The sequence below is a fragment of the Sporomusa sp. KB1 genome (assembly GCF_007830295.1).
In the GTDB taxonomy this organism is placed as follows: Bacteria; Bacillota; Negativicutes; order Sporomusales; family Sporomusaceae; genus Sporomusa.
In genome coordinates, this window is the sequence record NZ_VLKC01000002.1 from 3,868,028 (window position 1) to 3,925,698 (window position 57,671).

53 protein-coding genes, 1 other RNA gene, 2 pseudogenes and 1 riboswitch (1 of these 57 cut by a window edge) are annotated in these 57,671 nt (G+C 42.1%); of the genes and pseudogenes, 48 read left to right on the forward strand and 8 right to left on the reverse strand.

Annotation, left to right across the window (positions count from 1 at the left end; translation table 11 throughout):
* Positions 1–47: 47 nt before the first annotated feature.
* Positions 48–446, forward strand: a pseudogene (locus tag SALPA_RS21605) (transposase); the annotation flags it as partial.
* A 268-nt stretch (positions 447–714) separates the two neighbouring features.
* Here the strand turns inward: SALPA_RS21605 and SALPA_RS29200 are convergent.
* A complete protein-coding gene (locus SALPA_RS29200; protein ID WP_186451170.1) occupies positions 715–891 on the reverse strand; it encodes a hypothetical protein in 177 nt (58 codons plus the stop codon).
* Positions 892–1,445: 554 nt separating this feature from the next.
* Between SALPA_RS29200 and SALPA_RS21610 the strand changes: the two genes are divergently transcribed.
* From SALPA_RS21610 to SALPA_RS21650, 9 genes are all read left to right on the forward strand, one after another.
* Complete coding sequence (locus tag SALPA_RS21610) at positions 1,446–2,897, forward strand: sigma-54 dependent transcriptional regulator (protein ID WP_145098818.1); 1,452 nt, start codon at positions 1,446–1,448, stop codon at positions 2,895–2,897.
* Positions 2,897–4,870: a cache domain-containing protein gene (locus tag SALPA_RS21615; protein ID WP_145098821.1), complete on the forward strand. Its 1,974-nt coding sequence runs from the start codon at positions 2,897–2,899 to the stop codon at positions 4,868–4,870. The genes SALPA_RS21610 and SALPA_RS21615 overlap by 1 nt, the downstream gene beginning before the upstream one ends.
* A 247-nt stretch (positions 4,871–5,117) precedes the next feature.
* The gene (locus SALPA_RS21620) at positions 5,118–7,682 is read left to right on the forward strand and encodes an EAL domain-containing protein (RefSeq protein ID WP_145098824.1); all 2,565 of its coding nucleotides are present in this window, start codon (positions 5,118–5,120) and stop codon (positions 7,680–7,682) included.
* Positions 7,683–8,144: 462 nt separating this feature from the next.
* Positions 8,145–8,321, forward strand: a non-coding RNA gene (gene ssrS / locus SALPA_RS21625) — 6S RNA.
* A 128-nt stretch (positions 8,322–8,449) separates the two neighbouring features.
* A complete protein-coding gene (locus tag SALPA_RS21630; protein ID WP_145098827.1) occupies positions 8,450–8,881 on the forward strand; it encodes a peptidylprolyl isomerase in 432 nt (143 codons plus the stop codon).
* Positions 8,882–8,923: 42 nt separating this feature from the next.
* Positions 8,924–9,334 (forward strand): CoA-binding protein, encoded by a 411-nt coding sequence (locus SALPA_RS21635; protein WP_145098830.1) that lies wholly within the window; start codon positions 8,924–8,926, stop codon positions 9,332–9,334.
* A 15-nt stretch (positions 9,335–9,349) separates the two neighbouring features.
* Positions 9,350–9,673: a thioredoxin gene (gene trxA, locus SALPA_RS21640; RefSeq protein WP_145098833.1), complete on the forward strand. Its 324-nt coding sequence runs from the start codon at positions 9,350–9,352 to the stop codon at positions 9,671–9,673.
* 79 nt (positions 9,674–9,752) lie between these two features.
* A complete protein-coding gene (gene feoB / locus SALPA_RS21645; RefSeq protein ID WP_255451293.1) occupies positions 9,753–11,738 on the forward strand; it encodes a ferrous iron transport protein B in 1,986 nt (661 codons plus the stop codon).
* A gap of 8 nt (positions 11,739–11,746) precedes the next feature.
* On the forward strand, positions 11,747–11,992 hold the full coding sequence (locus tag SALPA_RS21650; RefSeq protein ID WP_145098836.1) for a FeoA family protein: 246 nt from the start codon (positions 11,747–11,749) through the stop codon (positions 11,990–11,992).
* A gap of 31 nt (positions 11,993–12,023) precedes the next feature.
* Here the strand turns inward: SALPA_RS21650 and SALPA_RS21655 are convergent, their stop codons facing one another.
* Positions 12,024–12,221, reverse strand: coding sequence for a DUF1858 domain-containing protein (locus SALPA_RS21655; protein ID WP_145098839.1), 198 nt, complete (start codon positions 12,219–12,221; stop codon positions 12,024–12,026).
* A gap of 175 nt (positions 12,222–12,396) precedes the next feature.
* Between SALPA_RS21655 and lgt the strand changes: the two genes are divergently transcribed.
* The 24 genes from lgt to spoIIR all read left to right on the forward strand — a co-directional run bounded on the left by lgt (position 12,397) and on the right by spoIIR (position 37,529).
* Positions 12,397–13,194, forward strand: a complete 798-nt coding sequence (gene lgt, locus SALPA_RS21660) for a prolipoprotein diacylglyceryl transferase (RefSeq protein ID WP_145098842.1) — start codon at positions 12,397–12,399, stop codon at positions 13,192–13,194.
* Between the two features lie 12 nt (positions 13,195–13,206).
* On the forward strand, positions 13,207–14,037 hold the full coding sequence (locus SALPA_RS21665; RefSeq protein ID WP_255451294.1) for a polysaccharide deacetylase family protein: 831 nt from the start codon (positions 13,207–13,209) through the stop codon (positions 14,035–14,037).
* Positions 14,038–14,190: 153 nt separating this feature from the next.
* Positions 14,191–14,622 (forward strand): division/cell wall cluster transcriptional repressor MraZ, encoded by a 432-nt coding sequence (gene mraZ / locus SALPA_RS21670; protein ID WP_145098845.1) that lies wholly within the window; start codon positions 14,191–14,193, stop codon positions 14,620–14,622.
* A gap of 26 nt (positions 14,623–14,648) precedes the next feature.
* On the forward strand, positions 14,649–15,593 hold the full coding sequence (rsmH, locus tag SALPA_RS21675) for a 16S rRNA (cytosine(1402)-N(4))-methyltransferase RsmH (RefSeq protein WP_145098848.1): 945 nt from the start codon (positions 14,649–14,651) through the stop codon (positions 15,591–15,593).
* A gap of 35 nt (positions 15,594–15,628) precedes the next feature.
* Positions 15,629–16,087, forward strand: coding sequence for a cell division protein FtsL (locus tag SALPA_RS21680; protein ID WP_145098851.1), 459 nt, complete (start codon positions 15,629–15,631; stop codon positions 16,085–16,087).
* Between the two features lie 25 nt (positions 16,088–16,112).
* Complete coding sequence (locus SALPA_RS21685; RefSeq protein ID WP_145098854.1) at positions 16,113–18,200, forward strand: stage V sporulation protein D; 2,088 nt, start codon at positions 16,113–16,115, stop codon at positions 18,198–18,200.
* Between the two features lie 183 nt (positions 18,201–18,383).
* Positions 18,384–19,898 carry a UDP-N-acetylmuramoyl-L-alanyl-D-glutamate--2,6-diaminopimelate ligase gene (locus SALPA_RS21690; RefSeq protein WP_145098857.1) on the forward strand — a complete coding sequence of 505 codons (1,515 nt, stop codon included), beginning with the start codon at positions 18,384–18,386 and terminating at the stop codon, positions 19,896–19,898.
* Positions 19,891–21,264 (forward strand): UDP-N-acetylmuramoyl-tripeptide--D-alanyl-D-alanine ligase, encoded by a 1,374-nt coding sequence (gene murF / locus SALPA_RS21695; RefSeq protein WP_145098860.1) that lies wholly within the window; start codon positions 19,891–19,893, stop codon positions 21,262–21,264. Before SALPA_RS21690 ends, murF begins: the two co-directional genes overlap by 8 nt.
* 131 nt (positions 21,265–21,395) lie before the next feature.
* Positions 21,396–22,370 (forward strand): phospho-N-acetylmuramoyl-pentapeptide-transferase, encoded by a 975-nt coding sequence (gene mraY / locus SALPA_RS21700; RefSeq protein ID WP_145098863.1) that lies wholly within the window; start codon positions 21,396–21,398, stop codon positions 22,368–22,370.
* A gap of 1 nt (position 22,371) precedes the next feature.
* Positions 22,372–23,739: a UDP-N-acetylmuramoyl-L-alanine--D-glutamate ligase gene (gene murD, locus SALPA_RS21705; RefSeq protein WP_255451295.1), complete on the forward strand. Its 1,368-nt coding sequence runs from the start codon at positions 22,372–22,374 to the stop codon at positions 23,737–23,739.
* Between the two features lie 12 nt (positions 23,740–23,751).
* Positions 23,752–24,855: a stage V sporulation protein E gene (gene spoVE / locus SALPA_RS21710; protein ID WP_145098866.1), complete on the forward strand. Its 1,104-nt coding sequence runs from the start codon at positions 23,752–23,754 to the stop codon at positions 24,853–24,855.
* A gap of 17 nt (positions 24,856–24,872) precedes the next feature.
* Positions 24,873–25,991 (forward strand): undecaprenyldiphospho-muramoylpentapeptide beta-N-acetylglucosaminyltransferase, encoded by a 1,119-nt coding sequence (gene murG / locus SALPA_RS21715; RefSeq protein WP_145098869.1) that lies wholly within the window; start codon positions 24,873–24,875, stop codon positions 25,989–25,991.
* Positions 25,992–26,133: 142 nt separating this feature from the next.
* Positions 26,134–27,519: a UDP-N-acetylmuramate--L-alanine ligase gene (murC, locus tag SALPA_RS21720; RefSeq protein WP_145098872.1), complete on the forward strand. Its 1,386-nt coding sequence runs from the start codon at positions 26,134–26,136 to the stop codon at positions 27,517–27,519.
* Positions 27,520–27,586: 67 nt separating this feature from the next.
* Entirely contained in the window at positions 27,587–28,831 is a 1,245-nt protein-coding gene (gene murA, locus SALPA_RS21725; protein ID WP_145098875.1) for a UDP-N-acetylglucosamine 1-carboxyvinyltransferase, read from the forward strand.
* 22 nt (positions 28,832–28,853) lie between these two features.
* A complete protein-coding gene (locus SALPA_RS21730) occupies positions 28,854–29,786 on the forward strand; it encodes a D-alanine--D-alanine ligase (protein WP_145098878.1) in 933 nt (310 codons plus the stop codon).
* A gap of 94 nt (positions 29,787–29,880) precedes the next feature.
* Positions 29,881–30,627, forward strand: coding sequence for a cell division protein FtsQ/DivIB (locus SALPA_RS21735; RefSeq protein WP_145098881.1), 747 nt, complete (start codon positions 29,881–29,883; stop codon positions 30,625–30,627).
* A 27-nt stretch (positions 30,628–30,654) separates the two neighbouring features.
* Complete coding sequence (locus SALPA_RS21740) at positions 30,655–31,347, forward strand: DUF881 domain-containing protein (protein WP_145098883.1); 693 nt, start codon at positions 30,655–30,657, stop codon at positions 31,345–31,347.
* Between the two features lies 1 nt (position 31,348).
* Positions 31,349–31,678, forward strand: coding sequence for a small basic family protein (locus SALPA_RS21745; RefSeq protein WP_094605637.1), 330 nt, complete (start codon positions 31,349–31,351; stop codon positions 31,676–31,678).
* A 160-nt stretch (positions 31,679–31,838) separates the two neighbouring features.
* Positions 31,839–33,035, forward strand: a complete 1,197-nt coding sequence (gene ftsA / locus SALPA_RS21750) for a cell division protein FtsA (RefSeq protein ID WP_145098886.1) — start codon at positions 31,839–31,841, stop codon at positions 33,033–33,035.
* 27 nt (positions 33,036–33,062) lie between these two features.
* A complete protein-coding gene (gene ftsZ / locus SALPA_RS21755; RefSeq protein WP_145098889.1) occupies positions 33,063–34,109 on the forward strand; it encodes a cell division protein FtsZ in 1,047 nt (348 codons plus the stop codon).
* A 208-nt stretch (positions 34,110–34,317) separates the two neighbouring features.
* A complete protein-coding gene (locus SALPA_RS21760; protein WP_145098891.1) occupies positions 34,318–35,250 on the forward strand; it encodes a sigma-E processing peptidase SpoIIGA in 933 nt (310 codons plus the stop codon).
* Positions 35,229–35,966 carry an RNA polymerase sporulation sigma factor SigE gene (gene sigE, locus SALPA_RS21765; RefSeq protein ID WP_145098894.1) on the forward strand — a complete coding sequence of 246 codons (738 nt, stop codon included), beginning with the start codon at positions 35,229–35,231 and terminating at the stop codon, positions 35,964–35,966. The genes SALPA_RS21760 and sigE overlap by 22 nt, the downstream gene beginning before the upstream one ends.
* A gap of 151 nt (positions 35,967–36,117) precedes the next feature.
* On the forward strand, positions 36,118–36,891 hold the full coding sequence (gene sigG / locus SALPA_RS21770; RefSeq protein ID WP_145098896.1) for an RNA polymerase sporulation sigma factor SigG: 774 nt from the start codon (positions 36,118–36,120) through the stop codon (positions 36,889–36,891).
* 29 nt (positions 36,892–36,920) lie between these two features.
* A complete protein-coding gene (gene spoIIR / locus SALPA_RS21775) occupies positions 36,921–37,529 on the forward strand; it encodes a stage II sporulation protein R (RefSeq protein WP_186451171.1) in 609 nt (202 codons plus the stop codon).
* A gap of 140 nt (positions 37,530–37,669) precedes the next feature.
* Here the strand turns inward: spoIIR and SALPA_RS21780 are convergent, their stop codons facing one another.
* The gene (locus tag SALPA_RS21780) at positions 37,670–39,340 is read right to left on the reverse strand and encodes a hypothetical protein (RefSeq protein ID WP_145098901.1); all 1,671 of its coding nucleotides are present in this window, start codon (positions 39,338–39,340) and stop codon (positions 37,670–37,672) included.
* A 48-nt stretch (positions 39,341–39,388) separates the two neighbouring features.
* The gene (locus SALPA_RS21785; protein ID WP_145098904.1) at positions 39,389–39,748 is read right to left on the reverse strand and encodes a hypothetical protein; all 360 of its coding nucleotides are present in this window, start codon (positions 39,746–39,748) and stop codon (positions 39,389–39,391) included.
* Positions 39,749–39,896: 148 nt separating this feature from the next.
* Positions 39,897–40,015: riboswitch (molybdenum cofactor riboswitch) on the reverse strand.
* A gap of 256 nt (positions 40,016–40,271) precedes the next feature.
* On the opposite strand from SALPA_RS21785, the gene SALPA_RS21790 reads away from it, so the two are divergent.
* The gene (locus SALPA_RS21790) at positions 40,272–41,261 is read left to right on the forward strand and encodes an extracellular solute-binding protein (protein WP_145098907.1); all 990 of its coding nucleotides are present in this window, start codon (positions 40,272–40,274) and stop codon (positions 41,259–41,261) included.
* 350 nt (positions 41,262–41,611) lie between these two features.
* Here SALPA_RS21790 and SALPA_RS21795 read toward each other — a convergent pair.
* A pseudogene (locus SALPA_RS21795) lies at positions 41,612–41,938 on the reverse strand (winged helix-turn-helix transcriptional regulator); the annotation flags it as partial.
* Positions 41,939–42,129: 191 nt separating this feature from the next.
* On the opposite strand from SALPA_RS21795, the gene SALPA_RS21800 reads away from it, so the two are divergent.
* The 4 genes from SALPA_RS21800 to SALPA_RS21815 all read left to right on the forward strand — a co-directional run bounded on the left by SALPA_RS21800 (position 42,130) and on the right by SALPA_RS21815 (position 47,217).
* Positions 42,130–42,339, forward strand: coding sequence for a heavy-metal-associated domain-containing protein (locus tag SALPA_RS21800; protein WP_145098914.1), 210 nt, complete (start codon positions 42,130–42,132; stop codon positions 42,337–42,339).
* Between the two features lie 40 nt (positions 42,340–42,379).
* Positions 42,380–44,656, forward strand: coding sequence for a TonB-dependent siderophore receptor (locus SALPA_RS21805; protein ID WP_186451172.1), 2,277 nt, complete (start codon positions 42,380–42,382; stop codon positions 44,654–44,656).
* Between the two features lie 40 nt (positions 44,657–44,696).
* Complete coding sequence (locus SALPA_RS21810; protein ID WP_145098920.1) at positions 44,697–46,403, forward strand: ABC transporter ATP-binding protein/permease; 1,707 nt, start codon at positions 44,697–44,699, stop codon at positions 46,401–46,403.
* Between the two features lie 82 nt (positions 46,404–46,485).
* The gene (locus SALPA_RS21815) at positions 46,486–47,217 is read left to right on the forward strand and encodes a Rossmann-like domain-containing protein (protein ID WP_145098923.1); all 732 of its coding nucleotides are present in this window, start codon (positions 46,486–46,488) and stop codon (positions 47,215–47,217) included.
* A 302-nt stretch (positions 47,218–47,519) separates the two neighbouring features.
* On the opposite strand, the gene ytaF is transcribed toward SALPA_RS21815, so the two are convergent.
* Together ytaF and SALPA_RS21825 are read right to left on the reverse strand one after the other, a co-directional pair.
* The gene (ytaF, locus tag SALPA_RS21820) at positions 47,520–48,197 is read right to left on the reverse strand and encodes a sporulation membrane protein YtaF (protein WP_255451296.1); all 678 of its coding nucleotides are present in this window, start codon (positions 48,195–48,197) and stop codon (positions 47,520–47,522) included.
* A gap of 785 nt (positions 48,198–48,982) precedes the next feature.
* Positions 48,983–50,464 carry a recombinase family protein gene (locus tag SALPA_RS21825; RefSeq protein WP_145098925.1) on the reverse strand — a complete coding sequence of 494 codons (1,482 nt, stop codon included), beginning with the start codon at positions 50,462–50,464 and terminating at the stop codon, positions 48,983–48,985.
* Between the two features lie 197 nt (positions 50,465–50,661).
* On the opposite strand from SALPA_RS21825, the gene SALPA_RS21830 reads away from it, so the two are divergent.
* Positions 50,662–50,841, forward strand: coding sequence for a hypothetical protein (locus SALPA_RS21830; RefSeq protein WP_145098928.1), 180 nt, complete (start codon positions 50,662–50,664; stop codon positions 50,839–50,841).
* A gap of 260 nt (positions 50,842–51,101) precedes the next feature.
* Here SALPA_RS21830 and SALPA_RS31650 read toward each other — a convergent pair whose 3' ends face one another.
* Positions 51,102–51,224: a hypothetical protein gene (locus SALPA_RS31650; protein WP_255451297.1), complete on the reverse strand. Its 123-nt coding sequence runs from the start codon at positions 51,222–51,224 to the stop codon at positions 51,102–51,104.
* Between the two features lie 168 nt (positions 51,225–51,392).
* Between SALPA_RS31650 and SALPA_RS31655 the strand changes: the two genes are divergently transcribed.
* The 8 genes from SALPA_RS31655 to SALPA_RS21865 all read left to right on the forward strand — a co-directional run.
* Positions 51,393–51,527, forward strand: a complete 135-nt coding sequence (locus SALPA_RS31655; RefSeq protein ID WP_255451298.1) for a hypothetical protein — start codon at positions 51,393–51,395, stop codon at positions 51,525–51,527.
* A gap of 110 nt (positions 51,528–51,637) precedes the next feature.
* A complete protein-coding gene (locus SALPA_RS21835) occupies positions 51,638–52,027 on the forward strand; it encodes a hypothetical protein (RefSeq protein WP_145098931.1) in 390 nt (129 codons plus the stop codon).
* Between the two features lie 145 nt (positions 52,028–52,172).
* Positions 52,173–52,430: a GlsB/YeaQ/YmgE family stress response membrane protein gene (locus SALPA_RS21840; RefSeq protein ID WP_145098934.1), complete on the forward strand. Its 258-nt coding sequence runs from the start codon at positions 52,173–52,175 to the stop codon at positions 52,428–52,430.
* Between the two features lie 220 nt (positions 52,431–52,650).
* Complete coding sequence (locus SALPA_RS21845; protein WP_145098937.1) at positions 52,651–52,926, forward strand: YlmC/YmxH family sporulation protein; 276 nt, start codon at positions 52,651–52,653, stop codon at positions 52,924–52,926.
* A 176-nt stretch (positions 52,927–53,102) separates the two neighbouring features.
* Positions 53,103–53,567, forward strand: a complete 465-nt coding sequence (gene nrdR / locus SALPA_RS21850) for a transcriptional regulator NrdR (RefSeq protein WP_145098940.1) — start codon at positions 53,103–53,105, stop codon at positions 53,565–53,567.
* Between the two features lie 19 nt (positions 53,568–53,586).
* Entirely contained in the window at positions 53,587–55,599 is a 2,013-nt protein-coding gene (gene nrdD / locus SALPA_RS21855; RefSeq protein ID WP_145098943.1) for an anaerobic ribonucleoside-triphosphate reductase, read from the forward strand.
* A 9-nt stretch (positions 55,600–55,608) separates the two neighbouring features.
* Positions 55,609–56,145 carry an anaerobic ribonucleoside-triphosphate reductase activating protein gene (gene nrdG / locus SALPA_RS21860; protein WP_145098946.1) on the forward strand — a complete coding sequence of 179 codons (537 nt, stop codon included), beginning with the start codon at positions 55,609–55,611 and terminating at the stop codon, positions 56,143–56,145.
* Positions 56,146–56,275: 130 nt separating this feature from the next.
* Positions 56,276–57,671, forward strand: partial view of a TIGR03960 family B12-binding radical SAM protein gene (locus SALPA_RS21865; protein ID WP_145098948.1) — the 5' portion only. The gene runs 341 nt beyond the window's last position; the window shows 1,396 of its 1,737 coding nt (coding positions 1–1,396); its start codon is at positions 56,276–56,278; the stop codon falls past the right edge of the window.

Genomic DNA, 57,671 nt, shown 5'->3' on the forward strand with positions numbered 1-57,671 from the left:
AGGGGCCACCCCATCAAGGCGGCGTATGAAAAAAAACCAAGTCAAAGGCGGGTTATCCCATTGTGACAACGGTCTACGCCTGCACCGAGTGTGCCGGCTGTCCGTATAAGGCCCAATGCATTAAAGGCAAGAGCAAGACGCCGCTCGAAGAACGGAGCAAGAACCTGTACGTATCCAAAACCTTTCTCAGGCAGAGGCAGGAAATGCAGGCGCGCATTCAAAGTGAGGAAGGTGTCCTCTTGCGCATAAACCGCTCCATCCAGGTAGAGGGAGCGTTCGGTGTACTTAAACAGGACATGGGCTTCCGACGGTTTCTGCTGAGGGGCAAAGGCAAGGTCCAGACCGAGTTGTTGCTGCTATGTATGGGGTATAACCTAAACAAACTCCATAACAAAATCCAAAGCGGCCGCTGTGGAACCTATTTACATATTCCCAAAGCGGCCTGACAACTATATACAGATTTTTTTAGAGGAAGAGGCTTCCTCTGTTTTGTTGTGCACATAAACCGACTGCGGCTTCTTTTTTTCATTCTCCCTACTAGGAGTTTCCTTCCTAAATTACCCAAAAAGGCGTGTCGCTCTGCGTTTTTCAAAAAACGTTTTGCGACACGCCCTTTTAAATATCCCATACCTTTTTTTCTTGTGAGGCAGGAAGTTTAATCCATTATAAAGAATTTGAGTTTATAGTTCGCCATTATTTGTAAACTATGTCTCTTTAGAAAACAGATTTTCTTGGATAAAACTGAGGGGATTTTTCAAGGCTGTAAACCATGTGGTAAGTTAGGGATATTAACGAAATAACTAAACTGAGACCAAGGCCTTGCCGAGAAACAATTGGTGCAATCAGTTCATAACGAAAAGCAGCTATCTGTTTTTGTAGTTTTACATCCATTAATATCTGCTCCCACATCTTAAAGTGCCGCAATAACATTATCTATCAAGAACTTGCTCAAGAACAGTAGCATGTATCGCATTAATCCGCTTACTCCAACCATTCTTCCAGTGCCATAAAGTTTTTTCCGAATAAGGGCCTGCAGGTGGCGGGACGCTGTCTGCTATCTCGGCCAGCGGCGTACCTTGTCCATTAGTTTTAATTACAGTTTCTTCCGCACATCCCGGGTAACCTGCCGCTTAGCGCCTATGAAGGTTGGTTTTTAAGATTATGTGTTTTTGCACAGTCCTTGGAAGGACATTTAAAGCGGTAAATTGCGATTACATATTCGTCTGTCAGAGTAATAAATGTTCACTCATATGACCCGTGGTGATGAAGAAGCCCCTCAAATTGCAATACAGAAATTTTTCAGGCTGTAAGTCTTCTGGACAACCTTTGGAGAAGATGCAATAAAATAATCGTAAGCTGTTAAAGAATATACTTCCGACTGTGCCTATCAGGGTTTTGGGAAAAAATCACTTAAAATTCCCGATACCAAAAAAAGGAGGAAGAATTTGAATATTTTATTAGTAGATGATGATCAAGATAGCAGGGGACATATCGCAAGTTTTTTGAACGATTTGGGACATACTGTGTACGAATGCGGTGATGGTGTCGAAGCTTTGCCGGTGTTTCAACAAAATTGTTTTCCGATGGTATTATCAGATATAAAAATGCCTAAAATGTCCGGGCTTGAATTATTAAAGAAAATCAAGGCAATAAATCCTAAAGCTGATACGAGCTTGGTGCTGTTTACAGGACACGGCGATATGGAGTCAGCAATCGATGCGTTACGTTTCGGAGCACGTGATTACTTATTAAAGCCAATTAATGTGGAAGAACTTGCTATTATTACTGAAAGAATTGAGCAATATTACTTACTACGCCATGAGAATGAGCGGTTGACCGAACATTTTGAGGAAGAAGTAAAAGCAGCAACCTTTGAAACTAGGGTGGAAATAGCACAGCTACGAAAGTTAGTGGCCCAGTCAGTAGGTATGGAGCATATTGGTATATATTCTAAGACCATGGAAGATATAATTAGGCAAGCTAAAAAGTACCATACTAATAGAACAATTTCTGTACTTATCCAAGGAGAAACGGGAACCGGAAAAGAGATTATCGCCAAATTGATTCATTTTGGAGAATTTGAGAAGACTGCTCCGTTTGTAGATATTAATTGTGCTGCCATTACTCCTTCATTATTTGAGAGCGAAATGTTTGGTCATGAAGGAGGATCATTCACCGGCAGTTTACGTGGGGGAAAACCAGGTATTATTGAGATGGCTCATGGCGGAACTCTGTTTTTAGACGAGATTTCGGAACTACCATTTGAGCTTCAGGGAAAACTACTCCGCGTTATTCAAGAAAAGGAATTTTACCGGGTTGGTGGCACAAGAAAAATTAAAACTGATGTACGAATCATCTGTGCGACTAACACCGACTTAGCAACATGCGTTCAGAAAGGGAAGTTTCGCCAAGACCTTTACTTTCGTTTGAAGGTTGGCACCATCATAATTCCCCCTCTAAGGGAACGTAAAGACGAAATTCTTGCTCTAGCTAGCCATTTTATGAAAATGGCTAGTGAGCAGAAAAAGAAACAGTTTTCCTTGATAGGCAAAGAAGCGGCTCAGCGTCTTATAACATATCATTGGCCAGGTAATATCCGTGAACTGAAGAATCTGATAGAGTGGATTACTTTCATGTATGATGACACAGAGATTCGCACAGAACACTTGAATTTGCTTCAAACTCAATTCTTAGAAACGATTGCTGATAACCACAATAATCTGCTTGATGTTAATAACTATTCGCTGCCTGAGGCACCTTTCGATTTAGATAAATATATGCGAAGCATTGCGCATAAGGCTGTAGAAAAGTTTAAGGGAAACAAGACGAAGGCTGCGCAGTATCTTGGTATTTCACGCAGTTCTCTTGCCTGCCGGTTACGGGATACCAGCGATTGATGAAAACTAATACCTTAGAGCGCCAATTCAAACTATGGGGCCTTTTTCTGGTGTTGATTCCAAGTTTTCTTATAATGGCAATCTATACAATTGGGCAATTTCAGGTAGTTAAACAAAAGAACATAGAACTTATAAGCCAGAGACTGGATTTTCAGAAGAGGCTAATTGAATATTGGATAGCAGAAAGGGCAGATGATGTCCGCAAAATCAGCCGGCTGGAAGAATTTCGAGCTCTAGACGAAAACAAAATGAAAAATACTCTGGATATGATGCAGGAGCTAAGCGGTGATTTTGATTCTTTATCATATGTCGATAAAAATGGTTATTTTAAGATTTCTACACTCAGTCAAGGAATTAAATTTACTTCATCGGTACGCCAACCGTATTTTAAGCAAGCTGCATTGGGAAAGGAATATATATCTGATGTTGTAATTGGCCGAAATAGTGGTCTGCCGATTATTAACTTTTCATCCCCTATTTATGATAATGATGGGACTCTTCAAGGGCTAATACTTGGTTCTGTTAGAACGATAACACTTGAGACACTCCTTAGGGAAAACTGGATTGGACAGACTGGTGAGATTATTTTAATCAATAACCAAGGAGTTATGATAGCTGAACCGAGAAATGCAAAAAAGCTGATAGAAAAGGGGCTTATAGAGGGTTCGCCTCGAATGAAGCTAAAGCTTTCTGACGAAGCCTTAAAAAATATTCGTCTCAACACATCCTGGCTCGATTATGAGGATAAAAAGGTTGTTGGGGATTACCAGGACATACCTGAACGAAACTGGACATTAGTCGGTAGTATAGGGGAAGACGAAATTTTTGCTCCTATTTATACTCAATTGGGTTTGATGGCCAGTGGCACATGTATCTTGCTAATAATGATTTTACCGCTAGCAGCAACAATCACAAACAGACTTAAACGTCCTATCGAGTGGCTAATAGGACAGTCAAACTTTATTGCTCAGGAACGTTACGATCAAGCTATAGAGGTAAGGTTTTCGGGGCAAATACCGTATGAGCTAGATAAACTATGCAATACTTTTGTATCAATGAGTAAAAAAATCCAGACTACTGTCAGCTTACTTAAGGAGAATGAAGCTAAGCTGGAAGGTAAAGTTGCTGAGATCGAAGACGTCAATGCTCGATTGGCTCGTGAAAGTGTAGAGCGAAAGCTGCTTGAGGAAGCGCATCGAGCGGAAGCCCATGAACGAGCTCGAATCGAGAAGGTTGCAACTCTGGCAGTAATGGCTGCAGGCATAGCTCACGAGATCAATCAACCGTTAAATGCTATAAAAGTTGCTAGTGGAGCATCTTTATATTGGCATAAACAAGGAAAAGTTCTTGATGTGGACAAAGTTATTAATGACATTAAATCAATAGCAACGCAGGTAGAACGGATTGATCAGATAATAAAAAATATACGTTCTTTTGCTAAGCAAGAAAAGCAGACGCAAGTCCCGGTTAAACTTAACGATGCAATTAGTAATGTAATACAACTTTTAGATAGTCAAATAAAAATCCGAGGTATTAATCTTAGCTTAGAATTTGAAAATAAGGAATTTTGGGTAATGATAGTGCCTGCAGCGCTTGAGGGTATTATTATTAATTTATTAACCAATGCCATAGAGGCAATTGACGATGCAGGGCAAAGCGAGAAGCGGATAGAAATTTGCACTTGGGTACAAGAGGAGTATGCTGTTGTTGAGATTAGTGATAACGGACCGGGCATAGCAGCGGAATTTCTAGATAAAATATTCGAGCCATTTTTCTCGACTAAGTTTGAAGATGGGGGGCTGGGGCTGGGGCTATCTATTGTACATTCGTTTGTAGTGACCAACCAGGGAACAATAACAGTTGAACGAAACTCATCCGGCGGAGCTACTTTTCATATGCAATTTCCAGTCTATTGGGGAATACATGAAACTATAAAACAAAACCAGACTGCTGTACAAATAAATGCAACATAGGGGTTTACGTGCACTGATCTGTACACGTAAGATGATTGTTTATAAAAAGTGTTGCATTTTATTTGAGGAATACGCTGAAAAACCAATATGTTCAAGACTACAATAATAAGCAAAAAACGTGTCGGGTTGGCATATTTCTTGCTTATTATTTGTTTAAAGGGATTATCAGGTAAATAGCTGATCACTGTCCGGGGCTTTTTACAGAAGTGGTCCCTTCCGATTCCCAACTAATTTAAGGAGCTTAGGTATGAAAAATCTGACGTTAAAGCATCAATTCAAACGATGGACAGTTTTGCTTGTTGTTGTACCAAGCTTACTAATTATGGCTATCTACACAATTGGGCAAATTCAGCTAGCTAAGCAGAATAATCTGGAATTAATAAGTCAGCGGGTTGATTTTCAACAACGATTAATTGAGTACTGGGTAGAAGAAAGAGCTAATGATGTTCGTAAGATAAGCCAGTTAGAACCGTTTCGAAATGCAGATGTTGAACAGATGGGGAATATTCTCAGTTTAATGCAGCGAAACAGTACAGACTTTGATTCGTTATCCTATATTGATAAAGACAGCTATTTTAGACTATCTACCCTTGCTGGAGGAATTCATCATATATCAACTGCGGGTCAACCGTATTTTCAGGCGGCTGCATTAGGAAAAGAATATATCTCCGATGTTGTGATTGGCCGCAATAGTGGCTTACCTATAATTAACTTTTCATCTCCAGTCTATGATAACACTGGCAGCTTTCAGGGTTTGATACTTGGCTCTGTTCGCACTACTACGCTTGAAGTGTTGCTTCGTGACAATTGGATGGGTAAAACGGGAGAGATCATCCTCGTAAATAATGAAGGAACGATGCTTGCTGAGCCGCGATATGTAAATGTATTGATCGACAAGGGGCTTATAGATAAAAGCTCTAAAATGAAAACAAAACTTTCCCCACAAGCAATGCAAAAAATACACCTTGGCGGAACAGGAAGTGCTAGTTGGGTAGATTACCTGGGAAATAAGGTACTAGGGGCATATCAATTCATACCCGAGCGTGGCTGGACGTTAATTGGCAGTATCAGTGAAGATGAAATTCTAATTCCTATCTATACTCAAGTAGGGGTGATGGCGGGCGGTACTATACTTCTGGTTCTATTTCTTTTACCGCTTGCTACGCTCTTCACTAACCGTATTAAAAGGCCGATTGATTGGCTAATTGGACAGTCAAATCTGGTCATGGGTGAGAATTATGAAATGCTTAGTCGAGCCGAGGGGTTATCAGAGATGCCCTATGAGCTAAGTAATCTATGCAAAGCTTTCGTCAAGATGAGCCAGAAAATTGAAAACACAGTTGGTATTCTTAAACAAAACGAAGCAGAGTTAGAGAGTATCGTTCGTGAACGTACTAGTCAACTCCAGGAAATGAACACGGCCCTTGAAGAGGAAATAATGGAACGGCAGTTAGCACAAGAAGCCTTAAGCCGGAAAAGTGCAGAGATTGAAAAGATGGTTTACTCGGACGCACTGACTGGCTTGTCAAACAGAGTATATCTGGATAACAGGCTCGAAGAGGAGATAAACAAGGCTCGCTTGACTAATGAACCAGGAGCCATCCTATTCATAGATTTAGATGACTTAAAGATGATCAATGATACTTTTGGGCATAAATGCGGTGATGACATCATTATTTTATCAGGCAAGCGTATCGTAAAAGCAGCTGGTAACAGTGCCGTGGTAGGTAGAATTGGGGGAGACGAATTTATTGTCCTCTTACCAGGAAAGCATGAACGATGCTCGATTACAGAGATTGCGGCTAGTATACTCGAAGCTTTTAGCCAGGATATTGAAATAGCTGATAATCTTTTTCGCGTTTCAGCTAGTATTGGTATTGCTATGTATCCAGCTGATGGCGACACATCGGAGGAAGTATTTAAAAATGCTGATAGCGCCTTGTATGAAGCTAAGAGGGCCGGGAAGAATTGCTTGAGATTTTATGAAGAAGAAATGCAGGCTGAAATATACGAGAAAATGATGCTCACAAATAGTCTTCGACAAGCTATTGAGAGAGGGGAACTGTTTTTAAATTATCAGCCCCAGGTAAGTATTACTACTGGTAACATAATGGGGTTCGAGGCTCTGCTTCGTTGGAAGAGTTCCGAGTACGGCCTTATATCTCCGCTTAGATTTATTCCGCTGGCTGAGCAAAGCGGTCTTATCCATCCAATCGGGCAATGGGTTTTAAGAAAAGCATGTCAGTTTGCTCGACAATTGGCAGAGAATGGATGGAATAAGATATACATTGCAGTTAACATATCTGCTAAGCAATTGGCAGTAAGTGACTTCATTTCTATTGTAAGGAGCACTTTAGAGGAGGTCGGAGTTGAGCCTTATCAGCTAGAACTGGAAATTACTGAGAGTATTCTCATGGCTTCAATAGAGGATTCAATAGGCAAGTTAAAGGAATTGCAGGATATGGGGGTTCGTCTGGTGCTCGACGACTTTGGAACAGGTTATTCATCTCTAACCTATTTGCGAAGCTTGCCAGTAGAAACATTAAAAATAGACAAGTCATTTATTGACAAACTGGCTATTGATGAAGTTTCAGCGAAAATTATTTGTTCAATTATAGAAATGGCACATATACTTGATAAATCTGTTATTGCTGAGGGTGTTGAAATTAAGCAACAGTTGGATTATTTATCAGATATTAGCTGTGATATTATTCAAGGTTATCTCTTTAGTCGACCAGTGCCAGAAGAAGAAGTAATTCCTCTTCTGGCTGCAGGATTTAGCGTCCGTGATCGCTCTAAAGCACAGGAGTGATAGTCAGATTTCGAGCTGCCTGATTGACACAGTTGAGTTTAACCGTTTTGGGAAATTGGGTAAGAATTAGGTGCCTTCTTCTTTCGGGATGTAGGGCACCTTTAGTTTAAAATGCCATTATTTTAATTTGGCCTGCTAAGCCCAAGATAGATACGTTACTGGTTACGCCGAAAGACTGAGTGAGGCTACGGAAGTTTTGTGTAAATTGGTATGAACAATCTTCCTTAATCGGGTTTCCTATACCTCACTGCAAACGCCATGTATTTGGCTGTTCATGGAACCTTAGCGTTAAACCCTTGAGAATAGTAAAAGTCAAACGCTTAGTGATTGCGTGAGGTCAAGGACGAAAAGGAATGATCCGGGTGGTTTAAAAGAAATAGTCAAAAACCCCAGTTTTTTGACTGTTTTTCAGCCTTGAGATAAAGGTATAAGCATGATAAAATACATGATGTTAGCAGAAATTAATGCCTGAGGTGCTCGTTACACTCTTATATGTTCAACCTACTCATTTACTTGGGGAGTTTGATGTGATGCCGCTGCCGTGCCTCCTTGGAGTGGAAGGCAAAAGCCTAACTAGAAAACGCCCACCTGCTTAGCGGCGGGTATGAACATACGAGAGCACGGTACCATGGGCGTACATAATATTTTATAAAATACTCTTTCTCGATAGGAAGAGTATTTTTTGCGTGTATAGCGATTTCCAATTTTGCCAAAGGGCATCCACTATGTTATAATAAAAATAATTCTATTTAAGAGAGGGATAAACTTTGAAAAAAGCAATTATTGAGATGGATAAAGGACAGATTGTTATTGAGTTGTTTGAAAAAGATGCACCTAAGACTGTTGCTAATTTTGAAAAGCTAATTACAGAGGGTTTTTATGATGGCTTACAATTTCACAGAGTAATTAAAGGCTTTGTGGCCCAAGGTGGTTGCCCGAATGGCAATGGTACTGGTGGTCCTGGCTATACTATTCCTTGTGAAACGAAAGGCAATCCGAACAAACATGAACGGGGATCGTTGTCAATGGCACATCGCGGTCCTAATACTGGTGGCAGTCAGTTCTTTATTGTATATGAGCCTCAGCCGCACTTAGATGGCGTACATACAGTATTTGGCAAGGTTATTGAAGGTATGGATGTTGTTGATCAAATCAGCCAAGGCGACATAATGAATAAAGTTACCATTAGTGAGGAATGATTTAACTGATAGCGTCGTAAATTGAGGTAAGGAGGGCAATCTGTGACTCCTGTTGAGACTATGCTCCAAGCGAAAAGCTGGGCTGTTGTAGGAGCTACCGACAACACACAGAAGTTTGGCTATAAGATATTTAAAGCGCTCAAGGACGCTGGTTATAGTGTATATCCGGTAAACCCTGGTATAACCGAGATACTTGGCGATACATGTTATCCTGCCCTTAGGGATTTGCCAATCAGGCCTGAGGTTGTGAATGTTGTAGTACCGCCGAAAGTCGGGGAACAAATTATGAATAATTGTTCTGAACTTGGCATTAAAAATGTATGGCTGCAGCCTGGGGCCAATGCCGCCAATGTAGTAGCGGCAGCCAATAATTTGGGTCTTACTGTGGTTGATCAAAACTGTATATTGGTTGAACTGCGCAACCACAAGTGGATATGTACTTCAGTTAAGTGAAAAGGGGGACTGTCTGTGGCAACTGTAGTCAATGCTAACGGTAACAATTTCCAGGAGGAAGTGCTTGATACGGCTAAGCCGGTACTTGTAGACTTTTGGGCTCCTTGGTGTGGCTATTGCAATAAGCTTGCACCTATTATGGATGAATTGGCGCAAGAAATGAGTGACCAAATCAAAGTTGTAAAAGTTAACGTTGATGAAAATCGTTCACTAACCCAAAAATACGGTGTGATGAGTTTGCCTACAATGATTGTCTTCAAAGACGGTGAGCAATTAGAAAAACTGACAGGTTATCTGCCTAAAGCCAACATAACTTCTAAACTCAAAAAACTAGTATAACCGTTATTCCCGGCCATATGGCCGGGAATTTATTTGTCCTGTAACGCATATCCCCTTATACAATGGCATAGGAAATAGCATGAGTATTTCTGAAGCAGCGGAGGATATAATGGTGCGGGATAAGGCAGTAAAAGTAGTACTGGTGGGTTCGCCCAATGTTGGCAAAAGTGCCATCTTTAATTATTTGACAGGCAGTTATGTTGCTGTGTCCAATTACCCAGGTACTACAGTTGATATTTCCACAGGCCATTTCAAATATGGCCTGCAGCGTTTTGAGATTATTGATACCCCCGGGATGTATTCATTAATTCCTCTGACAGAAGAGGAAAGGGTCACTCGACTATTGTTAACCAGGCAATTGTCAGATGTTGTTGTTCATGTTGTCGATGCAAAAAATCTAAGGCGGATGCTCAATATGACGATTCAGCTTATTGATGCAGGGTTGCCGGTTATTCTTAATTTAAATATTATGGATGAAGCTCAGAATATGGGGATGCTTATCAATATTCAGCTTCTCGAAAAAATGCTGGGGATTCCGGTGATTGCGACTTCGGCAGTCAATAAGGCTGGATTAGAAGCGTTAAGAAAAGCAATTAGTCAATATAAACAACTACAGCCAAGTATCTTTAAACTAAATGATGAGCTTGAGCAAGCGATAACTAAAATAAGCGCTCTGTTAACTTGCTCCTATGGTATGAGCAAAAGGATTACTGCCTTACTGCTTTTGCAAGGGGACACTATGGTACTCAATAGTGCTGCACAGACCGAAAAAGCGTGGCTGAAGATAGTTGCCGTTATTGATTGCTTAGCATTGAAAAATAAAAATAACCTTGCTGCTCTGGTAGCAATAGAGCAGCAGGCTATTATTGATAAAATAGTGGCTAATGTTGTCAGATATGCAAGCTTTGAGCGTCAGCCATTTAAAAACATGGCAGGCTGGCTGGGCAAAATAACCAGAGAACCTTTAACAGGGATTCCAATTTTATGTTTGGTGCTTTATTTTGGATTATACCAGTTTGTGGGGAAATTTGGGGCCGGATACCTTGTTGACTATATTAATGACAGCGTATTTGTGCCCATCATCAATCCGGTGGTGGTAATGGGCGCCAATGCTTATATTCCATGGGAGTGGCTAAGGTCGCTGGTAGCCGGTGAATATGGTATTTTTACGATGGGATTTCGGTACGCAACTGCAATTATTTTACCCATTGTCGGGACCTTCTTTTTGGTTTTCGCCTTATTGGAAGATACTGGGTATCTTCCGCGACTGGCTATGCTGGTTGACGCTGTTTTTCGGTATTTTGGACTTAACGGCCGTGCTGTTATCCCGCTAACGCTGGGATTGGGGTGTGGCAGCATGGCGGTAGTGGTAACGCGAACCTTAGAAAGCAAGCGTGAAAGAGTATTGGCTACTTTTTTGCTGTCTTTAACGATACCTTGTTCTGCTCAGTTGGGGGTAGTCTTAGCATTACTTTCTCATAACACAACGATTGTTACTATCTGGAGTGCGTATATGCTGCTAGTCTTTGCCAGTGTGGGCTGGTTGAGTGCTCAGTTTATTCCGGGAAGCAGAAGCGCCTTTTATATGGAAATACCGCCATTACGATTGCCGCTTGTTGGTAATGTCCTGAAAAAGGCATATGCCCGCATGGCCTGGTATTTTATGGAGATACTACCGGTGTTTATTATTACCAGTATTCTATTATGGGCGGGCGATTGCAGCGGCATTTTAGATAGGATGATATGCTATATTGAGCCCTTTATGGCATTTATCGGGTTACCGCCAGCAGCAGCGCAAGCATTTTTACTGGGCTTTTTCCGGCGTGATTATGGGGCTGCAGGACTTTACGATCTCGCAGTGGCAGGTAAACTAACAGATGCGCAATTGCTTACTGCAGCAATTGCATTAACCTTATTTGTTCCCTGTGTGGCTCAATTGGCTGTCATGGTTAAAGAACGAGGGCTAGTGATATCTTTGACAATGGTGGTGGTAATAATTATGATTGCTTACGGTTCGGCGGCACTCATTCATAATGTGCTTACCTTGTTGGCCATAGGAAGGTGAGGGGTGTTATGACAGAACAATCGGTAACCGAACTTAAAGCAGGTGAGAAGGCTAGCGTTATAGCTATACACGGCCAAAGCGCAGCAAGCATGAGAAAACTTATCGTTTTCGGGTTGTTACCTGGAAGGGAGATCGAGGTGCTACAGACCTTTCCGGCTTATGTTCTTAAGATTGATAATACCCAACTGGCCCTTGACTATGAAGCGGCGTTTGGTATTACCGTGGCTAGGTATCAGTCAAATCAAAAAAAATAAAACAGGGCTGTAATTTGCCCTGTTTTTGCAATTATGCACTTACTGCTTCATTTAAGGCGGCAATCAGTGCCGGTGTGTCAATACCATGGGCAGCAGCGCCTTGTTCGATATTTTCGAAGCGGGCGGCGGCACAACCTAAGCAGCCCATGCCAAAATTGCGAAATACTTCAACGGTTTGGGGATATTGTTGAACAACATCAACAATACTCATTTCTTTAGTGATAGTCATTTTAATAACCTCCTTTAGTTGAGCGTGGAACATGTTGACAATATAAATCATTATAGCATACTTGACTAATATTTGTCATGACTTTATTATGAAATTAGAGAATGGCAATCATGCTATTTATTATTAACTGATTTATATTTTTTATACGAAATCAGAGTTATGTTAGGAGCTTTATATGGAGAAAATTGCTTTTTCTATTGGGTCAATTAATTTTAACTGGTTTGGGCTAATTTTAGCCACTGCTATAATTATAGCAGTGGCTATTAGCTGGTATTATGTCCGTCTGCGTAATGAAAATTCAGACAGATTGCTAGAATTGGCACTCTATAGTTTACCTGTAGGCTTAGTGACTGCCAGAGCCTACTATGTTATTGTAAATTGGCAGCTTTATGCAGCTAACCCCAATGAAATCCTGCAAGTGCAACATGGTGGTTTGGCTATCCATGGAGCTATTATCGGCGTCACTTTGACAATCTGGGTATATTGCCAAGTTAAAAAAATTTCTTTTTGGCGATGGGCCGATATGCTGGCACCAGGGCTTATTTTTGGGCAGGCTATAGGTCAATGGGGAAACTTTATTAATCAGGATGCATTTGGATATCCGACTGATGTTGCCTGGGGCATCTACATTGACTATATATATCGCCCGCTAGGCTATGAACAGTTTGATTTTTTTCATCCGATTTTTTTATATGAATGCTTGTGGGACTTAATTGTATTTAGTATACTTATTATTATGACTTGGCTGCTTACTAAATATCCAAGTAAGTCAGCAGCTGGCAGTGTATTTTTGCTGTATATTATTTTGTACTCGGCAGGTCGCTTTGTCATTGAGGGCTTGCGGCTTGATAGTGAAATGTTTGGAGTGTGGCGATTAGCGCAACTAGTTAGCGTCATTGCCATACTAGTGGCCGGAGTACTTATGTTGTGGCGCAACTATAAGCGCAAAGCAGGATCCAGCTTAGTCTTTTAGGGAGGTGGGACGGTGGTTCACATTAGTCGACGTCAGGGATGGTTTCTCATTATAGGCCTTGTTTTTTTACTAATAGTATCAGCTTCTGTAGTAAGCACCACTGCTGTAGTGGCGGGACGCAATATGAATCGTGTTGCAGGTAGTTCACTTGCTGATGTGCCGATCTTAAATTATCATAAAGTGGATAACTTTTATCATGCGTTGTCAATACCACCAGAAGAGTTCGAAGAGCAAATGGCATATTTAGCTCAAAATGGGTTTACGACAATAACGCCTGACCAGCTTATGGCTTATCTCAATCATGATCGGGAACTGCCGGAAAACCCCATTTTGATTACTTTTGATGATGGTTATTTGGATAATTTCACCAATGCTTATCCGATTATGAAAAAGTATGGTTTTACGGCTACTATATTTTTAGTGACGAATAAAGTAGGACATGAGGAAAACTTTATGTCCTGGGAGCAAGTACGGACAATGCAAAAAGACGGTTTTGTTTTTGGTTCCCATACGGTATCTCATGCCGCTCTTACCAAGTTTTCACGTGAGGAGGCTATGAGAGAGCTGACTGACTCACGAAAAGAACTGGAGCGGCAGCTAGGGGTTAAAACGCGATATTTTGCCTATCCTACTGGCGTATATAATCACCAGATTGAAGAAATGGTTAAGCAGGCAGGCTATAAAGCAGCCTTTACCATTCGCTATGGTCAGGCTGGTACGGGAAGTAACCCCTACGCACTTGAACGGATACCTATATTTAGAGGACAACATACATTCCGAAGCTTTTTTGTCAGGCTTAACGCAGCACCGGTATTGGAACGCTTTGGCCTGATAAGAAATTAATGTAATGGAATATAGGACTTTAGTCCAATTTTTTGTTTTTTAAGAATCCTGCGGGTTTTAGGCAGGATTTTTTTTATTTAGCAAGAATAAACTAAAAAGTGGTATAAAGTGGTGTAAAGTGGTTGAATTATTTTAGATGGTGGTGGTACAGCCGTGTTTATGGGGGAGTATTTGCATACCATTGATAATAAAGGCCGGCTGATTTTTCCCGCTAAGTTTCGGGATGAGTTGGGAGAACTATTTATTGCCACCAAAGGACTGGATAATTGTTTATTTGTATATACCCGCAGTGAGTGGGCTATCCTAGAAGAAAAATTAAAAAAGCTTCCGTTAGCCAAACCGGAAGCCAGAGCCTTTGTTCGTTTCTTTTTTTCAGGAGCTGCTGAGCTGGAATGTGACAAACAGGGAAGAGTATTGTTGCCGACAAATTTACGCGAGCATGCGGGCTTAGATAAAGATGTAGTTGTAATTGGTGTGTCGACTCGAATTGAGGTTTGGAACAAGGCCGCCTGGGATGAATATAACCAGAAAGTCAGCCCCACGGTTGCTGAAATTGCTGAAAATCTCGCCGATTTGGGTATTTAATTATAACCGAAACGAGTTGTTAAAAAATGCAGGGTTTTGAATTTGAGCATACCAGCGTACTGTTGGAAGAAAGTGTTGCCGGGGTTTTTTCCAATCCGCAGGGTATTTATGTAGATTGTACGTTAGGAGGAGGCGGTCATTCGTCGTGTTTAGCTGCCCGTATGGCACCAGCGGGATGGCTGATTGGTATTGATCAAGACGCTGCAGCTATTCAGGCGGGGCAGCAACGGTTGGCAGAGGCCGCTTGCCGGATTAGCATTGTGCAGGATAATTTTCGTAATTTAGGTGCCATACTTGATCGTTTAGAGACTGGCCTGGTAGATGGAATTTTGTTTGATTTGGGCGTTTCGTCACATCAGTTGGATGTTGCCGAGCGGGGATTTTCCTATATGCAGGATGCGCCGCTTGATATGCGCATGAATCCCGAGGCTGATTTTTCGGCCTATGAACTAGTAAACACGTATGATGAACAGCAGTTGACAGAGGTTATCGTGAGCTATGGTGAGGAACGCTGGGCTAAACGAATTGCTAAATTTATTGTGGAAAGCAGGAAAAACGCTGCTATTGCTACAACCAGGCAACTGGTCGATATTATCAAAAAAGCAATTCCGGCTGGCGCACGCCGGGATGGACCCCATCCGGCCAAGCGAACGTTTCAGGCCATTCGAATTGAAGTCAATAACGAACTGGGGATTTTACGGGATACTTTCCTCACTGCGGTGGAAAGGTTAAAACCGGGAGGCCGTATTGGCATAATAACGTTTCATTCACTGGAAGACCGGATTGCCAAACAAACGCTGCAAGAGTTGTCTAAAACCTGTATCTGTCCACCACAATTACCAGTGTGTATGTGTAATACTAAACCCAAAGTAAAGGTTCTAAGAAAACCTACACTGCCATCGTTAGATGAGATTGAGCACAATCCACGAGCCCGCAGTGCTAAGCTGCGGTTGGCGGAAAAGTTATCATGATGAATTGTTCTAAATAGTAAGGAGGAACAATAAAGATGTTAGTACATAAAAAGCGGGAGATACCTGCTTATGAACAAGAATCCGCTTTACCTACGCCGAAGATTGTACGAAAAGCTGACAAACGATTGCGTGCCAAGTGTCTGGTACTAGTAATCCTGGCTGCTATAATGGCGGCGGTTACAACCATGCAGAGTGCTATCATTATTCAAGCAGGCTATGATTTGGTTAAAGTTAAAAGCCAAGTAGCAAAAATTGAAAAAGAAAATGAGATTTTACGTCTTGATATTGCGAAACTAAAATCACCACAACGTATTGAAGAATATGCTGCCAAAAACTTGGGAATGGTTGTGCCCCAAAACGCTTATTATGCAACTACAGTTATGCCTGACAGCAATCCCTCTCAGCCACCAGCCGCTGATAATAATAGCGGGATTGCAGATAAAGTGCTAAGCGCAATCAAAGTACACACGGCGGAGGCGAATAAAGGGCGGTAATCTGGATGATGGGGGAGATGAATAAGTGGCAGCTGTTTCGCATGTTACCATCAGAAAAAGGGTGGCGTTCCTTTTTCTTGTTATATCGGTAATTATGATGGGGTTGATTGGTCGCTTACTATATCTCCAGTTTTACAAAAGTGTCTGGTTATCAGAAAATGCTGTTGATCAACGCATTCGCGAAATTCCGGTTGAGGCTAAACGGGGTATTATTTATGATCGGAATGGCCGGGAGCTCGCAGTTAGTGTTAGTACTGAATCTGTCTACGCAATACCTGCCGAAATACGTAATCCTGAAGAAACAGCAGCCAAACTGGCTGCTATTTTGGCGTTAGATGAAACCAAGCTTACAAATAAGTTGAAAAAACGTCAGGCGTTTACTTGGATAAAACGCAAGATTGAACCAGAAATTGGTCACCAAGTACAAATGCTTAATCTTCCTGGTATTGGTCTTACCCAGGAAAACCGGCGTTATTATCCCTATGACAATTTGGCTGCTCATGTCCTCGGATTTAATGGTATTGATAGTCAGGGCCTTGACGGAGTAGAAATGACCTTTGACAGTTACTTAAAAGGCCGTTCTGGCAGTATTGTCATTGAGTATGATGCCAGAGGCCAGGAAATACCGAATGCTTCGCATCGTTTTTCGCCGCCAATTGACGGTCATAATATCTATCTTACCCTTGATGTGGTTATTCAACAGATTGTCGAACGTGAACTAGATCGTGTAATGAAGGAAACCCAGGCTAAGGCAGTTACCATCATTGCCATTGATCCAAGGGATGGCGGTATCTTGGCTTTGGCTAACAGACCAGACTATAATCCTAATAACTTCAGTGACTTTTCCCCTAAATTATGGCGGAATATTGCTGTATCGAATGTCTATGAGCCAGGGTCTACTTTTAAAATTATTACTACATCTGCTGTCATGTCTGAACATCTTGTTAAGGCTGATGAAAGGTTTTTTGATCCCGGGGAAGTCGAAGTACAAGGGCGCAGGATTCATTGCTGGAAACATGGCGGGCATGGCAGTCAGACTTTTGCCGAAGTGGTTCAGAACTCTTGCAATGTTGGATTTGTTAATGTAGGATTGCGGTTAGGCCGTGAGTCGTTTTATCGCTATATTGATGCTTTTGGTTTGGGGCAGCACACCAATATTGATTTGCCGGGAGAAGCAAAAGGCATAACGATTGACAGAGCTAAAGCAACGCCTATTAATATTGCGACAATGTCTATCGGGCAAAGTATTGCTGTTACTCCTATTCAGTTGGTTACGGCAGCGGCAGCAGTAGCTAATGATGGTAAACTGCTAAGGCCGCAGATTGTAAGGGAAGTAAAGGACAAATCAGGGCAAGTAATTAGATCCTTTCAGCCTGATGTTGTCAGGCAAGTTCTTGATCCTTCTATTACAATGCAGGTCAAAGAAATATTAGAGTCGGTGGTATCGCAAGGCTCTGGCAGAAATGCGTATATCGAAGGTTTCAAGATTGCCGGTAAGACGGGTACTGCACAAAAAGTTGGTGCAGGTGGCTATTTACCTGATAAATACGTCGCATCCTTTGTTGGGTTTGCGCCTGCTGATAACCCACAGGTAGCTATGCTGGTTGTCATTGATGAGCCTGTTGGACTATACTATGGTGGTCAGATTGCCGCCCCTGTATTTGGCGCAGTAATGAAAGATGTATTGCAGTATCTTAAGGTTAATCCGCAATTATCGGCAAATAGCAAAGCTGGTACTGAACAAGCGCACGTGCTGGTTCCTAGTGTTATAAATCTGAGTATTCCTGAAGCAATGAAGGAATTACAACAGGCTGGATTAACCCCGCGCATTGAGGAGACTGGTGATAGGATTGCAGACCAAATTCCTAAACCGGGCAGCCGTATACCTAGTGGTGGCGGTGTGCTGCTCTATACGATGACACCAAGATATTCAACTGGTGAAGTTACTGTTCCAGACTTAACCGGGCGGACATTGCGGGAAGCGTCAGATTCGCTGGCTGAATTAGGTCTGGCGATTAAACCGGTAGGAACAAACGGTCAGGCTGTTAAGCAGGATCCGTTGGCAGGGAGTAAAGTATTATCAGGCACAAGCATTACTATCTATTTTGAGTGAACTCGTTTCAGCATAGCTGAAACTTTGGGGATTCAGGTGGAGAGTCTACTCCACCTGAATACGCCGCCTATAGAGACGAACTCGTATCCAAGATAAAGCGTTAAAATAGGGAATAATGGTAAAAATAAATAGGGGCAGCATATTAATTAGAAAATTTTTGTATTTTGGGCAGGAGGATTTTGGATGGCCAAGAATTTAAAACAATTAACGACATTGTTAGCAGACGCTACGATTTGGGGAAAGCTTGATCAAACCATTGAAGCAGTGGCACATGACTCCCGCAAAGTGGTTCCAGGGACATTGTTTTTTTGTCTAAGCGGTGTTCATGTTGATGGGCATGATTTTATTGCTGAGGCTGCCCGGCGTGGTGCAGTCGCTGTGGTAGTAGAAAGAGATGTGTCAAATGTTGTTGATGCTGCGATTACGATAATCAGGGTTGGCGATACCCGGGTGGCAATGCAGGCCATTGTACCTTGCTTTTTTGATTATCCTGGACATAAACTGCGAATGATTGGTGTAACTGGTACCAACGGCAAAACTACATCTACTTACTTAATTCGCGATATTTTGCGAAAAGCCGGTTATAAAGTCGGATTAATTGGCACAATCCAGACTCTTATTGAGGATAAGACACTACCAATAAAAAACACTACCCCTGATGTTATTGAGCTGCAAAGTACATTGGCGGAAATGGTCAATAGTGGTATGGAGTATGTTATTATGGAGGTTTCTTCCCATGCCCTGGCGCTTAATCGGGTGGCTGGCTGTGAGTTTGATGTCGGTATCTTTACCAATATGACCCAGGATCATTTAGATTTTCATCAGACTTTTGAGAATTATATTGATGCCAAGGCTAAGTTGTTCCGCAGTTTGGGCAAACCTGGTAATACGAAAACAGGTAAAACAGCAGTCGTCAATTTGGATGATAATGCCGGGGCCATTATGGCCCAGAATGCAGCTTGTCCGGTAATTAGTTATGCTGTTAATAAAGAAGGAGTTTTGACGGCCAGCAATGTTGCTGTTAGAGAAACTGGTTCCAATTTCCAAATTAAAGGCCCATTTGGCACTATGGAGCTATCGCTTAGCATTACAGGCATGTTTAATGTTTATAATGTTTTAGCGGCAGTGGGGGCGGCTTTGGCCGAAGGGGTTCCCCCTGAAGTTATCAAACAGGCCTTGGAGAGTTTTACTAGTGTACCGGGACGGTTTGAACTAGTGCAGGCAGGGCAACCATTTACGGTGATTGTAGATTATGCCCATACGCCTGATGGTTTGGAAAATGTGCTAAAAACGGCAAAACAGTTTGTCCAGGGAAAAATAATTGTGGTTTTTGGTTGTGGTGGTGATCGCGACCGTACAAAACGACCAATTATGGGTAAACTAGCTGTTCAATATGGCGATGTTGTACTTGCAACATCAGATAATCCGCGTAGTGAAGACCCGGAAAAGATACTGGCAGATGTAGAAGTAGGTATCAAAGAGGCCTTATGTGCAGATAACAAGGGGAAAATCTATGAAGTAATTCCTGACCGCCGTCAGGCAATTACGCAGGCTATTCGATTGGCAAAAGCACATGATGTTGTACTTATTGCTGGCAAAGGTCATGAAACCTATCAAATCTTAAAAGATAAAACAATTGATTTTGATGACAGGCAAGTAGCGCGTGAAGTCATCAAGGAGATGAGCGACAATGGCTGATTTTAGTTTGACCGAAGTGCTTAAGGCTACTGGCGGTCAATTGATTAATGCTGGTGACAGCAAGCTGTTCCAAGGTGTTTCGACTGATACCAGGAGCATTCAGGCCGGGAATTTATTTGTTGCTTTGGTTGGTGAACGTTTTGACGGCAATGAATTTGTCGCTCAGGCTGTAGCTAAAGGGGCAACAGCTCTACTTGTCAGTAAGACGGTGAATGTGCCTGACTATGTCACTGTAATCCAAGTAATAAATACATTGGCGGCGTTGCAGGCTCTGGCCAGATTTCATCGGCAGCGATACCCTATTCCGCTAATTGCCGTGACAGGATCTAATGGTAAAACAACGACTAAAGATATGCTTGCAGCTGTATTATCCAGCAAGTTCAAAGTGCTTAAAACGGAAGCTAATTTTAATAATGAAATCGGTTTATCACTTACCCTATTAAAGCTTGAAGCTAGTCATGAGGTTGCTGTTGTTGAAATGGGCATGCGGGCCAGCGGGGAAATCCGCGAGCTGACTGAAATTGCATTACCAACAGTAGGCGTAGTGACCAATGTCGGCGAAACCCATATGGAAATCCTCGGATCAATTGAGAATATTGCGTCTGCTAAAGCAGAACTTGTTGAGGCAATTGCACCTGATGATTTAGTAGTACTCAATGTTGATGACCCACATGTACGGGATATGCAGCACAAAACCCAGGGGAGAGTCGTATTTTATGGTATAGCTTCAGATGCATTTGTCAGGGCTGAGAACATAACTACCGGGAAAAATGCTGAACTGAGTACTACCTTTGATTGCTGCAGTGCTCGCGGTTCTTTTACGGTCACCTTGCCAACAGTCGGTATTCATAATGTTTATAATGCACTTGCAGCTATTACTGTAGGCTGGGAGCTAGGTTTGCAGCCAAGTGAAATACAGACCGGAATTAGTAGTTTTGTTCCTGGGGCTATGCGGCTTGAAATAAATAGCTATGGCCCGTATACGGTCATCAATGATGTTTATAATGCGAGTCCGTTGTCAATGGCGGCCGCGCTTACTACCTTAGCCAATATCAGTAAGGGCCGTAAGATTGCCGTGCTGGGTGATATGCTAGAGCTGGGTGATGCCTCGGTTGAGGCTCATCGCAGGGTGGGCAGGCTAGCCGCAGAGCAGGGGGTAGATAGTATCCTAGCGGTTGGAGAATTAGCAAAGCATATTGCTGCTGCTGCCAGCGAACAGGGTGTAAAATCTACGCAATCCTTTACTGAACATAAAGCGGCGATTGACGCCCTACGCAAACTGCTAAAGCCAGGGGATTGTATTTTACTTAAAGGCTCCCGTGGCATGAAGATGGAAACTATGCTGGCAGCATTTCAAGACATATAGTCTATATTTATCTTATTCTGTATTAAAGAAGTTTGCAGGCGCAGGCCGGTGGTGTATTGACTTGTGCTTTTGCCAACATACCACCCGCCTGCAAAAAGCTTTAAAGCGTTGTATATATTTAGGAGGTTACCATGCAGGAATTGTTGTATGCTGCAGTTATGGCATTTGTCATTGCCATAGCAGCAGGGCCGCTCTTTATTCCCATGCTGAAGCGGCTGAAATTCGGGCAAAGTATTAGAGAAGAAGGACCTGAGAGTCATTATGCCAAGGCCGGTACCCCCACTATGGGCGGGGTATTGATTTTGCTGGCACTGATTATTCCCAGTTTGATTTTTGCGGGTAGCAATCCGGAAGTATTATTGGCTTTATTTGTTACCTTAGGGCATGGTCTAATTGGATTTTTGGATGATTTTATTAAAGTGGTATTAAAACGCTCACTAGGTTTGAAAGCCAGGCAAAAGCTGCTGGGGCAGATAATTATGGCCCTGGCCCTGTCTTATATTGCCAGTATTTATTTTGGACGTGGTACAGATTTATGGATACCTGTGTTAGGGGCAAGTGTTGACTTTGGGGCCTTATATTATGTATTGATTTTTCTTGTGCTTGTCGGAACGACAAATGCGGTTAATCTTACTGATGGACTTGACGGCTTGGCTGCAGGTACGACCACAGTGGCCGCGCTAGCGTATACAGTAATCGCCTTGTACTTTGGCAAACCATACTTAGCCATTTTTTGTGTAGCCTTGGCGGGAGCCTGTCTTGGTTTTTTACGATACAATGCTCATCCGGCCAAAGTATTTATGGGTGATACCGGTTCGCTGGCTTTGGGTGGGGCGCTGGCTGCAGCGGCGGTATTGACTAGAACTGAATTCCTGCTTGTTATCGTTGGTGGTGTATTTGTAATTGAAGCGTTGTCTGTCATTATTCAAGTTATTTCGTTTAAATCAACCGGAAAACGGGTATTCAAAATGAGTCCTATTCATCACCACTTTGAATTATCCGGTTGGTCGGAAACAAAAGTTGTGACAGTATTCTGGCTGGCAGGGACACTGTTTGCCGCTATCGCATTAAGTATCTTGGCAGTTAGCCGGGCTGGAGGAATATAAATTGATTAGACAAACAGAATTCGCCAATAAAAAAGTTCTGGTATTAGGCGCTGGTATCAGCGGGCTTTCCGTAGCTCAAATTTTGCAGCAGTTAGGCGCGAGTGTTGTTGTAAGTGATGCTAAAGCTATGGATCAATTTGAGCAGGATTTTTCTGAACTGCAAGCGGGTGGTATTGCCTTTGTGATGGGACACCAGAATGAGAAACTACTGGATGACATAGACTATCTTGTGGTGTCTCCGGGTATATCCATTTATATCCCGCTTGTTGTGGCTGCGCAAAACCGGGGTATTTGTGTTATGAGCGAAGTCGAGGTGGCTTATCGTTTGAGTGAGGCACCCATGATTGCGATTACGGGCACTAATGGTAAAACGACAACAACAACTTTGGTTGGCGAAATGCTTAAAACTACCGGTCACCAAGTTGGGGTAGGGGGTAATATTGGAGCCGCATTGTCTGAGCAGGCGCTTGCGGCCAGACCGGATGGCTTTGTTGTGGCAGAGATATCGAGCTTTCAACTTGAGGGTGTTAGCGAGTTTCGTCCCCACATTGCTGCCATTTTGAACCTGACTCCTGATCATTTAGACCGGCATCATACGATGGAAGTTTATCAGCAAATGAAAGAGCAAGTATTTAGCAGACAAGAAGCTAGCGATTACTTAATTTTGAACTATGATGATATGGCTGTGCGCGGTATGGCTAAGCGGGCCAAGGGAAAAGTAGTATATTTTAGCCGTCAGCAGTGTCTTGCTGCTGGAATTTATATCGAAAATGGCAAGATCAAAATGAACCTGGATGGTAATAGTAGTGAGATCTGTGCTGTTAATGATATTAACATAAAGGGCGGCCACAATGTGGAAAATGCATTAGCTGCCTGTGGAGTTGCTTATTTTGCCGGAGTTCGGCCTGAAGCAATGGCAGAAGTTCTTAAAACTTTTTCCGGTGTGGAGCACAGGATTGAGTTTACGGCTGAAATTGCTGGCATAGCCTATTATAATGATTCTAAAGCCACTAATCCTGAATCGGCGATAAAAGCGCTGGAAGCCTTTGACGGTCATATTATTCTCATTGCCGGTGGACGGGATAAGAATACAGATTTAACCGCATTTATGAAGCTGGCAAAAGAACGTGTGGATCATCTGATTCTGCTTGGAGAGGCTAAGCAGCGTTTCGCTGAGGCAGCGACGCAGCAGGGGGTGAACAATATTCATCAGGTGGCCACATTTGCCGAGGCAGTAACGCTGGCACACAAGTTGGCGCAGCCACCACAGGTGGTAGTATTATCGCCTGCTTGTGCCAGTTATGATATGTTCAATAATTACGAGGAACGGGGGAAAGTCTTTAAGGACTTGGTGCGCCAATTAGGGTAAGGAGGGAGCAAGATGGGAGTCAGACCTAAGTCGCCCGATTATGTCGTTTTTTTTGCCATTATGGGTTTGTTGGGTTTCGGGATAGTAATGGTCTATAGTTCCAGTGCTGTTTCTGCATATGTAAACTATAATGACAGTTTCTATTTTTTAAAACGACAGTTGATATGGGCTACACTAGGAATACTGACGATGTTGTTTACTATGAATATTGATTATCACGTGTGGCGCAAACTAGCCAAACCGATTATGATAATCACCTTGCTTTTATTGGTCTTGGTTCTTGTTCCTGGTTTAGGAAAGGTAGTCAACGGTGCCAGACGTTGGCTGGGGTTTGGTTCACTTTATCTACAACCGTCAGAAATTGCGAAATTAAGTATGGTACTGTTTACTGCCAATAGTTTGGCACGGTCACAAGATAAAATTGGTAACTTTGTTAAGGGGGTTATGCCCCAATTATTGATGCTGATACTGGTATTTGGATTAATTTTGAAAGAGCCTGATTTAGGGACCGCGCTTGTTATTAGCGGAACGGTTTTTATTCTATTGTTTGCCTCAGGTGCTAAGCTTACGCACCTGGGGTCCTTGGGTGCTGCCGGCGTGCTCGGTATAATTACCGCAATTATTGCCGAACCCTACCGGCTAAAACGTTTGTTAGCTTTTAGTGATCCGTGGGCCGATCCATTAAATAGCGGCTACCATATCATTCAGTCCTTATATGCGATCGGCTCTGGCGGTCTGTTTGGTGTTGGTTTGGGGCGCAGCCGGGAAAAGTTCTTGTATTTGCCTGAGCCTCATACTGACTTTATCTTTGCTATTTTGGGTGAGGAACTTGGCTTTATTGGTACAGCCACAGTTGTAATCCTATTTTTTCTATTTGCCTGGAGAGGTTTTAAAACAGCTATATCAGCGCCAGATATATATGGCAGCCTGCTGGCTGGAGGTATAACCAGTATGATTGTACTGCAGGCGCTTATGAACATTGCCGTAGTTACAGCCTCAATGCCGGTAACAGGAATCCCATTGCCCTTCATTAGCTTCGGTGGTTCAGCCCTGATTTTCACGTTGGCTGCGGTGGGTATACTCCTTAATATTTCCCGGTATGTCAGCTTGAAATGAATGTAGGGGGCAAGGTTATGCGAATTATTATTTCTGGCGGGGGAACAGGTGGGCACATCTACCCCGCCATTACTATCGCCAGAGAGGTAGCCAAGTTAGCAGATAACTGCGAGATACTATTTGTGGGGACGAAGCATGGGCTGGAAGCAGATATCATTCCGAAGGAAGGTTTTCCCTTTGCTACTATCGAAGTACGCGGCCTAGAACGGCGGTTGTCCTGGCAGAATGTCCGAACACTCTTTACTACCGTAGGAAGTGTTTGGAATTCTGCTCAAATTATAAAAAAATTTCGCCCTGACGTTGTTATTGGTACTGGTGGTTATGTATGTGGTCCGGTGCTTTTAGCGGCCAGCTTGCTAAAAATACCAACCATTATTCAAGAACAAAATGTTATACCTGGCATCACGAATAAAATTTTATCCCGGTTTGTTGATAAAATTGCTTTAGGCTATCAAGATGCTGCAGCTTATTTTACTAAATGCAGGCCTGAGCAAATTGTAGTTACCGGTAATCCTATTAGACCGGAGGTCATGTCCGCTAAACGGGAAGAAGGGTTGACTGAACTCGGACTTGCGCCTGATAAACTCACTGTTTTGGTAGTTGGAGGAAGCCGGGGGGCTCGCAGTATTAATAAGGCGATGTCTGGTGTGTACAACCATTTTAGCGGCAATTCACAGATTCAAATATTGCATGTAACAGGACAAAGCGAGTATAATAGCATGGTTGGCAATAGTAAGCAATCTGGTATAGAGCTATCCAGTGCTGGTAATATTATCATCAAACCATATTTATATAATATGCCGTTAGCTTTGGCGGCTGCTGATTTAGCTATTTTCAGAGCTGGAGCAGTCGGTTTGGCTGAATTAACAGCGCGCGGCATTCCAGCAATTTTGATACCATACCCCTATGCTGCAGAAAACCATCAGGAGTTTAATGCCAGAGCTTTAGAAAAGCAGGGGGCAGCAGTAGTAATTATCGACAAAGAACTGACAGATAGTAAACTGATAGATACTATCAAACAGCTGCTAGATAATCCGGAAGTACTTTCAAGTATGGCTAAGAAAAGTAAAGAGTTAGGTTGCCCACAGGCGGCAGAAACAATTGCCCGGCTGGCACTTAGTCTGAAAAAACCTTAATCTTGCTAATAAGGTAACATCAGGTGCCAAGAGTGCATACACTATGGTATGCCAAAGCGGCAGCTAGATAGGCTAGGGAATAACTCTTTCTGCAGATATAGGCGCTGGAGTTACTGGTGCGCAAGAAAGGGGAGAAATACTGTTGTTAGATAATATAAAAAGAATTCATTTTGTTGGTATTGGTGGCTCAGGTATGAGCTCTATTGCGAAGGTACTGCTGGAAATGGGGTATACTGTGTCTGGTTCTGATGCTCAGGAATCAGCCGTTACCACAAAACTTGCTCAAGCTGGCGCGAGAGTGCATATTAGCCACAGTTACGAAAATATTGGTGATACGCAAGCTGTAGTTGTTTCTACTGCAATCCCTGAGACCAATCCGGAGGTAAAGGCTGCCAGGGACAAGGAAATACCTGTATATCACCGGGCCGATGTGCTGGCATTTTTAATGTCTAAACAGCGGGGAATAGCTGTAGCTGGTGCGCATGGCAAGACTACAACGACGTCAATGATTGCTCTGATGTTGGAACAGGCAGGTACAGATCCGACCATAGTCATTGGTGGTGAGCTGGAATCAATAGGCGGCAGCGCAAAACTTGGTCACGGTTCCTATTTGGTGGCAGAAGCCGATGAAAGTGATGGCTCCTTTTTGAAACTTTCACCACAGATTGCCATTGTAACCAACATTGAAAACGATCATATGGATTACTACAAAACTATGGATAATATATTGCGTACCTTTGATAAATTCTTGCATCAGCTTGCGCCGGCAGAGGGGATAGCTATTTTATGTTTTGATAATTCCTATGTAAGAAATATAGCTTCTAAGCTTGAAAGACGCTATATATCTTATGCGCTTGAGCATGAGGCAGATGTTGTCGCCCGCAATATAAAATCCGACGGTCCAGTTTCAACCTTCGATGTATACCATCAAGGCAATCTTTTAGGCACAGCTAAAATCTGTGTACCAGGAATCCATAATGTATCTAATGCGTTAGCTGCGGTTGCTGTAGGTATTTATGCCGGGTTAAGTTTTGCACAAATTGTCGAAGGCCTTGGCCTATTTCAGGGAGCAAAACGCCGGTTTCAGACAAAAGGACGGGTTAATGGCGTATGGGTAGTGGATGATTACGCCCATCATCCTACTGAAATTAGCACTACCTTACTCGGTGCACGCCAAACAGAACCTAAGCGGCTAATTTGTGTTTTTCAACCGCACCGGTATACCCGTACGAATTTTCTGCGAAAAGAGTTTGGTGCGGCATTTTCGCAAGCTGATTTGTTAATTCTTACCGATATTTATTCAGCTGGTGAACAGCCTATTCCTGGCGTCAGCGGGGAAACGATTAAGAATGAAATTGAACAGCAAACCAATCAGCGGGTAACTTATGTACCAGATAAAGGTAAAATTGCGCGTTATTTGAATGAAATTGTTGAACCAGGAGATTTAGTAATGACTATGGGGGCCGGCAATATTTACCAAGTGGGTGAAGAGTTGGTAGAAAAACTCACGCAAGCGAATAATGTGTAGTTAGCTAGAGATTAGATTATATTAGAGAAGAGTAAAGGGTGATTGTACTTTTCTGGGAGGGAAGACGATGGAGAAATTTATCGTCAAAGGAGAAGTACAACTAAGTGGCAACGTCCGGATAAGCGGGGCGAAAAATGCTACTTTGCCAATTATGGCAGCAACGCTTCTGTGTTCTGGTATCAGTGTTATCCATGATGTTCCGTATTTGCGCGATATCCAAGCCATGCAGGATATTTTGATATTGCTTGGCGCTAAGATACGCAGGCAAGGTCATACCATGCTAATCGATACCAGCAATGTGAGTAAAGTTGAAATACCTGAACATTTGATGCGGGAAATGCGTGCTTCAGTTTTTTTGATGGGGCCGCTTTTGGGAAGATTTCGCAAAGTCAGACTGTCCTATCCAGGTGGTTGTGCTATCGGTCCTAGGCCAATTAATCTACATATCAAGGCATTAGAGAAAATCGGTGCAATTGTTGATGAAAGTTTTGGTTTTATTGATGCTGAGGCGAAAGAGTTAACCGGCGGTGAAATAAATTTTGATTTTCCCAGTGTTGGTGCTACAGAAAATGCGATGATGGCGGCCGCGCTGGCCAAAGGTACTACGATTATCCGCAATGCAGCGCGTGAACCTGAAATTGTTGATCTGCAGGCTATCTTAAATAAAATGGGAGCAAGAATCAATGGTGCAGGCACTGATACGATTAGAGTTGATGGCGTAGCCCGGCTGGTTCCGGCAGAACATACAGTAATGTGTGATAGAATTGAGGCTGGTACTTTTTTAACCGCAGGCGTTATGACACGTGGTGATATTGTAGTTGAGAATGTCGTTCCTGAATATTTATTCTCAGTTACTGATAAACTGCAGGATATTGGGGCGAAAATAATAACTGGTAAGGATTATATCAGGATAAAGGCAGGCGAAGTCAGGGGTGTAGATATAAAGACGCTGCCATATCCTGGATTTCCTACCGATTTGCAAGCACCGATGTTGTCATTGGTTACCATTGCTAAAGGTACTAGCATTATCACGGAAACTATTTTTGAAAATCGGTTTAAGCATGTTGATGAGCTTACCCGGATGGGAGCTAAAATTAAGGTTGAAGGACGAACCGCTATTATTCGCGGGGTGGCGAAATTGACTGGCGCCATTGTGGCTGCCCCTGATTTGCGGGCTGGCAGTGCGCTGGTATTAGCCGCTTTAGCAGCAGAAGGAACCTCAGAAATTGAGCAGGTATATCATATTGAGCGTGGTTATGAAAATTTAGATAAAAAATTGCAAGCATTAGGAGCAAATATTGTAAAGGTGTAAGGGAGATAAAGGGGGACTTTTTATGAAAGATAAAAAAATTGCAGTTGTTATGGGTGGACCGTCTGCAGAAAGGGAAGTATCTCTGAATACGGGGCGGGCCATTCTAGCGGCGTTAAAAGAAAAAGGTTATCATGCCGTTGGCATCGACCTTGACCCCCGAAAATTAGTTGAGCAACTGGAACAAGAGCAGATCGAGGTCGTATTTAACGCTATTCATGGCCTTTATGGTGAAGATGGTTTGCTGCAAGGCACGCTGGAAATGTTAGGCATACCTTATACCGGCTCAGGTGTATTGGCTAGTGCGATGGCAATGGATAAAACAGTAAGCAAACGATTGTTTATGTCAGCAGGAATACCAACTCCGCGGTCGCGGTTATATACTAAACAGGATGTTGACCTTGCTGTGTTGACAAAAGAGATTCAAGAGGTATTCGGCACACCTGTGGTAGTAAAAGCGGCTGCGCAGGGATCAAGTATTGGCGTGATCATCGTTGAAGATGCTGCAGACATTGTAGTTGCTGTAACAGAGGCTTTTAAATATAGCGGTCATATTGTAGTTGAAGAATTTATAAAAGGAAAAGAATTGACTGTTTCTATACTTGGCAGTGAACAGCCGAAAGCATTACCGATCATCGAAATAGTGCCCCAATCAGGACGATATGATTATACATCTAAATACACTAAAGGCGCGACAGAGTATATAGTACCAGCTCGGTTAGAAGCCAAGGTTGCGGAGCATATCCAGCACATAGCGCTTGATGCCTATAAGTTATTGGGCTGCCGGGGAATTGGGCGGGTTGATGTGATGCTCAGTGACGATAATCAGCCATACGTTTTGGAAATTAACACAATTCCAGGGATGACAGCTACTAGTTTAGTACCTAAAGCTGCTGCTGCTGTTGGCATAGGTTTTGCCGAATTGTGTGAGCAGATACTGCAGATGGTGACTGATTGAAAAAATTGGGCAGTATTTACTGCTCATTTTTTTATTTATTTAGTGGACAATACGTTGTATAATTACTGCAGAAGATGTCTACAGGAGTGATTGTATGCAGACCGCAGAACGCTTGAAAGCAGCTAGAAAGCGGCGCGCTTCTATATTGGCGTTGTGGCTGGCGGCGCTGATAGTATTAATAGCTATTTTTTTATTTATTAATTCTCCCTATTTTATTGTTGGGACAGTAGTGGTTGAGGGCAATAAATATGTAACTGTTGAAGAAGTGCTGCGAATAGCTGGAGTTCCAGAAAAAATAAATATCTTTAGACTAAAACCTGCAGAAATTAAAGAGCGGTTGACTAGTGATCTGCGTGTGGATGAGGTTAAGGTTGAGAGAAATTTTCCGGCTACGATTACTATTCATATCGAGGAACGCCAGCCGTTGGCTTTTGTTGCCAGTCAGTATGGTTTTGTAGAAATTGACCGGCAAGGTATAGTAATGGTTGCATTTAAAAACCTAAAGCAGGTAAAAGTGCCTGTTATTACTGGTGTTCGGTTGGGAAATGTTTATGTTGGCGATCAGATAAATAATCCGGGGCTTGCTAATGTTTTAACCTATTTATCCGAACTGGATGAAGGAGCATTAAACCAATTATCAGAAGTAAACATTAAATCACCGGATGAGCTTGTTGTTTACACTACAAATTCAGTTTGCATTCGGATTGGAGATAATCAGCGTCTCATAGAAAAAGCTAAGCTTACAGCTGAAATTTTACAGGAAATAGCTGCAAAAAAAATGGCTGTCGAGTATGTCGATCTAAACTATACCTCCCCAATTATTAAAATACGTAATAAATAGGGTTCAATTTTGAAAGGAGACGATATTTTGTTACCCATCAAGCAAGGGCAGCTTGCCATTGCCCTGGTCTGCGTAGTATTGGGCATTATGCTGGCGGTGCAATTCCGTACTACGCAAGACATTAAGTCAAGTATTCCCTATCAAAGGGTTGAGGACTTATCCCAACGGCTAAGTCAGACCGAAAAGGAGCGGGACGCGCTAGTTAATCAAGTTCAAGAATTAAAGCGTACTTCAGGCGCTGAAGCCGCGTCTAAGGAATTTGAGAGGATAAAGATGGGGGCCGGTGTAGTAGCTGTCGAAGGACCTGGTATTATTGTAACAATTGATGATAGTAAGCGGCCATCTAAGCCGGGGGAAAACCCTAATTTGTATCTGATTCACGATGATGATATCCTTAAAGTGATTAATGAATTGTGGGCAGCAGGTGCGGAAGCTATGTCGATTAACGAACAACGGCTTATTGCCAGTTCCGAAATTCGTTGTGCCGGGCCAACGTTATCAGTCAATAATTCGCGCTATTCACCACCCTATGAAGTTCGCGTTATTGGTGAGCCAACAACATTAGAGAATGCACTAAAAATGCGTGGCGGTGTGATTGAAACCTTACAGTTTTGGGGTATTCAGGTAACAATCAAAACGCAAGAAGTAGTAAAAGTTCCGGCATTTAAGGGCACTTTTCGGTTTGAACTCGCCAAGCCGGCACAGGAAGGTGGTCTTTAGTATGGCATTGCCGATTGCCGGACTTATTATAGGTGTACTTATAGGTATATCTTTTCCGATTACAGTGCCTGTAGAATATGCTAAGTTTCTGTCAGTGGCGTTGCTGGCATCGCTTGATTCTGTGTTTGGTGGACTAAGAGCAGGCAGTGAAGAAAAATTTGACAATACGATATTTATCACCGGCTTTTTTACAAATGCTTTGTTGGCCGCAGGCTTGGTGTATATTGGCGACCGTCTGGGAATTGACTTATATTATGTTGCTCTATTGGCGTTTGGCTTACGGATATTTCAAAATCTAGCAATCATTCGTCGTTATTTTTTAAAAAAATAATAAAAAAGCTTCAAAGTCATCCTAGCATCGTTTTGGCTTTGAAGCTTTCTTTATGTTTAAATGTAAAATAAATATAGATTTTTCGGTTTAAAAAAAGGGAAAATGGCACTTTTGTTGAAACTATTCTTGAAGAAACATAATACTGTGCTGCGAGGGAGTTATGAATAAAAAAAATATATTAGCTATTGATGTTGGCACAGGTATGATCAAAGTGTTTGTTGGCAGAATGCTAGCTGATGGCAGTGTGGACATTTTAGGTAGTGGTGCTGCTCCAACAGTCGGCTACGATAGAGGAGTTATCACGGACAGTAACGCTTTGACTCATTCTATAAGACAGGCAGTAGATTGTGTTCTTATGGCAGCTGACAGCCAGGAGACAGGTTGTGTATACTTAGGTATTAGCGGTTCATCACTTGTTATGCAAAATAGTATTGGTAGTATTGCCCCAATAACTTCAGGAACTGTGACACGTGAAGATGTTGAACGCGCCTGTAAAGCAGCAGCCTTTGCCGTTGCCGATACTAATTATGAAATTTTACATGTGTTTTCAACCAGGGAATCTGTCGTCAAACCAGGCGCCGCCCTTGAGGTAGAAGCTCACATAATATCGGCGCCGAAGGTAATTGTGCAAGGACTAACCCAGGCGCTTGCCGAAACTGGGCTTAACCTGAATGGCATTGTTGCTAATGGTATTGTGGCTGCAGAAACGTTGAGGAAAGAGTTGCCTGATGAGCGTAATAACTTTATTTTTATGGACATTGGGGCAGGTACGGCCGATGTTGTTATTTATGTTGGTGGTAAGCTTTGCGCTTCAGCCTCGTTACCCTTGGGCGGTGATTATATAACCAATGATTTGATGCAGGGATTGAGTGTTAACCGAGTCCATGCTGAAGAAATTAAGCGATATTATTCCAGGTTGTCTCCTGATTTGCATAATCAAGGAGTGGTTCTGGACTGTAATGATTACGGAACTACAGATAAGCATATTTCTTTTGATTTTTTATATGATATTATTGAAAGTAGAGTAGATGAAATTGTTGGTTTGCTGTATGATTCGGTTAAACCGCTTCTGGACAAGCATCTAACTGTAAATGGACAAACTTTGGAGTGTATTTATTTGACGGGTGGCTCAGGGACAATGCCCAGTATGGGCGCTTGCATAGCCAAAGTGTTTCAGATACATACCGAAACGATTAAGCCAGCGCAATTGGCTGGTGAATATGCGCATGCAACTAATACTGTGTGTTATGGCATTATAAGCCATGGAGCCAAAATTGCAACGAGTGAGCCAGTTGCAGAAGGCTACAGTGCTTGGAATGCTTTGATCCGTAAGGCTAAAAAATTATTGAAAATTTGATAGATGGTAAGGGAGGAAAACTTAGTAATGTTGGAATTTGACATGGACTTGGACCAGTTTGCTTCAATAAAAGTTATTGGTGTGGGCGGTGGTGGCAATAATGCCGTCAATCGAATGATTGGCGCTGGCTTGCAGGGCGTAGAATTTATCACTATAAATACAGATGCGCAGGCATTGATTGGTTCTGAAGCTACTTATCGTATTCAGATTGGTGAGAAACTAACCAAAGGCTTGGGAGCGGGGGCTAATCCGGATATTGGTGAGAAGGCCGCTCAAGAAAGCCGAGATGACATCATTAAGGTTCTTAAAGGATCGGACATGGTGTTTATTACAGCTGGTATGGGTGGCGGTACTGGCACCGGGGCGGCACCGATAGTAGCTGAGTGTGCCCGGGAAGTGGGAGCTTTAACGGTTGGGGTTGTTACTAAGCCTTTTTCTTTTGAGGGACGTAAGCGTCAGCTCCAAGCTGAACGGGGAATTGCCAAGCTTAAGGAAAAAGTAGATACGTTGATTACTATCCCTAATGATCGATTGTTACAGGTTGTGGATAAACGCACTCCGATCATGGAAGCATTCAAGATTGTTGATGATGTACTCCGTCAAGGTGTGCAAGGGATTTCTGATCTCATTGCTGTGCCGGCACTAATAAATCTTGACTTCGCCGATGTTAAGACTATTATGAGCGATGCTGGTTCAGCACTTATGGGTATTGGTTTTGGTACAGGGGATAACCGCGCAATTACGGCTGTTGAAGCGGCGATTAAGAGTCCGCTCTTAGAAATGTCAATTGACGGTGCTAAAGGTGTATTACTTAATTTTACGGGCGGTCCTAATACTACATTGTTTGAAGTTAATGAGGCTGCTGATATTATTGCTAAAGCGGCTGATCCTGAAGCTACGATTATATTTGGCGCGACCATTGATGAAGCGTTTGAAGACCAAGTTCGGGTAACTGTCATTGCTACTGGCTTTGATCCCCTGCCTTTGAAGGTAAGTGCAGGTAAAAGCGAAACTACGGTTATTGAACCGTTTAAAGGGCGGGATTTAGATATTCCGGCTTGGATGCGGCGGTAGATAATATAGTAAATAAGGAATGTAACATAAAACCCGGCTCATTACGAGCCGGGTTTTATGTCTATTTTTGGAATCAATAAAATGGCAGGAATTTACATTTTATTGAAGGAAAACTTAGTATAATTAGAATAACAATTTGATTCCAAGCATATAGTCTTATGTGTAAAATGTTTTCATGTATGAAATTTCATCCAAGAAGGTATAGCCTGTGAGCATTTATGCTGATGTGGTATTGTTAATCAATTTTATTATGAATAGCATTATTTTAGTAATAACAGCTTATGCTGCAGGCATTTCTTTTTGTTGGAAACGCTTGTTAATGACGGCTGTAGCGGGAGGCGTATATACATTAGTCGGTATCTTTCCGGAGATGGCTATATTTTATAGTATACCCGGAAAGTTTTTAGCGTCTGTGGTGATTATTTTATTGGCTTTTGGCTATAGGTCAGTAAAGCTGACAGTAACACTTACCGGCATTTTTTTTATAGTATCTTTTATTTTGGGTGGGGCTTTGTTGGGCTGGATGTATTTTATTCAAACGGAAGCGCCTTATAGAGCTGGTACTACTATTAAACTCTCCTGGGGCAATTTAATGGCAGGCAGTGTCTTAGCCATAGTTCTCATCCTGCTGGTTGTCAAAAGACTGCTGGCCAGAATGTACCGGTATAAGACTTTTTATCAGGCAAGAATAGAATATGCCGGGCAGTTGCAGGAGATTACAGGTATGATGGATACTGGCAATGGCCTCTATTCGTTGCTGGGGCGTAAACCGGTAGTTCTGCTTTCTCTGCAATCGGCACTTCAACTACTGGGCCGGCAGGTTGCAGCATTCTTAACAGCTAATCGGCCGGATTCCTGGTTAGCTAATCTTGACAAATGTCAGGATTCAGCTTGGCTAGCCAGGGTGGAGGTTATTCCCTGCCAGTCTGTTGGGGGCCGCAATATGTTGCTTGGTTTTAGACCGGATAGTATTACCGTGATGAGCAATGTGGGCTCGTACTATACTTCAGAAGTACTTATCGGCATTTACGATGGTACCTTTGCTGATGGTAGCAATTGTCAGGCGCTTTTACATCCGGCGCTTATAACAGAAATTAATAGGACCAAGGGGGAAAGTACATGCGAATTACCTGGCCAATAATTAAATTGTATATAAGGCTAAGGATCATATCACTACTTCAGGCGATTGGCTGGCTGAAGCCTGATGAAGTATTTTATGTTGGTAGCGCGGAAATTTTACCGCCACCTTTATCAAGTGATGAAGAGATATTTTTGCTTAACCGTTTGCAAAAAGGGGATAAATCTGTCAGAAGTGTATTCATTGAGCGTAACCTCCGGCTTGTCGTCTACATTGCCCGCAAATTTGAAAATACCGGCGTAAGTGTCGAAGATTTAGTTAGCATCGGTACGATTGGCCTAATTAAAGCAGTAAACACGTTTGATCCCGTCAAAAAGATTAAACTAGCCACATATGCTTCACGATGTATCGAAAATGAAATTTTAATGTATTTACGCCGTAACAGTAAAACCCGGGCCGAAGTATCCTTTGACGAACCATTAAATATTGATTGGGATGGTAATGAGCTGTTGCTTTCTGATGTGTTAGGTACAGATAATGATATTATTTATAAGTCAGTGGAGGAAGAGGTTGATAAAACCCTGTTATACACAGCCATGAGCAAGTTGTCAGGGCGGGAACGAAGAATTATGGAACTACGGTTTGGCCTTAATGATGACGGTAATGAACGTACACAAAAAGAAGTAGCTGATATGCTGGGGATATCTCAGTCGTACATATCAAGGCTGGAAAAGAGAATAATAAAGAGGCTGCGTAAAGAGATTAGTCGCATGGAATGAAGTCTTGCGGCTCTTTTTTTTTGCCTATTTTTGAAAAATGTCAGGCATCTCTTTGGCAGCAGAAGTATAAAACCAGCAGGCCATGGCAATAATGCTTGTGTAGGGTAGTTAAGTTGTTTTAGTAGCTTAGAAAAACTGGGGAGGGAATAACATGATTGTCAACAAAGTCGAAATATGTGGTGTAAATACAGCGAAGCTCCCGGTGCTTTCTGCCACTAAAATGCGTGAGTTGTTTGAGGTAATGCAGGGGGGCGAAAAAGGCGCCCGGGAACAGCTGATTTATAGCAATCTCCGATTAGTGCTTAGTGTAATTCAACGGTTTAATAATCGGGGAGAATATGTCGATGACTTATTTCAGGTTGGCTGCATTGGCTTAATGAAAGCTATTGATAACTTTGATCTGGCACAGAATGTAAAGTTTTCTACCTATGCAGTACCGATGATTATTGGAGAAATCCGGCGCTATTTAAGAGATAACAACCCCATAAGGGTAAGCCGTTCAATGCGGGATGTTGCCTATAAAGCGCTGCAAGTACGGGATTCGTTAGTCAGTCGGTTTTCACGGGAGCCGTCAATTAATGAGATTGCTGATGAACTTAAGGTGCCAAGAGAAGAAATAATATTTGCCCTGGACGCAATCCAAGAGCCTATATCCTTATTTGAACCTATTTATCATGATGGCGGTGATCCCATTTTTGTAATGGATCAAATCAGTGATGATAAACATTTAGATTTAAGTTGGCTTGAGGGAGTGGCAATTAAAGAAGCTCTGCGCAAACTGAGTGACCGCGAGAAACATATACTTACTCTTAGGTTCTTTGAGGGTAAAACGCAGATGGAAGTTGCAGATGAAATTGGTATTTCCCAGGCACAAGTGTCGCGGTTGGAAAAGGCCGCATTAGGCCATATGCGCAAATACATATAGAGTTTATGATTTACTTGGGAGGCAGTGTAATGGAGAGAAGTTTACCTTTGTGGAGTAAGCGAATGTTAATAATTCTAGTAGTTTGTTTTATTGCTGGTGGCTGGAGTGTACTTCTTTATCAGCAAAAACACGGGGTACCAGTGACACCCAATAGCAGTGATTATGTTAGATTGCATATTTTGGCTAATAGCGATAGCGTACAAGACCAACAGCTTAAACTAAAGGTTCGCGATGCAGTAATTGCCTATCTAACCCCATATGTCAAAGATGTGACTGATGCCCAAGCAGCTAAAAACATTATAGCTAACCGCCAAGAGGAACTTGTTCTGGTAGCCAAAAACACGCTAGCCGAAAACGGCGTTGATTATCCTGTAGCTATCCAAATCGGTAGTTTTGAGTTTCCGGTGCGTTCCTACGGCAGCTTAGTGTTGCCTGCGGGAGAGTATCAGGCTGTTCGCATTCTCCTGGGAGAGGCTGCTGGGCAAAATTGGTGGTGCGTATTATTTCCACCCCTATGTTTTATTGACGGTACTAACACGACCTTAGCCCCAGTTACTTCTTCAAAAGAATATACTCAGCAGGAAGATGGCGATAGACCTTTAAAAATTTGCTGGAAGCTGGCTGAGATTTTTAATTAATAAATTGTGTAATGGGTAAAAAAACAGCCTCAGCTCTGCGAAATGCAGAGTTGAGACTGTTTTAATATGTAGACTAGAAAGTCGGACTTATAAAGCTCTTTTTGTGCTTGTATTCATTGCGTGAAACTTTACTGAGATTGTTATACTTCGACAACGCGCCTGATATTGCTGTGTGCTACAACGCTTTCTTCTACTGAATAAGTAGGAATTGCAGCACTGGCCATCTGTTGGATGGTAAGGGGAATGTTGGTTTTGGACAAAAACACTAACCGTTTGTCGTAATAGCGAATTAGTTTGATCATCTTATAAAAACAGTCATGGCTGAATTTGCAGCGAACATTGGCAAAAATAATATCAGCATGGATGATAAGCGCTTCATCAAAGCCGTTTGCATCGCCGGAGAGATAAACAAAATTAGGTAGCTGGGTCTTTAACTTGGTTTGCCAATTTTCAGCACCGCCGATAACCAAGGCGTGAATGTTGCTTAATGTGCTTAATGCTGCCTCGATATTGTAGTGTTGATTAGATGTTGCTAAATTTATAATATTATTAGAGTTTTCTATGTCTTTACTTTGTCTTCGGTGATTTTCCGCTTGCGTAAGCTTAGTTTGAAGTAGCTCAGTTTCTTTGCTTAAGGCATTCACCACGAACTTTTGTTTGAGAACCAAGGCGTTAAGCTCTTCTTCTTTTTGAGCCAGCAAATCGGTTTTGGCTGCCAAATCTGCACTCATCCTGCGAACTTCTATTTCGTAGGCTCGAAGTTGTTTTTTGAGATTATCCATTTCGGCAGATAGAAAAGGATTGTTTTGTTCAAAATAATATTTCCTCGTTTTTTTATACTCACGTATGAATTCGAGTAAACTTAAGCCGAACATTACAAACTCGGCACATTTTGATTCCAGATCCTCGTGGCTTTGCGTATGATTGGATCGGAATAATTCTGAGGTCATCTTTATAATATAGAGGCGACAAAGTAGCTCAACATCTCGTTCTTTAATCTTTGTCAAAATTTTTGGTGATGCCAAGGATAATCCTGTTGATGATGACAAATACGCGGTGCAGTGAGCCATTCCTTCCCAGAAATGGTCGCCGTTCCAGGGTTCAAGATAATTATAAAATACCTTTTGATATATCGCATTTTTAAGTTGACGGGCCATTTTTTTTATTGCTGGTTTATTCAGCCTGTTTTTTAATTGTTGAAAATCGCTGGTGTTATCAAGCTTGCTGGCAAGTGTTTGCACAACGAATAAAGTCTCAGGTTCTGGTATGATTGCTTTTTTGCCTAAAACACAGGTAATAAACATGGCGAATTTTAGGGAGGCATGAGGCGGTAAATCAATAGCTGGATACATTGCAATGAAATATTGAAGATATTGTATTGCGGCGCCAGTAAGAAGATTGTGGTATTGAACGTCTTTGTCGGATTCGGCATAATACTCTGGCTGAGCGGCTTTTGATAAATCAATTGTTTCGGCATTTTTAATATAGCCATACAGATTGCTCCAGCGTTTTGTCAGAATGCGTATTACCTGTTCGAATAAGGGAGAACAAGGGCCATCTTCCATAGCCACAAGCACCATGCCTAAGTATTTTAAGGCATAAATTTGTCGATCAATGCCGCTGATAGTGAACAAAGGATGATTAGCATAAGAAGAATGAGAGGCTGCAGTCTGGTAACGAGTTTTATCGATTTCATAAAGCAAGTCTATTTCTTTGTATGCTGATGATGTATCGGCAGCGAGCTGGACAAAAAGAGGGAGCGTATCAACCGGGATATTGTTGGCTACTAATATGAAATCCGAAATCTTCATGCGGTATCACCATCCTTTTTGTATTAAAAATAAAACGATCTATTCTCTTTACACTACTTTTTTGGTAATACATTCGACACTTTCTATTTGGTAAGACGCGGCAATAGTCGTGCTTCGTTCGCCTTTGGCTGTCTGTATTGCCGCTTTGACTGCAAGCAGAGACTCCGTAATATTTTTTAGGTTGTTTGTTAACGTTACAAGGATATTAACATAGGTATCAAATGTATAGTCGTTCTTAGACAAGGTAGCTTCTTGAATGGCTTTATGGGTATCTACAAGGAGTTCTTGAAAGGCATGTTCAGAGTATTGTAAGTCAGTTAGTGTATAGCAACCGGGTTCATTGTCGGTTAGTAACATAATCTTCCCATTGGTTAAAACATCACTGTGATCATTGATTCGTGAATACATAATTTTTCCTCCCTAGTAACATTTTATTAGGCTAACTAAAGCGACAAGCTTAAACGAAAATATGCCAAGCCTATCCAGAACGGAAAGGGCTTGGCAATAAATTCAAGCGAACGTAATAAAAGAACATAAAACAAGTGTAAAACTTTGCACTGCTTGAAATATTGCTCCTTTCCAAAAGGGAGATATAGCCGTTTTCAGCTATACCGATCGGCCGGATACCATGCCACGAAAGGATTAGGTAAATCGGCTAAGGAGCAGACTATCTGATTATGAAACTTTAACAAAGAGGTATTCGATAACGAAAACTAACATAAACAAACATGAATAATTAATTACTATTATATTGTTTGGCGGTGTATAAATCAATATGGTTAGTATATGTTGGTTAGAAAAATTTTTTGTGAAGTTTAGATTAGAATTGACGTTCTCCTTTTTAAAAAGGGGTTGCATCGATTCGTCAATTAAACTCTTGCCAATATAAACAAACAAATACTATAATAAAACCCAAAAGGGGGTATGGATAATGAATCGTAATTTAATGAAACTAATGGGTCTTTTTCTCTGCGTAGTACTCATTGGACTGGGGCAACAAAGCAGTTTTGCCGAGGAGAGCCCAAACCACCCAATTACGGAGGTTATTGTCTTTCATGCTGGCAGTTTAAGCGGACCATTCCAGAAAGCGGCCGAAGCTTATGAAAAATCTCATCCAGATATCAAAATCACTTTAGAAGGAAGTGGCAGCCGGGAAGCCGCCCGGAAAGTAACGGAACTGAAGAGACCATGTGACGTGGTTGCTTCTGCTGACTATGAAACTATTGATAATTTAATGATGCCTGAATATGCAAAGTTTAATATATTTTTCGCCCGTAATAAAACAGTTGTAGCCTTTACCGACAAAAGTAAGTATGCTAATGAGATTACCAGTGATAATTGGTATGATATTTTATCAAGGCCAGATGTGCAGTATGGTCATACTGATCCGAATTTGGATCCTGGCGGCTACCGGGCAGTTCTGACATTGCAGTTAGCCGAAAAATATTATCATAAACAGGGCTTGTATCAAGCGCTGGTAAATAATTTTCATGAGTCTAACACTGTCAATGATGGAAAAAGTATCAAAGAAATGCTGAATTCAGGTCGGTTGGATTACTTCTTCTTTTATGAATCGTCAGCCAAACAAGGCGGCTATCACTATATTACCTTGCCGGTTGAACTCGATTTTTCTTCCTTGGATTATGCGAACTATTACAAGCAAGCAACACTGTCGCTTAATGGCAAAAAAACAGGCAGCACTGAACAAGTTTACGGACAACCAATAATTTATGGCCTTACTCTGGTGAATAACGCCCCACATTCCAAGGAAGCGCTGCAATTCATACACTTTCTTCTGACAGATGGACAAAAATATTTAAATGATGCAGGTTTTATTTCTATGAATCCGTTAGTTCGCACCAGGGAATTGCCTTACATCCCGGCAGAATTAAAAGATTTAGTAAAGCCGTTCAAACAATAAGCAGTGATGCCGTATGGTCTATAATCACAAACATACATAAAGTCTGTATTCCTGGATATTTGTGATATCGATTTTCCAAAATCGGTTTGGATAATGAAAAAACGCTCCCCTTTCAAAGGGGAGCGAATCAATACCCGAAATACAGTGTTCTATGCTCGCCTAGACGTATGTCTAGGCATTTTTTTGTCTATGGAACTATGTATTTTTTCTTAGCCGTTACAGGTGCAAGCGTCACCGCAAGTACAACTGTCGCCGCATGAACAACCGTCAGTATTTGCAATCATGCTATCATTTTTTGAAATACTTACTCCCGCTGCGGAAAGCTCTTCTTGTTTCTTCAATTTTTTATTGTAGTTGTTTATCCAGCCAAACACATCGTTCAAAATCGGTATAAAACTTTGTCCGATATCTGTTAATGAGTATTCGACTTTTGGCGGTACTTCTTTGTATATTTCTCTAAATACTATTCCGTCCCGTTCAAGTTCCCGTAACTGTTGTGTAAGTATTCCTTGTGAAATATCGGGTATTTGTTTTTGAAGTTCACTAAACCTTCTCGTTCCCTCGCTTAAACGCCAAAGAATTGTGAATTTCCATTTACCTGTGACTAACCTTTGGGCAACTGTTAGTGTTGCATTAGTCACTGGACAAAGACCTCTAAGGTTTTGTGCTTTGGTCATTTCAAATTGCTTCCTTTCTCAATGGTACTATAAATAGTAGTATGTCATATAAAAGTGCCTACTTGTATTTTTATTTATTATATTATACCATTTTAGCAAATATAAACAAACATAGACAATAATTATAAGTCGTTTATGTTTGTTTATATTTGTAGATATTTATAGTTTGGCACAGGGAGGAAGTGAAGCTAATGACTCAAACCAATCAAATTATCCTGAGAATTGAAGGTATGTCATGCAGTATGTGCAAAGGTAAAGTGGAAAAAGCACTTAAAAGTATTTCAGGAGTAATAAACGTAAGTGTTGATTTGGAAACAAAGGAAGCCATTATTGGTGGCTTGGCTAATCCTGCAGCGCTTGTTAAAGCTGTTGAAGAAATTGGATTTAAAGTTAAAAACTAATATGCTTCACCACTTAGCACTATTCAAGAGGAGGGGGAAAATGGCGAAAAACTTAACATGGAAACCATTTTGCAGTGTTACACTTGCTATTGCCATGTTTCTATATGGAGCAGGTATTGCCGGGGCGGAAAATGCAGTGTCGCAATCAGACAGCACTCAGGTGTCCGAAGGTGATAAACAGCAAAAACAGGATCAGGCAGCTGATAAGCAAGAACAGCACGAAAATAGTGATAGTTCGATTGCGGCGACTTCAACTGCGGCCAATGTTCCATTTACTGAGGTGGAGATTACTGCGGTGGAGGTTACTGCGGACAAGCAGAATAAACTGGCTATTGGCCAGCAACCCAACGCCGAAGGGATAAATAATTATGTAGTTACGAAAAGTTCTACCGGCAGTAAATCAGACGTTGCAAATAAGGATTTGCCGCAGTCGATTACGGTGGTCGGCCAAAAAATCATGAAGGAGCAAAATAATAAAACAGTCGCCGATGCATTAACTAATGTGGCGGGGGTAACGGTAGCCCAAGCAGTTCCTAATTATTGGTACAACACAAGTTTTAATATCCGAGGTTTTGGTAATGGTTTTTTGTCTGACAATGTATTTGTTAATGGGTTATGGGATCCGTGTATTTCAATGTCGGGATGGGTGGGAAATCTTGACCGTATCGAGGTATTAAAAGGTCCGGCCTCTGTACTGTACGGAAATGGTACGCCTGGAGGTTCAATCAACTATGTAACAAAAAAACCGTTGTCTGAACAGGCATTTACCTTGGGCACGGAGTTCGGCTCATGGGGATCCAAATCGACTGATATTGATATGTCCATTCCGCTAACTGATGATAAAAAATGGCTGTCCCGGACTATTATTCAGAATGCTGATAATCATTCTTTTCAAAAGGACGTTAAATTCAAACGTTTCGACGGCAGCGTAATTGTGCAAGGCCAACCCCGGCAAGATACTGTGTACACTTTTGAAGTACAGTTTCATGATCACGATGGTCCAACTGTTGGATTGCTGCCACTTACCGGTACAATAAATTCCCCCTATAATCTAGTTCCTTACGATGGGAATTATTATAATCCAAATATAAAATTACATTATATAGGGCGCAGTATTTCGGCACAAATCGATCACCAGTTTAATAGTATTTGGTCCATCCGTTCGGCCTTCCGATATAGCAATGAAACCACAAATTTCTATTCGCAAGGAGGGTCGACTCTGAATCTCGATAATCTTACAGTCAATCAAGTTTGGCAGCATAGACTGATGCGCACCAGCGTTTATGCGTGGGATACGGCAGCAAATGCCAAATTTACTGCTTGGGGGCTTAAACACGATTTGACATTTGGTTTTGACTGGGCCCAATTTGATCAAAAAATCCCCTATTATTATCGGGGCAATTTACCCAGCGTTTCGTTGTACAATCCTATTTTCACCAGCTCATTACCAACGAGGATTATGAATCCAATGAATAACTATCATTCTTGGAGCAATCGATATGGGAGCTACATATCGGACATAATGGAACTTTCGCCCAAATTTAAGGTTGCTACAGGGGCAAGCTTTACCACTTTGGATGGTGTCAGCAGCCATGATTCTGGCAAAGATTGGCGGGTCGGGGCGACCTATGAATTAACTCCAGGAGTTACCTTATTTACCGGCTACTCCACATCCTACGAACCACAAGGCTCTAAGCTTAGTGGTACTAAAACGATTTACTTTGAACCTGAAACCGGTAATCAGATCGAGGGCGGTTTGAAGGTAGATATAAGTAATCGCGCAAGTGTTACGTTAGCAAATTACCGGATCAATCGTGAAGATATGGTCTACGCTATTCCCGGAACGAACCCGCAAGAATATGAACAAATTGGCAAGCAAACCAGCAAAGGGTTCGAACTTGATGCTAGCTACGTACTTCGTCCAGGCTGGAATCTGCTGGTCGCTTATTCTCATTGTGACGCTCGCGTAGTAAAAGACGCTACCTATAGTTCAGGCAGCGTGCTTCCCAATGTGCCGCTTAACTCCTTTAAACTTTGGAGTACATACGAATTTCAAGAAGGGCCTTGTAAAGGGCTGGGTTTTGGCGGCGGTTTGACTCGTGTCGGCAGCCGCGCAGTCGATTATGATAATAGCTTAGGTTGGATGGATGGCTATACTACGATTGACGCCGAAATACATTACAAAATCAAAGATTGGCGTTACTCCCTCAACCTATATAATTTGACTAATGAGAAGTATTGGGCGTTAGGCAGTTCTAGTGGTGTTTACGCGGGAACACCTAGAAGTTATACTTTGCGCGTAGAAAAGTCATTTTAAAATGTATGATAGTTAACTATTTCGAAGGAGCAACTTAAAAGTGACCGCTCAATCAAAAACATTTTATCAAGAATTGTGGCACATCGTCCGTCCCTTTTGGCGGTCGAGGGAAGGCAGGATAGCAGCGGCAATGCTGTTAGGAGTGCTAATCCTGATTATTTTTCGTCTCTATGTAAGTGTTCTGATAAATGAATGGCAAAAACTTTTCTTTAATGCCATTCATTTATTGAATGCCGCTGAGTGTATCCACCAGCTTTTCCGATTTGCGGGCTTGTCGCTGCTGTTTTTGCCGTTGCTTGGCTGTCAGAAATATTTACGGGGGCTTGTGCAAATTCGCTGGCGGCAATGGTTATCGGAACGCTATGCTGAGAAACTGCTGAAAAACCGGAATTATTACCGTTTACAGTATGCATCAGGCGATACTGATAATCTTGATCAGCGTATTGCTGAGGATTTGCGGATTTTTCCCGTGGAGACCATCAACATGATTTTTGGTTTTATTGATGCGATGGGATCACTTGCGGCATTTTCTGTTATATTGTGGAATTCGCCGGGATCACCGGAGGTAGCCGGCCTGGAAATTACTGGCTTTCTATTTTGGCTGGCTTTATTCTTTTCGTTAGCCGGTACATGGGTCAATCACCTTATGGGGAAAATTCTCAGTGTTTTTAACCGGGAACAACAGAAATATGAAGCTAATTATCGGTTTTCCCTAGTCCGGCTCCGAGAAAATGCTGAGGCTATTGCCGCATACGGTGGCGAATGCCGGGAAATGGAAGCCCTCGCTGATCGGTTTGGTAGTATCGCCGGGGTATGGCAGAATATTTTGCGCCGGAATAGGATACTGGACTGGTTTTTCAGTGGTTATAACCAGTTGTCGTTTATCTTGCCATATGTAGTAATGGTTCCTCGCCTTTTTTCCGGTGCTGTATTACTTGGTGACATTCAACAGTCTGCTTCTGCGTTTTCTCAGACCAGAATGTCCTTTTCCTGGTTTATCTATAATTACGGAGCGTTGGCGGAATGGAAAGCCACGGTGGATCGACTCATCGGTTTTGAAAAGGCGATGGTCCAAGCCGAGGCTTTAGGGCCGAAGGGAGTCAAGTGCCAAACCGGCTCGGTGGGTGAGAAAATACACATTTCGGGACTCAATGTGTGGCTGCCTGACGGTAGACCGTTGTTTCATGGGATTACCTTCGATGCTCAGCCAGGTAGCCGTATTTTACTATATGGGCCGTCAGGGTGTGGAAAAACCACCCTTTTTCACACCCTGAACGGCTTGTGGCCTTTCTGCCAGGGGAATATCACGCTGCCTGCTCGGGCGCGAATGTTGTTCATTCCCCAGAAACCTTTTTTACCGATTGGTACTCTGCGACAAGCCATGGTTTATCCTGACACCGCTATTAATTATGAAGCAGATCGTCTGATAGAAGTGTTGGAGGCCTGCGGCTTGTCGCAGTTGTGTGGGAAACTTGACGAAGAACAACATTGGACACAACAATTATCATCTGGCGAGCAGCAACGGCTGGCGTTTGCCCGATCTCTGCTGCTCCAGCCTCAATGGCTGTTTCTTGATGAAGCGACATCGGCGTTAGATGAATTAAGCGAAGCAAAACTTTATCAGCTTCTCCTAGACAGACTGCCTGATGCGTCGATAATAAGCATAGCCCATAAGCTTTCAGTGATGCAGTTTCACGAATGCAAAATAGATCTTACAAAAATGGGAAACGGCTTATCAGAACAATAGAGAATCAGCTTAGGGTGCGTTTGCAATAATTATTTTCTATAACTTTAGCCTAATTATATTTTGATAAGGGAGAGTGTATTTTATGTCACTACTAGAAGAAGCTAAACCGCGGCTTGCCAAGATGGCGATGGATAATGGGTGGGAAGAAACGGAGAAGGTTTTCATCGTTTCGGCCCGCGATCTTACTCCGGAGGAAGCGATTGGGAATCCGGACCGGGACGATTATCCGTTGCTCAACGGGAAAGAAGTGATGCTGGAGTCGCGATTTCATGACGGAATCGGACAGGCGTTTACTGATCAGCCGGGACGGTTTGAAGGTACTTTGGGCGATGTTTTGCATATGCCTTTAGATAATAATTTTAGGAGGGCGGTTTTTGTCGCGACGCTGAATGCGGTAATGCGCAGTTTAAAAAAAGCCGAGGCGACAATTCATTGTAAAGACAAAGAGCCGGCTCTTTGTGCCCAGAAATTGCCGCAGTATATCCGGGAACATTATGGAAAGCCCAAAATAGCGTTTATTGGATTTCAGCCGGCCATGATTCAGGCTTTGACGGAAGCGGGATTTGATTTGCGGGCAACTGACCTTAATCCGGATAACATCGGCCAAATTCGTTGTGGTACCCGCATTTACGACGCTGCCTTGAATGTGGAACATGCCCGTTGGGCGGATCTTGTGTTGTCTACTGGCACTGTACTGGTGAATGACACATACCGTGAATTACAGCAAGGCCAGCCGGTGATTTATTACGGGGTAACTGTAGCGGGTCTGGCTCAAATGTTTGATTTGCCACGGATTTGTTTTTGTGGGCAATAACGTTCTCAAAAGCTTTTTCATCCAATGAAGATTTAGGCGTAGCACCGCAGTAAAAAGTTTTGAAGACTGACCGATAAATTGAGACTATCCCCAAAACTGTGTAAACCTCCAAGTTGGTGTAAAGTAGCATCAACTTGGAGGTTTTTATTATGGCAAGAACAAAGAGAGCAATGGGGAAAAGAACATTTGCTTAACAGTAACAACAAACACGTGATAGCTGGAGGGCTTTCTAAGGGCTACGCCTTGTGTGGTTTGGATTGGTTATTGCTAAACTACCAAATAATGATAACCAGGGGCTTCTCTTATACTAGACGGAATAATCCGATGAGAATAAGAATAGCTCCGGGCAAGAAAGGAAACCGTTTCTTCAAGTTTTCCGATATCAGGTGAGAAGATGACCAACTGCCGAAGGCGATAAAAGCCATTTGGATAATGCCCATTATCAGCGGTGTATGCAGGGGCAAGAATCCCATCAGACTGGCGGCGAAGGTGGCGACCATGTTGTCAATGCCAAGAGCCAGTCCCAGGAAGATCGCCTCCATGGGACTGATGGATTTAGATTTATCAATGTCGGCCTTTTCCGGATTCGCCATAATGCAGATGATTAGTTTTCCTATTTTCAAAGTTACTTTACGGGTGTCAAATTCATTTTCTAAATCAGAGGCGGGAATATCTTTGGTCAGATATTCTTGGAACAAATTGAATCCGCCGAGCGTGATTAATAGTAGCGAACCGAAAATAACAGCAATATGGACATCGATAAATTGGCCAAGTATATAGGCGCACCACATGGAAAAGCCGGTGCATGCAGCAGTGATCAGGCCAATTATAGCCAGTGATCGAAACGGCATGCTTATGGTTTTTAAACCATAAGCGATGCCTGCGGCAAACGAATCAAGACTGACGGCAAAGCCCAATAGCAACACGTAAAAAACATTCATAGAAATTGTCCTCCTGCGGTAATGGGATTTTGTATTCACGTTACTATATGATTTAGGTCGAACCTTGGTTACCAATCGTGGTTAACTATGGCAGGAAAGATGATGCCGAATGATTTAACATTATATGCCGGAATTCAGCGCTGAACGAAATTAGAATAAAGAAATCTACAAAAATGAGGTAAGAATGAGGCTGATAATTCAGAGACACCATAAAAAATAGGCAATAACAAAATGCCGCCTATTTTTTGCGACAGGAATGAAGGTAAGTGAATACACCAATGCCGACTAGACCAATTAGGGAGATTGCCGCTAATAACTCTGGCATAAGGATACCACCCTCCCTAGCTAAGGCATTACTGGTTTATATATAATATTGCGATTATCAATGTAATGTTACATAAAGATTGTTTTTGTACACTGACCGTTCCTTAGATGCCGCGAATGATTATCTTTTTACATGGAGTTCTCACTTAAGAAGACTAAGCACAAGTGTAAATGTGCTTAGTCTTCTTAATATCTTGGTTATTGATTTGTAAATTTACTATCTATCAATCAAATCGCTCGGGGTACTTGCTGATGCGACGGAACCGGCAAAAAAACAAGAACCTAGTAAATTCGCACTTTGTTGAGCAGCAAAAAAATTTAATAAATATAACTAGCACGCTTATCCCTTGTCCTTCATATAATTATTGTAGAATCTTGAATCTTGAATCTGCATATCCTGTGAAGATTTATAAATAGAGGAGGGGGAGAGATGTTAAAGACTAGTGACTTAAACAAATCAGAGGTACAATAATAAGCGCAAAATTGGCACAAGCCAAGTCTTATCTTATCTTAAATTCAAATTCTACCGAATCCTCAAGGCGTACAGCATAGACTTTTATACCTGATCGACGGAGGATATTTTGCTTATCAGCAAAGGTTTTAGCAGCTAAAATTTCCGCTGGTAAGATGGTAGGGTCGGTTATAGTTAACTTACTTTGAGAGTGACGGAGAGCAGTAAGGGCTGCTGTAACAGAAGTCAATTCCCTATTAATACTCTGTAGTTCTTTTTTGGCTGTGTCAGCAGCAATTAAATCCTCGCGGAACCAGGTAGTAATTTCAGTGCGTTTATTATATAAAGCCGCCTCAAGCTTGGACAATTTTCCAATCTCATCTGAATAATCCTTTACAGCATCTTTTTTAATATACCGGTCCAGGTTGTTACTGCTCTTAGCCGAATTAACATAAATAGTCCATACAAATTCGTCAAAAATAGTAGCTGGTATTCGGCTGCACTGACAAGGTTGATCAAGCATATAGATAGCTGATTCTTTAGTAATACATGAGTAATAGTAATACATCTTAGGATCTGTCTTTTTACGGGCCCCTGGCCGTCCGTAGGCTGTCATAGAGCGCCCGCATAACGAACAGTATAGGATACCCTGCAACAAGTAATCATGGGTTGTATTGCGCTTTGCATAGCGCTTATTTTTTTGTCGCTGCTTCTGGGCTTGCTGGTATGTTTCATAATCAACGATGGGGGGGACTGCTATGGGTATCCAATCCTCGCGGGGGACATTCTTGATTTCCCGGGTGTTCTGTCCGGTCTTGGTAACTGCCTGGCGGAACAAGTAGTGCTGGCCATAGTACATGTCGCGTGTCAGTACCTGTTCGACACAGTTGATAGAAAGGGGCTTACCAGCTTTACGGCCTTGAATTCCCATATGTGCTAGCTCCAGGGTAATTGTTCTGGCACCCATGCCTTGGTTGATGCACATATCATAAATCATTCGCACTACTTTGGCTTCATCTTCATTAATGATATACATAGAAGTCTCTTTATCAAAGTTGTACCCGTATGGCCGGCCATTATGGACTATTTTACCGGAGTTAGCTTTTGCTTTCCGGCCCCGTTGAGTACGCTCACGAATCTTTGCTTTTTCAAAGGCGCTGATGGCTCCGCGTATACTGAAAAACAAACGACCTTCCGGGCTGGCATCATAGTCTCCGGTCACAAAGTAGAGGGCAACACCGGACTTTTCAATTTCGTCAGCTATGAGTAACTGATTGGTTAGGTTACGGCTCAGGCGGTCTGGATCATAGATGCAGATGTTTTGAATAAGCTTGGCACGAAGGTCATTTCTAAGCTCATCGAGGGCGGGACGATCAAGATACTCGCCGCTATAGCCGTCATCGATATATTCTTTTATGTCTGTAATTCTCATACTTAGCAGGCGGGTGCGGCAGACCTGTAGTTGGTCTCCAAGTGAATAGCCGGATTTAGCCTGTTCCTCTGAGCTTACACGAACGTACACTGCATTCATAGAGATCTCCCATCCCTCCTTCCATAAAGATATGTAAATCAGCTAAATTTATAACACTGTAATGGAATGGCAAGTATAGAAAATTTTTCAGTAAATATCATATGCGGCGCCCCTCATTGTTGATTCTTAACAATGAGGGGCGCCGCATATGGGGCAAGTGTCCAGGCTATACCAGCATATATATTTACGGGGGTGATATGGTGGCGAAAAGGGAACTCAAGTTTATATTCAAAGGCTGCCAAGTTGATGATATATGGTACCCGGCAGAACAGTATCCGGCAGACAACCTGCCAGACGAAATTAAGGCCGCCATAGAACAAGGTTGGCTAGAAGGATACTTTAAAAAACGTGAGCAACAGGAGAGTCAGTCCGGGTAGTTCCCGGCTGCTTAATAACTGGACAAGCGGGAGTGAAAAGATAAAAGCCGGCCATTATAAGCCGACTAGTAAAGCTGGTAACATCATTTATCCGGTAAGTATGGTTTATTTTGAGTATTCTTTTCCTTAGCGCTATCGCGATTTGAATTATATTTTGGATCGCCGAAGGTAACCTTCCTTGAATTTGCGTTTATGTCTTGTTTATACAGAGAAATAAAAATCACCTCTTAGTGACAGTTTATCCTGAAAAAATTGCTGCTTCAACTATGTTTTTTATTTATATCGTCCGTGTCTTTAGTTGATGACTTTTTATTACTATATTCTTTTAAAATTTCTTGTTGTTTCCTCCATTCACTAGTACGATCAGGATGTTTTTCGTCCATAAAATCACCTCTCGATTAGTATTTCCGTGGTGCGAGGAAATACGCAGTGAAAATTTGGAAAGTAAGGTATGAGGTGCCGCGATGAGTGTGATTGATGATAATTTGGATAATATAAATAGTAAGAAGCATAATATAAAATAGGTTGTGAAAAAGAAGGAGTGAAGAAATTTGGAAATTCAAGCAGACAACGAAACAAAAGCTGACGTAGACTATTTGGAAAACACAGATATAGCTTTGAATAATTTAGAGGAAAAGGAAAGACTTAGCATTGCGATGTCAAGCTATTATATATTATTTCGGTAATTGCAGTAATAACGCCTACCTTTGGTAGCTGGCTTTTTTAGTTCAGGGCTTTATAATTAAAATTATGCAAGCGGAAATACTATATATGAATACGATAGGGAGGTATGTATATGACCGAAACAGACATATTCATCAAAGAAAAAGTTGTGCCGTTTAGGGAAAAAATTCTCAGTATCGTGAAAGAAAAACATCCTTATTTATACTCTGTAGCGGATAGCCTCCTAGCTGGCCGTAAAAACAAAGTTGGTCTTCAGGTGACCCGGGATGGAGAAGTTATTGGCGAATATACATTTCATCTGGAGGGGCTACGTGTAGAAAGTGTAGATACTGGCCAACTAGATTCAGGAATACACCACCCGTTGCTGGGTTTGGTTAAACCATACGGTGTAATAGAGATAAATGCAATTGAGCGTATTGTTAATGATGAAGAACTTACTACTGAATTAATTAGTGCTTTTGCTAGGTATTTGCCTGACATTACAGTGAAATTTTTGCGGTAATTCTACCAAGGCTGCTGCTGGGGACGTTCCAACAGGAGTGGCTTTTACTTTTATCTTCCGGCCACATCTTTTGAGTACGTCCAGCTGTATATAATGAAACTAAAACGGGAAGGATAGAATTATTACAGGAAAGGGTGGTATTATAATGATTTGGTTTTTATTAATTGGATTAATTTCCGGTTGGCTTGCCAGCATGATTTCGCGCGGAGGATTCGGTTTCTGGGGCGATCTGGTAACAGGTGTTATAGGTTCTTTTATCGGTGGAAGTATATTTAACTATATGGGAATATCCACATATGGAATAATCGGATCAATCATTTCAAGTACTGTAGGAGCGGTTATACTTCTATGGGTTATACGGATAATTTTTCATGTAGCACCTGCCGCACAGAAGAAAGATTAACATTCCTTTAGCCGCCCAGCTTGGAAGTCTTGAAGAATCCACCATCAAAAGACGTGCAATTGGGTAAGTTTAAGCGCCTAAGCTCGTACAAAAATAGACATTGAGACAAAGCCTTCTGTTGTAGGATAACTGCGACAGGAGGTATTTTTACTTATTACATAGGGAGGGAACATAATTATCTTCCCCTTATCATAGATATTTATCAGGGAGGTGGTAACTAATGCCAGATAAAAACATTGTTGGTAATACACGTGATTTGAAGTTGAAAGAAGTAATAAGTGTAATTGATGGTAAGCGTATGGGACATATTACTGATATAGAAATTGACGTTGACACTGGGCGGCTTACCGCTATTGTTGTGCCAGGGATGGGGAAATTTTTAGGACTATTTGGACGTAATGAAGATGTGGTTATTCCGTGGGATAAGATCAATAAAATCGGCATGGATGTAATTTTAGTTGAAGGCACAAGCCTCGGTGGGCTAAAGCATGAATAACATAAAAACTCTAACCGCGTAGTGGTTAGAGTTTTTATGTTAAAATTTCCTATCAAGCAGGAGATATACAACATGTGGCGTATATATAACATGTAGGATACAATATATAGTACTGCGGGGAATGACCTACAAATAGTATAACATACTTACTAGAGTAATCAAGGAGTGAGTGAAATTTGCGCTGTCCTTTTTGTGGAGCAGCTGATAGTAAAGTTGTTGATTCAAGAGCAGCCGACGAAGGAAATTCTATTCGCCGGCGAAGAGAATGTTCGGTTTGCGTCCGCCGTTTTACTACCTATGAAGTAGTTGAAGAAATACCACTAATGGTTATAAAAAAAGACGGACGTCGGGAGAGGTTTGAGCGTAGTAAGCTACTAGGCGGCTTGTTAAGAGCCTGTGAAAAGCGGCCAGTTCCTGTTAATGTGATTGAAACAGCTGTCAGCAAAGTCGAGAGAGATCTTTATAATAGTGTGGAACGAGAGGTTTCTACCCGGCAAATTGGTGAGTCTGTGATGCAGCACTTAAAAGAGATTGATCAGGTGGCCTATGTAAGGTTTGCTTCAGTGTATCGGCAATTTGCTGATATTAATAACTTTATGCAGGAACTTGAGTTACTTATGAAAACACAGCATAAAGATTAATCAATATGGGGGAAAGAGAATGTTTGTTAGGATAAAGAAACGTGATGGACGAGAAGCCGATTTTGAGGAAAGTAAAATAACCGAAGCGATATATAAAGCGGCGAAGGCAGTAGGCGGGGCAGACCGGGAACTGGCATTGGAACTCACGCTTAATGTGCTAAAATTTCTAAAACAACAATATAATGGTGGTTTATTTGGAGTAGAAGATGTGCAGGATGCTGTTGAAAAGGTATTAATTGAAACCGGCCATGCCAAAACAGCTAAAGCTTATATTCTTTACCGGGACAAGCGTAATCGTTTGCGGGACGCTAAATCAGATCTAATGGAAGCAGTGGGTGAAATTTTGGTAGAAACTAGTCGTGAGAACGCGAATGTTTCTAATTCACCATCGGCGAAAATGTTGCAAATTGCCAGTGCTGCCAGTAAGGCTTTCTATTTAAACCGGCTTATTCCGGAAAAGTTTGCGCAAGCTCACATTAAAGGGGATTATCACATTCACGATTTGGACTTTTATGGAAAAACATTGACTTGTGTCCAAATTCCCCTGGGGAAATTACTTAACAGTGGCTTTAACAACGGGCACGGTTATATTCGTTCTCCCAAACGCCCTGCGTCAGCTACTGCTCTTGCGGCCATTATCTTGCAGAGTTCGCAGAATGATATGCATGGGGGCCAGTCGTTTGCTTTTTTCGACCGTGATATTGCACCATTTATGGAAAAAGCCAGTAATGAAGAAGTATATCAGGCTATGGAAGCGTTGATCTATAATTTAAATAGTATGCATTCCCGGGCGGGTGCTCAAGTACCATTTTCCAGTCTTAATATCGGGACTGAAACTTCTCCAACCGGGCGAGCGGTAATAAAAAATGTATTGTTAGCTTATGAAAAAGGGTTAGGGCGGGGTGAGAATCCTATTTTCCCGAATATAATTTTCCGCCTTCAGGAAGGGGTTAATTTTAATCCTGGCGATCCTAACTATGACTTGTTCAAGCTGGCAATTCGGGTTGCGGCTCAACGGCTTAATCCTACTTTTAGTTTTATGGATTCATCCTTTAATAAAGCTTATGGGGATCAAGTTGGCTATATGGGCTGTCGTACCAGGGTAATGGCTAATCGCTGCGGTCCGGAAGTAACTGATGGGCGCGGAAATTTGAGCTTTACCACGATTAATTTGCCGCGTTTGGCTATTAAAGCCGAGCGTAATTTTATGAAATTTTATGAAAGTCTGGCTGAATTGATTGACTTAACTTGTGAGCAGCTTTATCATCGTTTTCAGGTGCAGGCTAAGCTGAGGGTGCGCGATATGCCGTTTTTGATGGGGCAGGGTCTATATATTGATTCGGACAAGCTAAAACCTAATGATTATATTGAAGAGGTTATAAAACAGGGTACTCTGTCAGTTGGATTTATCGGTTTGGCTGAAACGCTGACAGCTCTAACAGGTTGCCATCACGGCGAAAATGAAGAATCCCAAATTATGGGGGAAGAAATCATTGCTTTTATGCGTGATAAGATCGACCGGGCTGCAGAGCATTATGATTTGAACTATACGTTACTAGCAACACCGGCTGAGGGTCTATCAGGACGATTTGTAAAAATGGATCACCGGGAGTATGGTATTATTCCCGGTGTTACCGATAAAGAGTACTACACAAATTCATTCCATGTCCCTGTTGGTTATCCGATAAGCGTTTTTGACAAAATTCGTATTGAGGGTGTATATCATAAGTACACTAATGCCGGCCATATCAGCTATGTTGAATTTGGTGCACCTCCTGTCAACAATTTAGGAGCATTAGAAGAAATTATTCGCTATATGCGTAAATGTGATTTTGGCTATGCTGGCTTTAACTTTCCTGTTGACTTCTGTGAAGGTTGTGGACATCTAGGGGTAATTGACACTGATGAATGCCCAGCATGCGGGACTACCAGTATTCGGCGTGTTCGCCGTATTACCGGTTATTTAAGTACTGTTGACCGGTTTAATGATGCCAAGTTAAAGGAATTAAACCAGCGCGTACGCCATATTTAGGAGTAAAAAATGGAAATTAGACTTGCTGGGATAACGGAAGAAAGTATTGTGGATGGTCCGGGGTTACGATTAGTAGTATTTACCCAAGGCTGTTCACACAAATGTGAGGGCTGTCATAACCCGGATACACATGATATAAATGGTGGCTATGCTACTGAGGTTGAGGATCTGTTTCTCTATATTGAAAAAATTTTTATCCGCAATAAATTATTAAAGGGGGTAACTTTTTCTGGTGGAGAACCCTTTCTTCAGGCGAAACAGCTGTCCGTGTTAGCGCAAAAATTAAAGATATTGGGTCTGAACATTGTTACTTATAGCGGGTTTACTTTTGAGCAGTTGGCAGCGATGACGGTCAATCGTAAAAGCATCGGGGAGTTGCTTAAACAAACCGATATTTTGATAGACGGTTTATATCATGCAGCTGAACGTGATTTAGGGTTGGCCTTTCGCGGTTCCCGAAATCAGCGTCTGATTGATGTAGCAGCAACAATAGCAGCTGGGCGAGTGGTATTATGGGAAGATCTCTTGCAAAAACGCTGGGCGTAAAGCACTCCTGCTTTTAGAAGCGGAGTCTTAAACTTGGTCAGCGGATAATTTTAATGAAATATTGGTATACTATTGTAGTGTCACCTATAATTGCGATTATGGGCAGACATTACAGGTGGATGTGATAAAAATGTCATGGCATTTAAAAGAACGCCTGCAAAAAATTGTGGCTGCTGAGCAGGGAACACTGGTCTATGCGCCGGGTTCCCGCCAACCTATGGCTCTTGTTTACCCTAATACTTATCATGTTGGGATGTCCAACCTTGGAATGCATATTATATATGAGCAGATAAACAGCCGGGGCGATACAGCCTGTGAACGGCTGTTTTTGCCTGATAAAAAAACGTTGGACGAGTATATTCGAACAAACACGCCTTTATTAACGTTAGAGAATCAGTTGCCCTTATATGAATTTCCGTTGATTGCTGTTGCTGTTTCTTTTGAGATGGACTATTTTAATCTACTTGCTATTTTAATGACAGGCAAAGTTCCGGTATTGGCGACTGACCGGGGAGACGGTGATCCGTTGGTAATTATCGGCGGTCCATGTGCTACCTTTAATCCCGAACCATTGGCTGACTTTGTTGATGCTTGTATAATTGGTGAGGGAGAAGAAGTAATCCAGGACTTCTTGGATAGTTATTATGACAGTAGGCAGCAAGGGCTGCCAAGAGAAGAACTATTGTTGCGGTTGGCGCAAATTGAAGGCGTTTATGTTCCCCGCTTTTATCAGCCTGTATATGCTGATGACGGCATTATTGAACGCTATGAACGACATCCGGCAGTGCCAGCCACCAAGGTGAGACGCCGGTATATTAAGGATTTAGGGAAATATCCTGCGCAAACGGTGATTGTTACCTCGGATACTGAGTTTAAGGATATGTACCTAATTGAGGTTGCCAGAGGCTGTGGCAGGCATTGCCGCTTCTGTATGGCTGGTTATTGTTTCCGTAACCCCAGAGTCCGGCCTTTGGCACAGATTGCTGAAGGTGTTGAGAAAGCTAAAATGTTCCAGGCAAAAGTCGGTTTGATGGGTGCCTCTATTTCTGATTATCCTGAGATTGATAAACTATGCCAGCTCATTATAAATGAGGGGCTTACGATGTCGGTTGCATCACTGCGAGCTGACTCGCTGACCCCTGGCTTGGTAGAAGCTTTGGCTGCCAGCGGCCACAAAACCGTTACGCTGGCACCAGAAGCCGGCAGTGAGCGAATGCGGCGGGTAATCAATAAAGGAATTACTGATGAGCACTTATATCAAGCCATAGCCGCTGCGACAACCGCCGGAATTCCCCATGTTCGGTTATATATCATGGTTGGGTTACCGGGAGAAAGTGATCAGGATGTTGAGGCTATTATTGAAATGGTCCACAGAGTCAAGGAACATATGGAATCTTTAGGAAACAAAGCAATGGTAACAGTAAGCATTAATCCCTTTATTCCTAAGCCGTTTACGCCATTTCAATGGTTGCCGATGGCTTCGATGGAGAAAGTGTCTTCCAGTTTGAAATACATTCAAACCATTT

Coding starts and splice junctions, on each gene's coding strand:
- SALPA_RS29200 (WP_186451170.1), bottom strand. CDS start 891: ATGGATGTAAAACTACAAAAACAGATAGCTGCTTTTCGTTATGAACTG.
- SALPA_RS21615 (WP_145098821.1), top strand. CDS start 2,897: ATGAAAACTAATACCTTAGAGCGCCAATTCAAACTATGGGGCCTTTTT.
- SALPA_RS21620 (WP_145098824.1), top strand. CDS start 5,118: ATGAAAAATCTGACGTTAAAGCATCAATTCAAACGATGGACAGTTTTG.
- feoB (WP_255451293.1), top strand. CDS start 9,753: ATGAGTATTTCTGAAGCAGCGGAGGATATAATGGTGCGGGATAAGGCA.
- SALPA_RS21650 (WP_145098836.1), top strand. CDS start 11,747: ATGACAGAACAATCGGTAACCGAACTTAAAGCAGGTGAGAAGGCTAGC.
- SALPA_RS21655 (WP_145098839.1), bottom strand. CDS start 12,221: ATGACTATCACTAAAGAAATGAGTATTGTTGATGTTGTTCAACAATAT.
- lgt (WP_145098842.1), top strand. CDS start 12,397: ATGGAGAAAATTGCTTTTTCTATTGGGTCAATTAATTTTAACTGGTTT.
- rsmH (WP_145098848.1), top strand. CDS start 14,649: ATGCAGGGTTTTGAATTTGAGCATACCAGCGTACTGTTGGAAGAAAGT.
- SALPA_RS21680 (WP_145098851.1), top strand. CDS start 15,629: ATGTTAGTACATAAAAAGCGGGAGATACCTGCTTATGAACAAGAATCC.
- SALPA_RS21690 (WP_145098857.1), top strand. CDS start 18,384: ATGGCCAAGAATTTAAAACAATTAACGACATTGTTAGCAGACGCTACG.
- murF (WP_145098860.1), top strand. CDS start 19,891: ATGGCTGATTTTAGTTTGACCGAAGTGCTTAAGGCTACTGGCGGTCAA.
- mraY (WP_145098863.1), top strand. CDS start 21,396: ATGCAGGAATTGTTGTATGCTGCAGTTATGGCATTTGTCATTGCCATA.
- spoVE (WP_145098866.1), top strand. CDS start 23,752: ATGGGAGTCAGACCTAAGTCGCCCGATTATGTCGTTTTTTTTGCCATT.
- murG (WP_145098869.1), top strand. CDS start 24,873: ATGCGAATTATTATTTCTGGCGGGGGAACAGGTGGGCACATCTACCCC.
- murA (WP_145098875.1), top strand. CDS start 27,587: ATGGAGAAATTTATCGTCAAAGGAGAAGTACAACTAAGTGGCAACGTC.
- SALPA_RS21730 (WP_145098878.1), top strand. CDS start 28,854: ATGAAAGATAAAAAAATTGCAGTTGTTATGGGTGGACCGTCTGCAGAA.
- SALPA_RS21735 (WP_145098881.1), top strand. CDS start 29,881: ATGCAGACCGCAGAACGCTTGAAAGCAGCTAGAAAGCGGCGCGCTTCT.
- SALPA_RS21745 (WP_094605637.1), top strand. CDS start 31,349: ATGGCATTGCCGATTGCCGGACTTATTATAGGTGTACTTATAGGTATA.
- ftsA (WP_145098886.1), top strand. CDS start 31,839: ATGAATAAAAAAAATATATTAGCTATTGATGTTGGCACAGGTATGATC.
- ftsZ (WP_145098889.1), top strand. CDS start 33,063: ATGTTGGAATTTGACATGGACTTGGACCAGTTTGCTTCAATAAAAGTT.
- sigE (WP_145098894.1), top strand. CDS start 35,229: ATGCGAATTACCTGGCCAATAATTAAATTGTATATAAGGCTAAGGATC.
- sigG (WP_145098896.1), top strand. CDS start 36,118: ATGATTGTCAACAAAGTCGAAATATGTGGTGTAAATACAGCGAAGCTC.
- spoIIR (WP_186451171.1), top strand. CDS start 36,921: ATGGAGAGAAGTTTACCTTTGTGGAGTAAGCGAATGTTAATAATTCTA.
- SALPA_RS21780 (WP_145098901.1), bottom strand. CDS start 39,340: ATGAAGATTTCGGATTTCATATTAGTAGCCAACAATATCCCGGTTGAT.
- SALPA_RS21785 (WP_145098904.1), bottom strand. CDS start 39,748: ATGTATTCACGAATCAATGATCACAGTGATGTTTTAACCAATGGGAAG.
- SALPA_RS21790 (WP_145098907.1), top strand. CDS start 40,272: ATGAATCGTAATTTAATGAAACTAATGGGTCTTTTTCTCTGCGTAGTA.
- SALPA_RS21800 (WP_145098914.1), top strand. CDS start 42,130: ATGACTCAAACCAATCAAATTATCCTGAGAATTGAAGGTATGTCATGC.
- SALPA_RS21805 (WP_186451172.1), top strand. CDS start 42,380: ATGGCGAAAAACTTAACATGGAAACCATTTTGCAGTGTTACACTTGCT.
- SALPA_RS21815 (WP_145098923.1), top strand. CDS start 46,486: ATGTCACTACTAGAAGAAGCTAAACCGCGGCTTGCCAAGATGGCGATG.
- SALPA_RS21825 (WP_145098925.1), bottom strand. CDS start 50,464: ATGAATGCAGTGTACGTTCGTGTAAGCTCAGAGGAACAGGCTAAATCC.
- SALPA_RS21830 (WP_145098928.1), top strand. CDS start 50,662: ATGGTGGCGAAAAGGGAACTCAAGTTTATATTCAAAGGCTGCCAAGTT.
- SALPA_RS31650 (WP_255451297.1), bottom strand. CDS start 51,224: ATGGACGAAAAACATCCTGATCGTACTAGTGAATGGAGGAAACAACAA.
- SALPA_RS21835 (WP_145098931.1), top strand. CDS start 51,638: ATGACCGAAACAGACATATTCATCAAAGAAAAAGTTGTGCCGTTTAGG.
- SALPA_RS21840 (WP_145098934.1), top strand. CDS start 52,173: ATGATTTGGTTTTTATTAATTGGATTAATTTCCGGTTGGCTTGCCAGC.
- SALPA_RS21845 (WP_145098937.1), top strand. CDS start 52,651: ATGCCAGATAAAAACATTGTTGGTAATACACGTGATTTGAAGTTGAAA.
- nrdD (WP_145098943.1), top strand. CDS start 53,587: ATGTTTGTTAGGATAAAGAAACGTGATGGACGAGAAGCCGATTTTGAG.
- nrdG (WP_145098946.1), top strand. CDS start 55,609: ATGGAAATTAGACTTGCTGGGATAACGGAAGAAAGTATTGTGGATGGT.